Source organism: Actinophytocola sp. (assembly GCF_035634895.1).
In the GTDB taxonomy this organism is placed as follows: Bacteria; Actinomycetota; Actinomycetes; order Mycobacteriales; family Pseudonocardiaceae; genus Actinophytocola.
Genome location: NZ_DASQCC010000282.1, coordinates 57672 through 111072 on the forward strand (window position 1 = coordinate 57672; position 53401 = coordinate 111072).

A 53401-nucleotide genomic window follows, 5' to 3' on the forward strand; every position below is an offset into this window, starting at 1 on the left:
GGCGCGCCGGCGGGCGGGCGGAACGGTGGCTTCTCGAAGTGCCACATGTCCTCGCGGGTGGTCACGAGGCTCAGGGACTCGATCCTCCCCATGGCCGGGTGGTTGGCGAGGCTCGCGACCACCTCGGCATCCCCCCGGGTCAGACCGCCGGTCCGGATGGTCCGCAGGTTCTCCCAGTGGTCCATGGTCTCGACCAGGGCCGCAAGCTGCTCGGCAGCGAACGAGCCGAGGTCGAGGCGGGTCACACCGCGTACCTCGGGCCGGGAGCGTGGGTCCGGCAGGGGCACGTCGAGGATGCCGTCGTGCGGTGTCCGCAGGTCCAGTGAGCGGACAAGTCGCCACCCCGGCCTCGGGTGTCCGGCCGCCAGCGCAGCGAGCCAGGACCAGGGCGCCTCACGCACCTCGTCGGGCCACCCGGCGAGCCGCTCCTCGCACCGTGCGACGAGGTCCGGGTCACGCGCCACGGCGCAGAGGCCACGGAACGCGAGCTTGCCGGGTGGTCCGGCCAGGATCCGGTCGATCTCGGCCTCGTAGTCGATCACGTTCGTAACCTACTCGCGGTGCCCTGGTCGGTGACGCGACACGTTCGTGTCACCTGGGCCAGAAAGATTCACGCCATGCCGACTGTCCAGACGCGCGCCGACGAACGGTTCGCCACCGCGATGGCCGTGGTGGTCGGCCGCCTGCCCTGGGGTCTCGCGCGGGTCGTGCCGCCGAGCCTGGCCGGGTTCGCGGTCATCAACGGGTTCACCTTCGGCGTGGACATCGTGTTGCTCAGCGTCCTGCACTCGGTGGCGGGCCTGCCGCTGTGGCTGTCGGTCAGCACCGCTTACGCCTGCGCGTTCGGGCTGAGCTACCTCCTCAACCGGGTGGTCAACTTCCGCTCACACGCACCGGCAGCGCCGCAGGTCGCGGTGTACGCGGCGGTGGTCGTCGTCAACTACCTCGTCTGGATCCTCGGTGTCGGCGCCGGCCTGACCCTGCTCGGCGTGGACTACCGCGTCGCGCGGGTGGTCGCCGGCGGGTGCGAGGCCGTCTACATGTACTGCGCCATGCGCTGGGTCGTGTTCCGCCGGCGTTGACGGGTGCCTCACTTCCCGCCCGCCCGCTTCTTCGCCGCGCCGGCCCGCCGTTCGGTCCGGGCCCGCAGCCGGGTGGCCTCCTGCTCGGCGTGGTGGCTCACGAGACGCTGGGCCAGCACGGGGTGGCCCTTGCGGACCTCCTCGTGCCGCACCCAGTGCACGCTCGCCGTCAGGTCCTCGCCGAACGCCTCCGGGTTCTGGTAGAAGCCGCGCTCGCTCTCGGGCTTGTCCGCCTCCACGACCAGGTCGTGCGTCTTCGCCCACGCGTCCTGACGGATGCCGGTGACCAGCCAGGAGACCTCGAGGCCGGCACTCCCGCCCGCGATGGCGAAGGCGTTGTCCGTCAGCTTCTCCGCGATGTACACGCCTGCCTGACCACCGACGCAGGTGAGCTGGTAGCGGAAGTCGGTGGCGAGCGCCTCGACCCAGTCCGGCAGGGTCACGGTGGCCCTGCCGTCCTTGCCGCAGGTGACGTTGCCGCTGTAGACCACGGCCCGCTCGTCCGACTCGACGGTGGCGTGCGCGAGGGTGCGGTTCTTCGGGTCGCGAGGGTGGTCGATGACGAACCGCTTGTCGGTGGCCGTGAAGGTCCCGGTTACGGAGACGGCGCCGCTGAACGTGGCGGCCTGGGTACCCGAGGCGAACAGGGCGTTCCCTCGGCCGAAGATCTGCACCGCGTTCACGTCGTTGCCGCTGAACGTGCAGATGGCCGAGCCCGAGGACGCGCTCGTCACCGACAGCGAGGCAGTGCTGTTCCCGGTGGCGGCCAGGCTCAGGCCGTTCGAGGAGAAGGCGGCGACCGAGGACACGTTGAAGTTGCCGGGAATGGTGACCGCGCCGGTGTCGCCGTCGATGCCGAGCCGGAGCTGCCACGCCCGCGTGTTGGCCCTCGTGGTGGTGTAGACGTTGAAGCGGCTCTGCCCGGGGTTGTCGTCCATCTCGAGGGTGACGGCCGGCCGGTTCGTGTCGATGTAGGACCAGTCGCTGTTCGAGTCGTTGTGGTAGCCGTTGTACGACAGGCTGCTCCACGTCGTGTTCCCGCTGAGGAACAGCATGTTCTGCCGGACACCGCTGTTCGCGGTGACGTGCAGGGCGTGGCTGGGGGTCGCGGTGCCCTGCCCGATCCGCCCGTTGACCGCGTCCACCGTGATCGGCTCGGTGCCGTCGGTGCGGCGGGCCACGATGGTGTTGGCGGTCAGCGCCAGCTTGCCGATGCCGCCGCCGATCGCGCCCAGCTCCAACGACGCGCCCGCCGGCCCCGCCGACAGCCGTAGGCCGCCCGCGTTGGACCCGATGGTGAGGCGGTCGGCACCCGACCAGAGACGCGCGCCGCCGTCCGCTGCGTACCAGGTCCAGCGTTCGCCCGCCGTCGGGTTCTCCACGAACGCGCCGGTGGTCCGACTGGCGAAGGAGAACCCACCGGTGGGCCCGCCACTGTGGACCTCGTTGCCCTCCACGTGCAGAACCCGGCGCGGCGGCGTGCCATGCAGGCCGACCCCCACACTGCCGCTGCTCGGCTGCAACGCCAGGTTCCCGTCCGCCGCCAGCACCGGCTGCACGGTTCCGTTGGACGCCAGCAGGTTCAACGCCACCCCACCACCGTCGGTGGCACGCAGTTCCCCGGCCGGCAACTGGTCGACCGTCGCGGGCGGCCCGGCGGTCGCCCGCGGGCGACGCAGCTCCACCCGCCCCGCGGGGATCCCGGCCGACCGGCGGTGCTCCGCGGTCAGCGCCGCGACCTGACTCTGGTCCCCCAGGATCACGTGTGCCAGCACCACCTGCTCCCCCGTGTCCGGCACCTCCGCCGCCAGCTGGAGCCGCAGCCACGGCGCGTGGATCAACGTGGGCGCGTTCCCGGTCGAGCTGGGGTCGACGACCTCTCGCCACGTGACGGTCAGGTACCGGTCCCCGGTCAGGCCGGCACTCGACACCACCACGCCGTCCGCGGTCACCGGCACCGTCGGCACGTTCATGACCTGGGTGGGGTCGACCGTCGGGTCGGTGATCGCGAACCCACCCACCGCCAGCGAGATGAGACGGCCGGCCGAGTCCGCCGCCACGCCGGGCATGACCGTCAGGCTGGTCGGGGTCGGCGCACCCGTCACGGACAGCCCCTCGGCCACGCCCCAGGAGTGGAACGACGAGAAGCCGATCTGGTCGTGGCGCATCAGATACGACTCCACGTCGACCAGGCTCTCGCCGTGTGACGTGGCACCCGTGCGCACCGTGTTGGTACTCGTGTTCATGTACTCGGTGCGCACCAGGGGCAAACTCGTCATCTCTCACTCCTCGTCGGCCGGCGACTCCCGAGCGCACGGTGGCAGAACCGGTTCGCAATCCGTCGACAATCCGTGGACAACCGGCCGGACCGCCGACTGGTGCCCGGCGGCCGAGCCCGGTACAACCGGTGTATGCCCGAGCGTGTCGACCCGCACACCGCGGTGACGCGTGAGCTGCTGGTTCGCTACCTGGACGCGTGGACGCCGGCCGTGCTGCGGTCACCACGCGGCGCCACCTACGTCGAGGCCGGCAGCGCCGACTTCGCCGCGTCCGCGCTGCGTGTGTTCGGCGAGTTCGCCGACCGGCTCGCCGGCCACAGCCTGGACGTCGTGCTCCTGTGTACCGGCGCGCTCCGGGAGCCGGACATCCCGCCGGGACTGTCGCTACGGTCCGTCGACGACCCCGCGGACCTGACCGTGGCCGGCCCGGTGCTGGCGCACCTCGACGTCCTCGCCGGCACGCTCGACGAGCCGGCCGTGTGGCGGCTGGTCACGGCCCTGGGGCCGGGCAGGGCACGGGAGGTGCTGGTCACGCTGCCGCCGGCCACCACCGCGGAGGTCGCCGGCCACCGGACGCGACTGCGGGAGGCCGGCCTGCCGTGCGCGGTCACCGTGGAGCTCGCCGACGACGCCGGACACACCCAGCTGCTGCTGTTCGCCACCGACAGCGACAAGCACCTCACGACGTTCAAGAACGAACTCTGGGCCGCCGACGAGTTCGCCGGCATCCGCTACCGGGACCCCCACGACCCCGAGCACACGATGATCGACATCTCCCTCAACCCGCAGTTGCTGCCGCTGCGCCGCGTACTGCTCGACGAGCTCGCGAGGCGCGGCACCCGCACGGTCGCCGACCTCCAGCGACACACCCTCCACGAAACCATCTACCGCCCGACCGACACGATCGATGTGCTGACCGTGGCGGCCACCGCGGGCGCCATTACCCGCGAGCCGCCGAAAGGTCGCATGTCGCCACGGACGGTCGTGCGCAAACCGTAGAAAGCTCGGGCGACGCAACCTGAAAGACGCGCCTTCGCCGGGCATTCGGTAGAAAGGAACGAAAGGACGGACGGAGGGCTTCCGTGGCGACGCCGACCTGGGAGCACCGGCCGGGCACCGCGCCCCGGCTGGTCCACGTGACCGCGACGGCACGCGACGGCGAGGTGGCCGGCCTGCTGCGTGGCCTGGTGCCCGCGCAGGCCGCGGCCGGCGTGTCGGCCGGCTGGGCGGTGCTCGGCACCGACGCCGTCTTCCTTGCCTTCACGCGGTATCTGCACCATCTGCTGCACGGGCGGGCCGACGCGCTGACCACCGAGCGGCTCGCGGCGGCGATGCCGCACTACCGCTCGGTGCTCGAGCCGCAGGCGGCGTGGCTCGCCGCGCGGCTCGCGCCCGGCGACACCGTGGCGTTGCACGGGCCGCAGACCCTCGGTATGGCGCCGGTTCTCGCCGACGCCGGGCTGCGCACGGTGTGGCACTGCCACTCCGGCACCACCGACGAGGAGGCCTCCGGTCCGGCCGCCGTGTGGGACGCGTTCCGCACCGAGCTGTCCACTGTGGACGCCGCGGTGAGCACGCTGCCGGAGTTCGCGCCGCGGGCGCTGCCGGCCGCGCGGCGGCACGTCCTGGCGCCCGCGGTCGACCCGGACGCCCCGAGGAACCAGGTGCTCTCCGGCGCCGAGGTGACCGAACTGCTCGCCGGCCTCGGCCTCACCGCGAAACGCGCCGGAAAGGTGTTGCAGGACCGGCCGCTGCCGGCCGACGCGCCGATGGTGTTACAACTGTCCCGCTGGGCGCCGCTCAAGGACATGGCCGGTGTGCTGCGTTCCGTTCCGGAGCTGTCGGCCGGGACCCACGTCGTGCTCGCCGGGCACGACCCCGCCGAACCGCCCGGCGATCCCGAGGGCCAGGCCGTGCTCGACGAGGTCGTCGAGCTGTGGTCCGGATTGTCCCCCGCGGACCGATCCAGGGTGCACCTGGTCTCACTGTCCACACAGGACCAACGGGCGGCGAACGCGTTGCAGCGGCGAGCGGACGTCGTGCTGCAGAAGAGCCTCGCGGAGGGCTTCGGCCTGACCGTCACCGAGGCGATGCTCAAGCGTCGCGCGGTCGTCGCCGCCGACGTGGGCGGGCTGCGCCAGCAGATCTCCCCGGGGCACAACGGGATGCTGGTGAACCCCCGCGACCCCGGCGAGGTGGCGGACGCGGTCCGTGGCCTGCTCGACGACCCGTTGGGACGCCGCAGGCTCGGCGCCCACGCCGCCGCGTCCGTCCATCGGCGCTACCTGATGTCGCGGCTGGTGGCCGAGTACCGACTGGTGGCCGCACCCGACCCCCTCAATCGAGCAAGCGACGCGGCGTAACGGTAGGACGGCCCTCTAGCCCGATAGCACCAACTTGCCCCGATACCTCGCATTCATTTGAGACGTTCGACTGATCGGCCTAGTCTGCGTAATAGGTGGTCGGCGCGTCATCACAACCTGTCACAGCTTCGGAAGACGACCGTGCCGAGCGAGGAAAACGGGGAAAATGTGCTGGCACTGCGATTACTCGGGCCTTTGGAGTTATCCATCGACCGGGACGAACGCGAGATAGGCGGAGCCCGCCAGCGCGTGGTGCTGGCGACGCTCGCACTCAACGCGAACCGGGTGACGCCGATCGACCAGCTCATCGACGCGGTCTGGGACAACGAGCCGCCGACCACCGCGCGGGCACAGATCCAGATCTGCATCTCCGGGTTACGCCGCGTGCTCGCCGGCCCTGGCGACACCGCCCGGATCCGCACCCGCTCCCCCGGGTACCTGCTGGAGATCGCCGAGGGCGACCTCGACACCGCCCAGTTCGCCGGGCTGGTCGCCTCCGCACGCGCACACGTCGACGCCGACCGCATGTCCGAGGCCCTCGCCGCACTGCGCAGCGCGCTGTCCCTGTGGCGGGGCCCGGCCCTGGCCGGTCTGGACTCCGAGGTCCTGCGCCGCAGCGCCACGCAGCTCGAGGACGACCGGCAGGCGGCGATCATGGAACGGGTCCGGCTGGACCTGGCGCTCGGCCGGCACGAGGAGATCGTCGGCGAGCTGTTCGCGCTGGTGAAGGAGTACCCGCTGCGCGAGCGGTTCCACGAGTTCCTGATGCTGGCGCTGTACCGGTCCGGGCGCCAGGCCGAGGCGCTCGAGGTGTGCCGGCGCGCCCGCGCCGTCCTGCTGGAGGAGCTCGGCATCGAGCCGGGTCAGGGCATGCGGCGGCTCGAGACCGCGATCCTCAACCGGGACCCGGCCCTGGAGATCGAGTCCACCGGCCGGAACACGGGCGCGCGCGCCGCCGCGACCCTGTCCGAGGCACAGCCCGCGGTGCCCCGCCGTCTCCCGGCGAGCATCGCGGACTTCACCGGCCGGCAGGACCAGCTGGCCGAGATCAGGCAGGCGCTCGCCGACACCGACGACGGCGAGGCTCGGTACGGCACCCGCATCGTCGCGATCTCCGGCAAGGGCGGCGTCGGCAAGTCGACCCTCGCGTTGCGGGTCGCGCACGAGCTGCGCGACGTGTACGTCGACGGGCACCTCTACGGCGACCTGGAGTCACCGCTGGGCCAGGACCGGGCGCGCGGCGTGCTCGTCCGGTTCCTGCGTGCGCTGGGCGTCGACGGCAACGCGATCCCCGACGACGAGGAGGAACGCGCCGACCTCTACCGCAGCACGATGGCCAACAAGCGGGTGCTCGTGGTGCTCGACGGGGCCAACTCCGAGGACGAGATCGTCCCGCTGCTCCCGGCGGGCACCAGCTGCGCGGTGATCGTGACCAGCCGGGTCCCCCTGTCCGGGTTACCCGGCGCCAACCTCGTCGACATCGACGTGTTCGACGTCGACCGCTCGCTCGAGATGCTCCGCAAGATCATCGGCGGTGAACGGGCGGCGGCCGAGGAGGACTCGGCGGTGGAGCTGGTCACGCTCTGCGGCGGGCTGCCCCTGGCCATCCGGATCGCGGGTGCCCGGCTGGCGTCCCGGCCGCACTGGCGCATCGACGTGCTGGTCGCCCGGCTGCGCAACAGCGTGCGCCGGCTCGACGAGCTGACCTACCGCGGCCTGGTGCTGCGTTCGAACATCGACCTGAGCTACCGCACGCTGTCGCCGACCGCGCGCCGCCTGTTCCGCCTGTTCGCGCTGACCACCACCCACGACTTCCCCGCGTGGACCGCCGCCCCACTGCTCGACATCGACCCGTTCGACGCCTTCGAGGTGGTGGAACGACTGGTCGAGGCCCAGCTGCTGGACACGGTCCAGTATCCGGGCGAGAACCTGCGCTACCGCTTCCACGACCTGATCCGGGTGTTCGCGACCGAACGGCTGCATGAGGAGGAGCCCGACGACGAGCGCGTCCTGGCCGTCGAGCGATTACTCGGCGCCTGGCTCGCCCGCGCCGAGCACGCGCACCGCAAGGAGTACGGCGGCGACCACACCATCGTGCACAGCGCCGCCCCCCGGTGGCACGGCGCGGCCGAGCTGGAGGACATCGACGACATGGGCGACCATGTCGAGTGGCTGGAGTCCGAGCGCCGCTCGCTCGTGACCGCCGTGCACCTGGCCGCGGACCACGGGATGACCGACCTGTGCTGGGACATCGCCCTCACCTCGGTGACGCTGTTCGAGATCAAAGGACACTTCGACGACTGGCGGGAGACCGCACAGCGGGCGCTCGCCGCCACCGAGGAGTCGGGCGACCGGCGCGGCCACGCCGCCATGCTGTACGCGCTCGGCGCGATGCACCTCGTGCACACCCGGCTCGCCGACGCCGAGCGGTGCTACTCGGCCGCGCTCGCGACGTTCGAGGGCGAGGGCGACGAGCACGGCTGCGCGCTCGTGCTGCGCAGCGCCGCGATGGTGGACCGGCTGCGCAGCCGGGACCGGGACATGCTGGCGAAGTTCGAGGCCGCGCTGGAGAAGATGCGTGCGGTCGGCGACCCGGTGGGTGAGGCCCACGTCCTGCAGAACCTGGCCAAGGTGTCGATCGACAAGGGCGACCTCGACCAGGCGCACGACATGCTGGAGACCGCGCTCGACCGCTTCCGCGGCGTCGGGTACCTGCGCGGCGAGGCGCAGGCGCTGAGCCGGTTCGCCGAGGTGCACCTGCTGAACAACCAGGTCGAGCACGCGCACCAGGCGCTGAACCAGGTGCTGCTGATCGTCCGGGACCTCGGCGACCGCATCGGGGAGGCGCACGCGCTGTACCTGCTCGGCGTGGTCCGCCAGCGCACCGGCCGGCTGGACAACGCCGAGACGACCCTGCAGCACGCGCTGTCGCTGGCCCAGCAGGTCGGCGAGCACGTGGTGGCGGGCATGGTGCACTACGCGCTCGGTGAGATCGCGCTCGCCCGTGGCCAGGGCGCCGCGGGCGCCGACCACGTCGACGCCGCGTACACGCTGTTCACCGAGCTCGGCTCGACGGTCTGGCAGGCGAAGACCCTGGTCCTCCGATCGGACCTCCACCAGGGGCGGGGTGAGGACGGGCGTGCCTCCGATGAGCTCGAGCGGGCCATCGACCTGCTCGCCACGGTGGACTCGGCCGAGGCGGCGCGACTGCGTGGGGAACTGGCGCGAAATCGCGGGGACGCCATTATCAGCTGACACAAGAATGCGACGAAAGCGCAATCCCTCCGACTTCGACTGCGCTGTCGCCGCTTCTTCTTTTGTTCCGTTCGTGGTGCCGACCAGGCTCAGCACGGGGTCGATGAGCCCCAGGGGCAGTCCGCACTCGCGACACCTGTGCTGGTCACGAAGGCCGACGAGAACATCGCGGTCAGGCCGAGCAGCAGGGCGGCGATGGACAGGGTGACGCGGCGAATGGCAGACATGAGCAAGCCCTCCAGAGGCTGTTGTTTTTGGTTCTTTCTGCGGGAACCCCGCTCGAGAACCACTCAACAGCCGCTCGCCTTTGACCAGCATTCAATGGCTTTAAGAACCGCTATCGCCCGGCGATAGCGCGGGGATAAGGCCGAAGTAGCGCGCCGGACGAGATTTACGCACATGTCAGGCGAACAGGGACCAGAGACCGCGCTGCTGCTGCGTGCCCACGAGGTGGAGAGCGCGCTGGAGGTCATCGACCCGGTCGCGGTGCTCGCCGAGCAGCTGATCGGACGAGCCGTCGGCCGGCCGCACCCGCGCGGGCGCCTGCGCCCCTGGTGCGACAGCGGCGAGTTCGTGGTGCTCGACCACCCCGACGCGACGCCGCCGTGCGTGTTGCCCGCGCACAGCCTGCACATGGCGCAGGCCGCGGCCCTCACCGCGGTGGCCGCGCGGGAGCTGCTGCCGGCCGGCGGCGTCACGGTCGCCGTGCTCGGCTCCGCCGACACCACCCAGCCCCAGCTGCCGGTGATCGCCAGGCACGTGCCGGACATCAGCCATGTCGCGCTGTGCCTGGCAGGCGGTCCGGCGGCGATCGACCCGAGACTCGCCGACCTGCTGGAGCTGTCGGGCATCCGGCTCTCGGTGGTGGACACGCTCGCCGACGCGGTGTTCGGCGCCAACCTGGTCGTCGCCACCAACCACAGCGCGCCCCGCCAGAACCTGGACAACCTGCGGATCGGGCAGCTCGCCCGCGGCGCGGTGCTGGTCGGCGCGACCGGCAAGGACCCGCCCGCCGAGCTGGTCGACCGGGTGGACCAGGTGTTCGTCGACGACCTCGGGCTGCTCGCCGCTCACCTCGACCGTCACGTGGTGGCCGCGCACCTGGCCGGCCACCCCGGCGGCCCGGACCGGCGGATCACCGCGGACCTGCCCCAGCTGCTCACCGGCCGGCACGCCGGCCGCCTGCGCATCGACGACGTCGTGCTGGTCGAGCTGCTGGGCGTGGACGAGCCCAACGTCGAGCTGGCCTACCGGATCTACGAGGGCGCCAAGCGCACCGGCCTCGGTGAACGGATCACCGACTGAGACATCGACAAGCCATCACACACGAACCGGAGCAACACATGGCGAGGCGGAACGGACGATCCGACGACAGCGACCAGCCGACGTGCCGCAGCCGGCGGCACGAGCCCGGCGAGACCTGCCCGGTGTTGCCCGGGCTCCACGTGTGCGCGGCGTGCCGGGACGTCGCCGAGGAGACGCTGGTCGAGCTGCCCGCGCTGTTCGACCTGGGTGCCTACGCGGCGCCGCCGCCGGACTGGGTGAACGAGACCTGGCCCTACGGCGCCATCCTGTGCGAGCCCGCGATCTCGGTGCGCGCGGAGGTCCTGGCCGTCCTCGCCTCCTGGTGCGGGCGCGTCATGGGCGAGCGCCGCGTCGGTGGGCCGGCGGAGTCGGACATCCGCAGGTTCGTCGGCTTCCTCGGCATCCACCTGCACTGGCTCTGCCGGCACCCGGCGGCGCCGGACCTGGTGGACGACCTCGCCTACCTGTCCGCCTCGGTCAGCGCGGCGATGCGGCCGGACACCGGGTTCCGGGCGGCCGTCGGCAGCTGTCCGCACCCGGCGTGTGAGCGCCCCGTGCACGCGGAGGCGTACCTGGAGGGCGCCGAGCCGTACGAGGTCGCGTGCGAGGCGGGGCACGTGTGGGCGCCGGAACGCTGGCACGCCATGGGCGGCGGCGACCGTGCCGGCGGCAACGGTGTGCGGGGGCACACGAATGGGAACGGCCATTCGATCAGCCGGCTGAAGGACAGCCGACCACATCAGCAGAGCGCGGACTGAGGAGGCGTCGTGCGAATCGAGATCAACGTGCTCGGGCCCCTCGACGTCTCGATCGGCGGTGTCTCGATCGTGCCGACCGCGAGCAAGCCGAGCAGGCTGCTCGCCATGCTCGCGCTCAACGCGGGCCACGTCGTCACCACGGCGGCGCTGACCGCGGAGATCTGGGACCGCAGGCCGCCGCCGAGCGGGGTGCCGACCCTGCGTACCTACGTGCTGAAGCTGCGGCGGATGCTCGACCGCGCGCTGGCGGGTGAGCACGGCACGACGTCGAAGGACATCCTGATCACCCGCCGCTCCGGCTACCTGCTGGACGTGGCGCCGAGCGCCGTCGACGCCATCCGGTACGACCAGCTGTCGGTCGCCGGCCATGACGCGGTCAACAACGGCGACCACGAGACCGCGTCGCGGACGCTCGGCGAGGCCCTGCGGCTGTGGCGCGGCCCGGTGCTCGCCGACGTGGCTCCCGGCCCACAGCTCGGGATCGAGGCCATGCGGCTGGAGGAGACCCGGCTCGGCGACCTGTACCTGCGGATCGCGGCGGACCTGCGGCTCGGCCGGCACCACCAGCTGCTCGGGGAGCTGGCCACCCTGTGCGCGCGGCACCCGCTGCTGGAGAACTTCTGCGCACAGCACATGATCGCGCTGTACCGGTGCGGCCGGCAGAGCGAATCGCTGAACGCGTTCCGGCGATTACGCGCCACCATGGTGGATCAGCTCGGCGTCGAACCGTCGATCAAGGTGCGCCGGCTGCATCACGGCATCCTCACCGGCCACGCGAGCACCGACGAGGACGACCTCGTGTTCAACGGTTGACCGGAAGTGCCATGCACGGTGGCGCGCCGACGGCCGTCACCGTCGGCGGGTCGGTCACTCGTCGAGGAGCTGGTTCAGGCCGGCGTAGCCCACCTTCGACAGCCGCTCGCCGGACTCCGCGAAGTAGTCCGGCCCTGCCTTGATGCCATGCCCCTCGACCATCCGGTTCATGAAGTTGAACAGGGCGCACACCATCACCGCGTAGTGCAGGGCGCGTTCGTCCCAGCCCGCGGCGAGCACCTCCTCGGCGTCGGCACGGGTGACCGAGGCCGGGCCGCGGGTGAGCTTGGCCGCGTACCGCAGCACCGGCCGCATCTTGTCGCCGACCGGGGCGGCGTCGAGGTCGTCCAGTGCGGCCGGGACCGCACCCTGGATGATCCCGCACACCTCGGCGGTCACGGTGTGCACGCCGTGGCAGTAGTCGCACGCGTTGACGCCGGACACGTACGCGGCGATCAGCTCACGCTCGGCGGCGGAGAACGGGGAGGGGCCGCGCATCAGGATCTCGTGGAAGTCGAGCAGCGGCCTGGAGGTCTCCGGGTAGAGCCGGAAGACGTCCATCAGCTTCGCGTCGTCGGGCAGTGAGCTCAGGTAGGACACTGTTCCTCCACGGTTCTGGTGATCTCCTCGCGCCGAAGCCAGCATGCGACCAGGTACACCCGCTCGGCATCGTTTCCCGTGCGCAGCGCCGGCGCCAGGTCGCGGGCCGCGGCGAACGCCGTCGTGGCGGCGGCCCACTGCTGGCGCAGCGCGGCCGACCGCTCGCCGGGTCCGGCCAGGACCTCCGCGAAACCGGTTCTCGCGGCGCGCCAACGGTCCGCGCCCGCGGCCAGCGCGGCGGCGAAGGTGTGGTCGTCCCTGGCGTCGTGACGGAGCTGGTCGACGTACATGGTCGCCGAGGCGGGGTCGGTGGCCGGTCCCCCGCTCGCCACGCCCAGCCCGGCGAGCAGCCGCTCCGGGCCGAAACCCATGAGCAGCACACCGATCTCGGTGTCCGGGTCGTCGTCGACGGCGGGCAGGGAGAAGACGGTGTCGTAGGGCTCAGTGGACTTAGAGGGCTCAGAGGGCTCAGAGGGCTCAGAGGGCTCAGAGGGCTTAGAGGGCTCGGACACGCTGCGCCACGCCCTCCCGCACCTGGGCGGCGATCGCGCCGGCGATCCGCGCGGTGGCCACCCGGTGCCCGTCGATGTTGCGGGCCGCCGGGCCGAGCACCATGCACGCGGCCGCACCGGCGGCGTACACCCGTGGCGCGTGCCGGTAGGCGAGCGTCCGCTCGTCGAGGTCCGGCCAGCCGTCGCGGGCACCGACGGACGCCTCGGGCAGCAGCCCGGTGCCGATCGACGGTGTGGTGCCGAGTGCGAGCAGGACCTGGTCGCCCGTCACCCGGCGACCGTCGGCCAGCTCGACGTGCCCGTCGCCGACGGCACGGATCCCGTTGCCGCGGTGCACGGTCAGCCGGCCGTTCGCTTCGGCGGCGGTCAGCAGCGGCTGGAACTCGAACATCACCGACGCCCGCCGCTCCCGGCTCATCAGCGCGAGCCGCTCCGCCCACGGCACCTGCCGTGCCTGGCCGCCGAAGCGGGCCCGGCCCTCGGCGCGGAAGAACGAGGCGTTGACGTCCGAGCACTGGTAGCGCTCAGTGTCCTTGCGCAGCACCCAGTCCACGCGCGCGCCGCGGTCGAGCGCGTTGTGGATCAGGTGTGCCGCGGTCAACCCGGCGCCGACGACCGCGACGTGCCCGGCATCCGGGTGCACCGGCTCGTCCCAGTACCCGACCGCGTTCGGCCGATCGCCGGACCACCAGCTCGCCGGCGCGTCCCGCCGTTCCTCGCCGAGGCACAGCACGACGTGCCGCGCCTCAATCGTGAAGTCCCCGCCCCGCACCAGGACCCGGTCGGCGCCCGGCTCGACCGAACCGACCTCGCCGAGCCAGAGTCGTTGTGGAACCTGGTGAATCACCGAGGTGTGCCGGCAGTAGGCGTCGAACACGTCCACCGGCACGACCGAGCGGTGCCCGGCCTGCGACATCCGGATCTCCCGGCGCTCCACCGAGGTCAGCAGTGACCAGTGCATCCGCGCGAAGTCACGCAGCTCGCAGTCGCGATAGCCCTCCACGCCGGGATGGTGTTCGTACGGCGAGCGCAACACCCGCTGGTTCAACCGGTCCACCCGGCCGAGGAACCGGGCGACCGGCGCACCGTCGCGGTCGATGATGACGACATCGCGCACCCCCACGTGCCACAACGCGGCCGCGACCGCGAGTCCTGCCGGGCCGGCGCCGACGATGACGACGTCGGCGCCGGTGGGAGGTGGCGGCGACCCGTCCGGGACCTGGGGCGCGGAGAACGCGGGCCAGTCCCGGTGCCGTGGCGAGTCGAGCAGTCGGGGGTGGGGAAGGAACCTGGTCACCCGATGACGGTGACCGGCACGATCACCTCGATCGTCGGGCGCTGCGGCATTCCGTTGGTCACCATCTGCTGCAGCAGTTCCTCGGACTTCTCGGCGCTGTCGGAGGAAACCGGGCTGTAGCGCGCATGCGCGTACGCGGGCCGGCGGCCCTCGGTCTCGATCGAGTAGACCTTGAGCACGGCCTCGCCGGGGCGCACCTCGCCGTCGAAGAACGTGATCCTGCGCTGGTCGGGAGTCAGGAAGGTCTTGCTGAACTGGCGGGACAGCACCATCGCCTCGTCGCCGTCGACGATCGTGGTGTTCTCGTCGGTCGTGACCTGCATTGCCACCCAGGTCTGGTCTGTCAGGTTCGTCTCGGACTTGATGATCTGCCAACGGCCTGGTTCGGGCAGGTTGATCGAAACAGATACGTCGTAGTCGACCGCGTCAATAGCACCGGAGATCATCAGTACCCGGCGCCGAACGTCGGCGACGCCCGCCATCTGGATGTCCCTGGCCCGCACTCGACCAGATACATCCAGCCCGGGCACTTCTAATGAAGCCATGCCCTCATTCCCTCCCAGAAGGTTTCAGCAGAACGCCAAAATGACCAAGTCGACCCAGCCTCGCACATTTTCCGGAGCCGCTCAACACCCAACCACGCAGCGTGTTCGGCGCCGATGAACACACTCTGTACACAACAACCGATCATCATCAGGACCGCATCCTGGGAGAGCGGATCGTATAGCGGAATGTATTACCGTACATTCGCGACACCTTGTCCGCAGATGAGGTGAGAGCCAGTCGGGGCAGCCAGAAGGAGAGCGGATGGCTGGGCATTCTGTCAATTCCGCGCTGACGCGCGGGCGTAGCCGACCGCATCGCTGGCTGACCAGCGTGCCGACGCCGGCCGCCGAATTCGAGGACACCGTGGCGGGCACGACCTCCGCGCAGGCGCGGGATCTGCTCGTCCAGTTCGACACCTGCGCGGGGCGGTTACGCGAGGCTCGGCGCGCGGTGGAGGAGCACGCGAAGTACTGCGTGCGCAACCGGTTGCCGCTGGACCAGCAGTTGATCAGCAGGCTGCTGGACGCCGTGCGACACGGTGAGGTGCGGCTCATGCAGGAACGCCGCGTGCTCGCCGGGTACGGCGAGGCCGACCCGCCGGAACGGTTGTCGGCCGGTGAGACCGTACTGCGGTTCGGCTGGGCGACCCACTCCTACGTGCGTGGCGCGCTGGAATGGTGCGCGCCGTCGACCGGGCAGTCCCGCGCGGTCCAGTTCTTCGACGTGGCGACGCAGTACTCACCGGAGATCAACTACGCCCGGTTCGAGTCCAACGCCGTCGAGGACCTCGAACGGCACATCGCCGACGTGCTCGCCACGCCACGCACCCACCTGGTCAGCGCGACCTCGTCCGGCGTCGCCGCGTACACGCTGATCGAGGCGGTGCTGCTGCGCCACCGGCTGCGCCCCGGCGACACCGTGCTGATCGCGCCGACCGTCCACTTCGAGGCGGTCGAGCAGCTGACCGCGCTGCGGTACTTCCGCGTCATGCGGGCCACCGGCCACCGGGTCGAGGACCTGCTCGCCGCGGTGCGGCGGCACCGGCCGCGGTGCGTCTTCGTCGACCCGCTGGCCAACAACGCCCGGCAGCGGATGATCGACGTGCCCGAGCTGGTCCGGCGGCTGCCGGAGGTCATCGCCGAGCAGACCACCGTCGTCATCGACGGCACCATGCTGTCCTGCGGCCCGCCACCGGCGCCCGCCGACAGCGGGGTCGAGGTGATCTACTACGAGAGCGGGTCGAAGCACCTGCAACTCGGCCTCGACCGGACGATGGCGGGGTTCGTCGTGCACCCGACCGGCGCGCACGAGCAGTTCGTCCAGCAGCGCCGCAGGACCGGGTCGATCCTCGACCCGCGCTCGGCGGACGAGTTCCCGCGCTACCCCAGTGACACCCACCGTGCCAGGATGGCGCGGATCGGCGCGAACGCCCTGCGCACGGCCACGTTGCTGCACAACGATCCTCGGGTCCGCGAGGTCGGGCGCGTGTGCCATCCGGGGCTGCCGAACCATCCGGACCAGGCGATCGCGGAGGCCCTGCCGTACCAGGAGGGATGCCTGACCTTCCTGTTCCACCAACCGGAGCGCAACGGCCGGGAGGAGCTGGCCGCGCTGTTCGAGCGGATCCTGGCCAACGCGCGGCGGTTGGGCGTGCAGCTGGCGACGGGAGCGAGCTTCGGCTTCTCGGTGCCGCGGCTGCGTGCGGCGGAGGACACCAGGGCCGGCGGCGAGTCGCCGTTCCTGCGGCTGTCCGCCGGGGACCGCTCGGACCAGGTCGACCTGCTCGCCGACGCCGTCGCGGAGGCCATCTGCGACCCGATCGCCCGCGAGCTGGCCGGCTGACCGGCACCCCGTCCGCCGCGAAGGCGGCGCGGGAGCCGGTCCGGTCAGGCCGCGTTCTGCCGCAGGGCGCCGCGGGCCGGGCCGATGTAGTCGATGCCGAAGACGCCGTCGTCGATGCGGATGCCGATGACGAGGTCGTCGTGCACGTACACGCTGAACTCCTGCGGGTCCAGGTAGGAGTCGATCGTCCGGTACCGGCGGAAGACCGAGCCGTCCTGGACCGCGAACAGCACCCGGTACACCGCGTTGCGGGTGGCCTGGGAGGCCGATCGCGACCAGATGTCCAACACGTCCAGCCCTCGCTGCAACCGGAACCGCGTGTCCCAGCTCTCCGAGGTGTGCTCGTACATTGTCAACTCACCGCTTTCCTAGCGACGCGTTCCGGCTATCCACGTGGCCCGGGTCGACACCGGCACACCGGCCGGCAGCGGAACCTCGGCCACCGGCGCGGCGGCCACGTCCGCCGCGTCCAGCACCAGCGCCGTGGCGCCGCGGTGGGCGACGTCCTCCACGAACGCCAGGAGCCAGTCGCCTTCCTCGCTGTGCACGGGCACGGGCTGTCCGGCTCGCCGGCCGGGGCCGAGCTCGTGCACGGCGGTGTGACCGGTCTTCAGGTCGTGCCTGGTGATCGTGCTGCCGGCGGCGCCGTACACGAACCGGTGCGCGCGACCCACGGCCGAGGGGTCGGTCACCGCGACGCGGGCCTCGGCGGTCAGCGTGTGCGCCCACGCGGCGCCGGTCGGCAGGTCCAGGGTCCACCGCACCACCGGGGCCGGCCCGGGCTCGGGCAGCGCCCGGCCGGCGTTGCCGGCGTTTCCGTCGTGCCACAGCAGGTCGACGACCACCTGGTCGCCGTCGTCATAGGCGTTGACGGCGCGGAAGGTGTAGCCGGGGTCGATGTCGAACCACCGCGGCGCCGGCTCGTCGCCGGTGCGGGACAGCAGGCCGATCCGTGCGGGCCGGTCCTGGTCCCACGCGTACGGCGAGCGCTCGCCGATCAGGGCGGCGGCCCGGTGGTAGGTGACCGGCGGGTCCACCAGCACGACGTAGCGCCTGGTGAGCGCGACGGTGTGCATCAGGGGCGCGTGGTCGAGCGCGAAGCGCCTGCGGGACCGGTAGAGGCCACCGTCGCCGACGACGAGGTGGTCGGCGTACGGGCGGTCGGCGAACGTCACGACCGTGTGCCAGTACGGGCCCTCCGGGTCGCGCACCGGCCACGCCGCGGCCGCGTGCTCCGTGCCGACCGCCGCCGGCAGGGCGGCGAGGCGAACCTCGTCGCCGAGCGTGGCGACCGGGCCGACGAACGGGCACGGGCGGCGCGTGCCGCCGGCCAGGTACCAGCTGACGCGCCCGTCACGGAACCGGATGCCGGAGACGGCGAGCGGCGCGGTCTCCGGGTGCCGGCGGGAGCAGAGCCCAGGGTGCGGGTACGCCTGGAGGAGCGTGCCGGCCAGCTCCTGCGGCACCTCGCCGCGGGCCGGCCACAGCTCCTGGGTCTCGGTCGACCGAAGTCGCTCGGCTGTCGTGCGCATCGCGGACACCACCTCGGCGCGTCTCGTAGCATAACGATGTTGTACTACTAACGATAGCGGCGTTATGCAACACTGTCAAGGTGAGCCCGCGACAGATCGACCCGAGAATTCGCCCGGCCCTCATCGAGATCGGCGCCCGCCTGCTGGCGGACGAGGGTCCCGAGGCGCTGTCCACCAGACGCCTCGCCGCCGAGGCCGGCACGTCGACCATGGCCGTCTACACGTACTTCGGTGGGATGAGCGGCCTGGTCCGCGAGATGGTGCACGAGGGGTTCGCCCGGCTGCACCAGCACCTGGCGCAGGTCGCCGAGACCGACGACCCGGTCGCCGACATGGCGCTGCTCGGCCGCGCGTACCGGCAGAACGCGCTGGCCAACCCGCACCTGTACGCGGCGATGTTCGGCGGCTCGTCACTCGCCGGCTTCGAGCTGACCGAGGAGGACCGCCAGCACGGCAGGTACAACCTGAGCGGCGTCGTGGACTGCGCCCGCCGCTGCATCGAGGCCGGCAGGTTCCGGCCGTCGGACGAGCTGCTCGTGGCGCACCAGATGTGGATCACGGTGCACGGCCTGGTGGACCTGGAGCTGGGGAGCTACCTGATCGACCCGTGCGACGGCGACACCTGCCTCGAGGCACAGCTCGTCGGCCTCATGATCGGCGCGGGCGACGAGCCGGGTTCGGCGGTCCGGTCGGTGGAGCTGTCGGCGCGACGGTTCGACGAGGAGATCAGGGAGACGTCGACGGAGGCCCGCAACGGCAAGGCCCACGCGACCTGACCGGCCGGCGGCGGGCTCAGAGCGGGACGTTGCCGTGTTTGCGTTGCTCGGCGCGCTTGCGCTTGGTCCGCAGCATCCGCAGCCCCCTGGCGACGGCGATCCGGGTGTCCGCCGGCTCGATCACGTCGTCGACCAGACCGCGTTCCGCGGCGTAGTGGGGATGCATCAGCTGTTCGGTGTACTCCCCCACCAGCTCCGCGCGCAGCTCGTCCGGGCTCGACGACGCGGCCAGCTCCTTGCGGAACAACACGTTCACCGCGCCCTCGGCCCCCATCACCGCGATCTCGTTGGTGGGCCAGGCGAGCGAGAGGTCCGTCCCCACCGACCGCGAGTCCATCACGATGTAGGCACCGCCGTAGGCCTTGCGCACGATCACCTGGATCCGCGGCACCGTGGCCTCGCAGTACGCGTACAGCAGCTTCGCGCCGTGCCGGATGACGCCGGCGTACTCCTGGCTCGTGCCCGGCAGGAAACCCGGCACGTCCACCAGCGTCACCAGCGGGATGCTGAAGGAGTCGCAGAACCGCACGAACCGCGCCGCCTTCTGGGACGCCTCGATGTCCAGCACACCCGCCAGCACCATCGGCTGGTTGCCCACCAGGCCGACCACCTCGCCGTCGATCCGGCCCAGCGCGCAGATGACGTTGCCGGCCCAGCCCTCGTGCACCTCGAGGAAGTCCCCGTCGTCCACCAGCTCGGCGATCACCGAGCGCATGTCGTAGGGCTGGTTCGGCGACTCCGGCACGACCGTGGCCAGCGCGGGCCGCTCGTCCTCGGTGGCGCCGCACTCCGGCGCGGCCGGCGCGGGCTCCAGGTTGTTGGACGGCAGCAGCGACACGAGGTACCGGACGTCCGCCAGGCAGCTCTCCTCGTCGTCGTGCACGAAGCTCGCCACGCCCGACCGCCTGCCGTGCACGTCCGCGCCGCCGAGCTCGTCGTGGGTGACCCGCTCCCCCGTCACCGTCGCCACGACGTCGGGGCCGGTCAGGTACATCTGGGAGACGCCGCGCACCATGAACGTGAAGTCCGCCAGGGCGGGCGAGTACGCCGCTCCCCCGGCACACGGCCCGAGCACCACCGCGATCTGCGGGATCACCCCGGAGGCCGCGACATGCCTGGCGAAGATGCCGCCGTAGCCGTGGAGTGCGGTGACCCCCTCCTGGATGCGGGCGCCGCCGCTGTCGTTGAGCCCGATGAGCGGCGCGCCGGCGGCCAGCGCGAGGTCCATCACCTTGTGGATCTTCGCGGCGTGCGCGGCGCCGAGGGAGCCGCCGAAGATGGTGAAGTCCTGGGCGTAGACGAACACGCGCCGGCCCTCGATCGTGCCGGAGCCGGTCACCACGCCGTCGGTGTGCGGGGCGTGCTCGCTCATCTTCATGCCGCGCGCCTGGTGGCGCCGGTAGATCTCGACCTCGGTGAACGACTCGTCGTCCAGCAGGAGCGCCAGGCGCTCCCGCGCGGTCCGCTTGCCGAGCGCGTGCTGCCGGGCGACCGCGTCGGGGTTCCCCGCGGTGATCCGCTCGCGCAGTCCCGGGCTGGGCTCGCGCACCAACCGCATCGACGGTTGCTCGGGCTGCGGCTCTGGCAGCGGTGACTCGGCGGTGCTCATCGGTGACCAATCCTCTAGATGGCGGTCTCACCACCGTCGGCGACCAGGTTGTGGCCGGTGATGAAGCCGCTGTCGTCGCTGGCCAGGAACAGCACGGCCGCCGCGACCTCCTCGGCGCGGCCGAGCCGGCCGAGTGGGATGCGGCTCGCCTGCTCCCGCTGGATCTCGGCCGCGGTGTCGCGGTCGCCGACCGCGATCTCGACCATCGGGGTGTCGATCGAGCCGGGGCTCACCGAGTTCACCCTGATCCCGCGCGGCACCAGCTCCGCGGCCCAGCTCCTGGTGAACGAGCGCAGCGCGGCCTTGGTGGCCGCGTACGCGACCAGGACCGGGTTGCCCAGTGCCGCGGCGGTCGAGCCGATCACCACGATCGCGCCGCCGTCGCGGAGCAGGGAAAGACCTTTTTGGACAGTGAAGAACGTGCCGCGCACGTTGGTGTCGAAGGTCCGGTCGAAGTGCTCCGGCGTGGCCGCCGCGGACGTGGAGAGCCCGACGAAGGCCGCGTTGGGCACGATGACGTCGACCGCCCCCTTCTCCTCGCGGACCGTCGCCCACAACCGGTCGAGGTCGTCGAGGTCCGCGACGTCGGCCCGGACCGTGGTCACGGCACGGCCGATCTCCGCGGCCGCCTTGTCCAGCTCGACCTCGCGCCGGCCGGCGACGAACACGTGCGCGCCCTCGTCGACGAGTGCTTTCGCCGTCGCCAGGCCGATTCCGCTGCTGCCGCCGGTGACGACGGCGACCTTCCCGTCGAGTTTGCCCATCGGAACGTCCCGTCAGCTCTCGGAGTGCGCGGCCTTCTCGTGCTCCGCCGGGGGCGGGAAGCGCGTGATGAAGTCGCACACGGTGAGATGCGTCGGTTCGATGGTGACCACGGCCATCTCGTCCGTGGCGGCACGCTTGACGCGCTCCCACTCCTTCAGCTCCGCCTCGTTGCCGACCAGCCGGCGGGACGCCTCGACGTGTTCCTGGGGCACCCCCGGCCGGACCTCGATGGTCGCCGTGCCGCGGCCCAGCATGATCAGCGGCGTGTAGCTGGCGACCGTCGGGCCGAGCCGCGCGGCGACCTTCGCCCGGATGCCGTCGTCGGCGACGTTGACCGTGAACGACACCTGGGGGTGCGCCTCGATCGCCTTCACCTTGTACGCGAAGGGCGGCGTGGCGAAGACGAACGCCTTGCCGTTCCAGATGTAGGAGACGGGCACCGTGCGCGGGTGGCCGTCGAGGCCGACGTAGCCGAGCTGCAGTGGCAGCGGTGCCGCCAGCAGCGCCTGCACCACCGGATCCGTGTTCACCAGGTCTTGGATGTCCAGGTAGTCCATTGATTCAGAATCGCAGGCGGGTGGGGGCGGCGCTTCTCCGATAGTGCGGGTGGCGCGCATTTCGGAACATGTATGGAAAACCGGCCCGTGGCAGGGTAACGCACAATACCACTCATCTCATCCCATCGAGGAGGAGAATTCGCGATGACAGAACCGTTGGAAGGCACCGCGGTGTTCAACTCGTCGTTCCGGCACGGGACGGTCCCCGTCGACGGCGGGTACCTGCACTACGTCATGGGCGGCGCGGGCCCGGCACTGGTGATGCTGCACGGCTGGCCCGAGACCTGGTGGGAGTTCCGCAAGATCATGCCGGCGCTGGCCAGGAACCACACGGTGATCGCCTTCGACCTGCCCGGCCTCGGCGACTCGTCGATCCCGGCGGACGGGTACGACACGAAGACCACGGCCGCGCGGATGCACCAGGCGGTGAACCGGCTCGGCTTCGACCAGGTCCAGCTGCTGACCCACGACCAGGGCGCGGTGGTCGGCTACGTCTGGGCCAGGGACTACCCCCAGGAGGTGGCGCGGCTGGCCGTGATCGACGCGCTGCTGAACGGGTTCGGCCTGGAAGGGTTGTACGACAAGGACTTCCACTTCCTGCTCAACATGGCGCCGTACCCGGTCCCCGAGCAGATCATCGACGACAACAACGTCGCGGTGTACCTGGGGAACGTGTTCCGGTTCGCACACCGTCCGGAAGAGATCGACATCCAGCACTACGTGAACGCGTACATGGATCCCGCGCGCCGCAGTGCCGGGTACAACATCTACCGTGCGTGGGCGGAGAACGCCGAGGACATCGTGGCGAACGCGGAGTCGAAGCGGCTGACCCAACCGGTGCTGGCCATCGGCGGGGAGTTCATGCTGGGGCCGGCTGTCGCCGAGTCGTTCAGGAACGTCGCCGAGGACGTGCGTGGGGTCGTCGCGCCGGCCGTCGGCCACTGGCCGCACGAGGAGGACCCCCAGTTCGTCATCGACTGCACCCGGTTCTTCTTCGGCCCGACCGGCCTCGCCGCGCCGTCGTCACCCACCCTGCGCGCCGCCTGACGGTCAGCGAAACGACCGCCCACTCCCTCGACGGGGGTGGGCGGTCGTACTACGCGCCACTCACAGGAACTGCGTGTTCGGCTCCAGGCCGCACAGGACCCGGCCGTACAGCTCCAGGTTCGTGTCCGGGTGGGCGAACGCGTGCAGGCTGGAGGTCTGGCTGTCCCGCGCGATGCGCTGGATCGGCACCGTGTTCAGCACCGACGACGCGCCGCTCGCGTTGTTCAGGATGTCGACGGCCTCCTTGGCCCGCTGCACCCCCACGCCGAGGTCGAGGCGGGCGGACACCCGGTCCTGGAGCGACCACGGCTCGCCGGTCTTGGCGTCGACCCGGTCCGCCACCCGGTGCACGTGGAAGCCCGACTCGTCGATCCGTGCCTCGGCGTCCGCGAACTGGACGTGCGTGATCGGGGCGTGGGACTGGTGCTCGTAGTCGGTGTAGGTGATCGCGCGGGTGGGCAGGCGCTCCAGGAACGCCGCCCGCGCGGCCCTGGACAGGCCGTAGGCCGTCGCGCTGGTGACCGCGCAGGCCCAGGGCAGGAACGGGACGTTCCACAGCCTCGATTTCGCGTTGGTCACCGAGTTGTGCTTGCCGGCCTGCATGACCGGGACCATCGGCAGGATCCGCTCGTCGGGCACGAACACGTCGTTCGCGACGGTCGTCACGCTGCCGGTGCCGCGCAGTCCGGACGCGTACCAGTCGTCGATGACCTCCAGGTCCTCCGTCGGCACCAGGACCAGGATCGGCTCCGGGTCCTGGCCCTCGACGACGCGGACCGCGGCGTGCGCGTCCCACGCGCTCTGCCTGGCACCGGTGTTGAAGCTCCACTTGCCGTTCAACACGATGCCGCCCTCGGTCGGCACGCCGACCGCGTGGGGGGCGAACGTGCCGCAGATCCGGACGTCGCCCCGCGCGATGACCTCGTCCTGGACCTCGTCCGGGAACAGTCCGGTCAGCCAGGTGCTGATGTTCCAGACCGTGGCGACCCAGCTGGCCGCGCCGTCGCCGATCGCGATCTCGGACAGCACGTCGACCAGCGTCCGCGTGTCGCACTCGTAGCCGCCGTACCGGGCCGGCAGGGTCAGCCTCAGCAGCCCCGCCTCGGTGAGCGCGTCGATGGTGTCGTCGTGCAGGACGCGGTTCTCCTCCTGCCAGATCGCGTTCTTCGCCAGCAGCGGCGCCAGTTCCGTCGCGCGGCCGACTAGCTCGTCGCGTGAGGGTGCGGCCCTGTTGCTCATCAGGCGCTCCTCCTAGATGAGATGGGTGTTGGGCTCCAGGCCGCACAGCACGCGCCCGTAGAGCTCGAGGTTGGTGTCCGGGTGCAGGAGACCGTGCAGGCTGACCGTCTGGGCGTCCCGCTCGATGCGCTGCATCGGCACCTCGGTGTAGATGGAGGAGCCGCCGCTCGCGTTGTTGAGGATGTCGACGGCCTCCTTGGCCCGCGCGGTCGCCGCACCCATGTCCATGCGCGCCACCGCCCGTTCCGCCATCGTCCACGGCGCGCCGGCGGCGGCCTTGTTGTCGACCCGCTCGGCGGCACGGCGGACGTGGAACGCCGACTGGTCGATCCGCACGGTGGCGTCGGCCACCTGCAGGTGCGTCAGCGGCGCCTCGTTCTGCTTCTCGTAGTTGGTGTAGGTGATCTTCCGGTTGGGCAGCCGCTCGAGGAACGCCTCCCGCGCGGCACGGGCCATGCCGAGCGGCACCGCGCCGGCCAGCGCGGCCGCGGACGGCGAGAACGGGGCCCGCCACACCACCGAGTCGGCGTTCAGCTTCGAGGGGATCCTGTTCTCCATGAGCACGGGCAGCAGCTGCACGACGTGTGCGTCCGGCACGAACAGGTTGTCGGCGATCGTCGTGACGCTTCCGGTGCCGCGCAGGCCGACCGTGTGCCAGTCGTCGACGATCGTCAGGTCCTCGGCGGGCACGGCGATCACGACCGGGACGATGGTGTTCTCGTCGATGGCCTGCACCGCGGAGTGGACGAACCACTGGCTCTGCAGGATGCCGGTGCTGAACGGCCACTTGCCGTTCAGGATCACGCCGCCCTCGGCCGGCACGGCCATCCCGTTCGGACTGACGCTGTTGCCGATCCGCACCTCGGGGTCGGCGAAGATCTCGTCCTGCGTCTCGTCGGGGAACAGGCCGGCCAGCCAGAAGCCGATGGACCATGTGTTCATGCTCCACCCGACGGAGCCGTCTCCCCTGGCCAGCTCGGCGATCACGTCGACCACGGTGGTCGTGGTGGACTCGAAACCGCCGTAGCGGGTGGGCACCCGCAGCTTCAGCAGGCCGGCGTCGAGCAGTCCACGCACGACCTCCTCGTGCAGTACCCGGTTCTCCTCTTGCCACGCGGCGTGCTTGCGGATCAGGTCGACCAGATCCGTCGCCCGACCGACGAGCTCGCTCCGCGTCGGTGTCTTCGTCATCTGTGCTCCTCGAAAATCGTGGCAGGTCTAGATGAAGGTCGTGTTGGGCTCCAGGCCGCACAGCACGCGCCCGTAGGTCTCGGCGTTCGTGTTGGGGTGCATGATCCCGTTCAGGTTGAGGGACTGGATGTCCCGCTCGATCCGCTGGATCGGCACGCCGGAGTAGATGGACGAGCCGCCGCTCGCGGTGTTGAGCACGTCCACGGCCTCCTTGGCCAGCCGGCAGACCACGCCGGCGTCCATGCGCGCGGCGGCCCGCTCCTCGATCGACCACTGCTCGCCGGTCCCGGTCTTGCCGTCGATGCGGCCGGCCGCGCGGTGCAGGTGGAACTCGGCCTCGTCGATCTTCACCGCGGCCTCGGCCACCTGCAGGTGGGTCAGCGGCGCCTCGTTCTGCTTCTCGTAGTTCGTGTAGGTGATCTTCCGGTTCGGCAGCCGCGCCATGAACAGCTCCTGCACGGCACGGGCCATGCCCAGCCCCGGCGCGGCGCCGACCACGGCGGCCAGCGGCATGAACGGGGCCTGCCATGCCTGGGCGTCCGCGTTCTCCTTCGACAGGTGCCTGCCCTCCATCAGGACGGGCAGCATCGGCAGCACGCGAGCCTGTGGCACGAAGACGTCCTTGGCGACGGTCGTCACGCTTCCGGTGGCGCGCAGGCCGACCGTGTGCCAGTCGTCGACGATCGTCAGGTCCGACATGGGCACGGCGATCGCGGCCGGCACGAACCCACCGTCCTCTGTGGGCAGCAGGGCGGAGTGGACGTCCCAGGTGGCGTGCGGGGCACCGGTGTTGAAGTGCCACTCGCCGTTGAGGATCACGCCGCCGTCGGCCGGCGCGGCGATGCCGCCCGGGCTGACGCTGCCGCAGATCCGGACGTCCGGGTCGGCGAAGATCTCGTCCTGCACCTCGTCCGGGAACAGGCCGGCCAGCCACGAGCCGAGCGTCAGGGTGCCGATGGTCCAGCCGGCCGAGCCGTCGCCGCGGCCCAGCTCGGCGATCGCGTCGACGACCGTCCTGGTGTCCGCCACGTTGCCGCCGTAGCGTGCCGGGACCCGCAGCTTCAGCAGTCCCGCGTCGACGATCCCCTGGAGGACCTCATCGTGCAGGACCCGGTTCTCCTCTTGCCACGGGGCGTGCTTGCGGATCAGGTCGACCAGATCCGTCGCCCGCCGGACAAGCTCAGGCGCAGGCGACGCCTCGATGATCGTCATCTGTTCTCCTCGAATACGATGGCAGGACGATTGACAGTCAAAAACCACTCTGGCACGGCGTGCGGAAACGCACGTCTCCCGAATTGCTGAGCTTCGCGACCGGATTCGTGGCGGGAGAACTCAGTCCTGTTTCAGCGACCGGGCGAAGTCGCGGACATCGGTGACATACAGGTCCGGTTCCTCGAGCGCGGGGTAATGCCCGCCGCGGTCGAACTCCGACCAGTGCGTGATCGTCGGCACCACCCGGTCGGCGAAACGGCGCAGCGGAAGGACGACGTCGTGCGCGAAGACCGCGATACCCACCGGCATGGTCAGCTCCCACGGACCACCCCAGCTGCCAACGAGGTTGTCGCTGTCGCGGTCGAGTGACTCGTAGTAGAGCTGGGCCGACGAAGCCGCCGTGGCGGTCAGCCAGTAGACGGTGACGTTCGCGAGCATCAGGTCGCGGTTGACGGCGTCCTCCGGCACGGACCGGGAGTCGGTCCACTCCCGGTACTTCTCCATGATCCACGCGAGCTGCCCGACCGGCGAGTCGGTGAGGCCGTAGGCCACCGTCTGCGGGCGGGTGGCCAGCAGCTTGAGGTACGCCGACAGCTCCCGGTCGAAGTGCACGAGCCTGCCGATCCGCGCCATCTCCGCCTCGTCGAGCTCCGCCAGCTCGGCGGGGTCCTGCGGCGGGAACGTCGCCAGCGTGTTCAGGTGCACGCCCGCCACGTGTTCGGGATCGGCCATGCCCAGCTCCAGCGCCACCATCATGCCCCAGTCGCCGCCCTGTGCCACGTACCGCTCGTAGCCGAGCCGGGCCATCAGCTCGCGCCACGCCCTGGCGACCCGGTAGTGGTCCCAGCCCGTCTCGCTGGTGGGGCCGGAGAAGCCGTAGCCGGGGATGGCCGGGATGACGACGTGGAACGCGTCCGCCGGGTCACCGCCGTGCGCGCGCGGGTCGGTCAGCGGGCCGATGACGTCGAGGTACTCGACGAAGGAGCTCGGCCACCCCGGCGTGATCAGCAGCGGCCTGGCGCCCGGCTCCGGCGACGTGACGTGTACGAAATGGACGTTCGCGCCGTCGATCTCGGTGACGAACTGCGGCAGCTCGTTCAGGCGGGACTCCATGGCCCGCCAGTCGAACTCGGTACGCCAGTACTCCGCCAGCTCCTTGAGGTAGGCGGCGGGCACACCCCGCGCCCAGCCCATGCCGGGTATCTCGTCCGGCCACCGCGTACGCGCCAGCCTGCTGTTCAGGTCGTCCAGTTCGGACTGTGGTGTCTCGATGCGGAAGGGTCGCACAGCGCACCGCCTCTCAGTGGGATGCTCTGAGCTTCCTTTCCCCGAGATCTCCCGACAAGGTCTGTCGAAGATCCGCCGGCACTACGGCATTCTGGGAGAAGTCGCCGGCCGGGCAATCTCGAAGATGTCGTCCCCGGCCGGCCTCCTCCATACTCGACATCGCAGAGAATGCGTCCACAGGGGAGTGTCGATGTCGGACAACCGCGCCAGCGCCGAGCCGCTCGGTCGAGGGTCAGCCGAAGAACCGGTTGAGCTCGTCGACCACGGTCCGGGGCGCCTCCTCGACGAAGTAGTGACCCACGTCCGGTATCACGACGACCTCCACGTCGGTGCCCTGCTCGGGCAGCGTCGCCCGCATCTGGGCGGCGAACAGGCCGTCGGCCATGTTGGACACCAGGCCGAGCATCGGCGCGGTGACCTTGTCGTAGGTGCCGAGATCGGCGATGTCCTGGTCCCAGGTCGCGTACCAGGCGTTGGAGCCACTGATCGCGCCCTCGCGTTCGTAGGCGTCGGCGAAGACCGCACGGTCCAGCTCGGTCACCGCGGCGGGGTTCTCCGTGAAGTTGTCGAAGACCCAGTCCAGGAGGTAACGCACCCGCCCGGCCAGTAGCCGTTCCGGCAGGCCGTCGACGTGGTTGAACGCGAACCACCACGGGAAGAAGGAGGAATCCCGTTGCGGAAGAATGGGGATCTCCCGCAGCGACGGGTCGGGGTGGAGCACGTCGAGCAGCGCGACCTTGCGGGTGGCCTCGGGATGGTTGGCCGCGAAGCTGAAGGCGACCTGCGACCCGATGTCGTGGCCGGCGATGTCGACCTCGTCGTAGCCGAGCACCCGAACGAACTCGCGGATCACCCCGGCCATCGACTTCTTGTCGTAGCCGGACTCGGGTTTGTCGGAACCGCCCATGCCGGGAAGGTCCACCGCGATGACCCGGCGGCCGGCGGACGCCAGCTCGGGCATCACCTCGTGGTACTCCCACCAGGTCTGCGGCCAGCCGGGCAGGAGCACCAGCGGGTCGCCCTCCCCGCCGGCGACATGGTGCAGACGGCAGCCGGCCGCGGTGACGTAACCGCTGCGGAACTCGCCTGCCATCGACCGCGCCAACTCCTCGTCGGTCGGGACGGTCGTGACAGTGCCGCCTCTTTCGGTGCCTCTTTCGATGGTCATTCCAAACCTCTTTCTGGCGGAATGACGGCAATATCCGTCAAATCAGTACTATCAGTAATTATCTCCGATGGTTGAGACGGATTCGCTTCCCAACGTGCTGTCCGTCGCGGACTGTCGCCCCGTCAGGTCAAACCCGTGACGACAGCTCCGAGACCGGCTCGGTCTCGCCGTCCTTCTCGACGGCTCGGGGGCGCAGGCCGGACCAGATGAGCACCACGCCGACCGAGGTGACCGCCACGTTGACCACGAGTGCCATGTGGACACCGGCGAGCACGCCGGTCTGTGTGGCCACGACCGCGCCGAGGATCGGGATGCCGATCGTGATGGCCACCTGCTGGGTGAGCGTGGCCAGGCCGGTGGCCAGGCCCTGCTCGGAGTTGGGCAGCCCGGACGTGGCGGTCACCATGAACGACACGATCGCGGTGATGTGCCCGTAGAAGCCTATGAACAGCATGGGGATCAGCAGCCAGAGGCTGGCACGGTCCGCGCCGAGCAGGATCAGCGGCGCGTTGAACACCGTCTGCACGAGCAGGCCCCCGGTGAGCACGGCGCGTTGGCCGTACCGGGAGATCATCGGGCCCGCGGTGAGCCCGGCGGCGATCGAGGCCAGCCCCGGCACACCGAGGACCAGCCCCGTGACGAGCGGCGTGAAGTGCAGCACCTTCTGGAGGTACAGCGTCATCAGGAAGATCAGCGCGCTCTCCATGGAGAACACCACCAGGCCGGCGATGTTGCCCCACTTGACCGTCGGCCGGCTCAGGATGCGCACCGAGGCCAGCGGGTTGCGCGCCCGGAGCTCGACCAACCAGAAGACGCCGAGCAGCAGCAACCCGCCGACCAGCGCGTACACGCTGCGGTTGGTGACGCCGAAGGCGAAGGCGAGCAGGCCGGCGGTGACCGTCACGGCGCCGGGGAGGTCCAGCCTGACCCTGGCCGGGGTGCGGCTCTCCTTCACCAGGAACGGCGTCACCGCGAGGATGAGCAGCGCCACCGGCACGTTGATCAGGAACGCCCACCGCCAGCTCAGCGCGCCGACCAGGAAGCCGCCGACCAGCGCGCCGACGGTGAACCCCGCCGACAGCAGCGCGCCGTTGTAGCCGAGCACCCTTGCGCGCTGCGGGCCCTCCTCGAACGTCGTGGTCAGCAGCGAGAGCGCGGCCGGCGTGGCGATCGCGGTGGAGAAACCCTGCACGGCCCGCGCGGCCAGCAGCAACCCAGGATCGCTGGCGAGGCCACCGACCAGTGACGAGACCGCGAGCAGCGCGATCCCGGCCAGGAACAGCCTGCGCCGGCCGAACAGGTCCGCGATCCGCCCGAACAGCAGCGAGAAGCCTGCTGTCGGCAACGCGTAGGCCGTCACGATCCACGGCAGGTCGGACAGGCCCAACCCCACCCCGGCACCGACCTGGGGAAGAGCCACGTTCAGGATCGAGAAGTCGACCGACATCATGAACTGCGCGCCGAGCAGCAGCAGAAGAATCCAGCGCTGCTGGGCGGTGAACCTGGTCGACGTGTCGGTTTTCGTCGTCATGACCGGAAATCCCTACTGCTTGGCGTCGTGCTCACGGGAAAGGGCTCGAATCAGCCGGAGTTGCCCGCACCACCGATGACGGCGGGGTCGTACTCGTCGTGGCGGCGCAGCCATTCCATGATTCCGCCCGAGCCGCGGCCCGGCGGTTTCTCCCAGCCCTCCTGACGGCCCCGGGCGGTCAGGTCGAGCCAGTTGTACGTGCCGTTGAGCAGGTCGTCGCCGCGGCTGTAGCAGGAGTACGTGTGGAACACCCGGTCACCCTGGCGCAGGAACGCGCTGACGCCCTGTTCCTCGCCACACCAGTTCTCCCAGCTCGGATCCTTCTGCACGAGCTGTTGGTAGTTCAGGTAGTTCCACTCGACCGGCCGGATCGACGCGTCGAAGCTGACGTGGAAGTCGTAGTTGAAGTCGCTGCCGTAGGACGAGTACCACGGCGTGTGCCAACCCATCCGCTCCTTGTACTTCTCCAGCTTCGGCAGCGGCGCCCGCGAGACGGCCACCAGCGAGGTGTCCCGCGCGTGGAGATGGCTGAGGTGGCCGACGTTGTCCTCGAAGAAGGAGCAGGACGGGCACGCCGCGTCGTCGTCCGGGCCGAACATGACGTGGTGGATCAACAGCTGGCCGCGGCCGTCGAACATGTCGAGCAGCCTGGCCTCGCCGTGCGGGCCCTCGAACACGTAGTCCTTTGTGATCTCCACCATCGGCAGCTCGCGGCGGGCGGTGTTCACCGCGTCGCGATGCCGGGTCAGTTCCTTCTCTTTCTCGAGAAGTTCCAGCCGGGCGGCGAGCCATTCTTCGTGGGTGACGACTTTCGGGTCCGACATTTCCTCTCCTCGTTCGGCGGTATTCCAGTGACAATAATCGCGCCGCCCGGCGGACCGCGCACGCCGACCGCCGTCAGACCTTGACCCAGCCGGAGTCGAGGTCCGCGGACCGTTCCACCGCGTCCAGAACGAGCTGGACCTGTAGCGCGTCGTCGAACGACGGCGTCGGGTCCTCGCCGGCCGCCACGGCGGCGACGAAGTCACGCACCTCGTGGACGAACGGGTGCTCGAAACCGACCGCGCAGCCGGGGGGCCACGTGCCGGACATGTGCGGGTGGTTCGGCTCGGTCACCAGAATCCGCCGGAAACCGCCCTCGGTGCGCGGCCCGGCGGCCTCGTAGAACTCCAGCTCGTTCTGGCGGTCCAGGTCGAACGCCACGGACCCGAGCGAGCCGTTGATCTCGACCCGCAGCGTGTTGCGGTGCCCGGTGGCGAACCAGGTCGCCTCGTAGCTGGCGACCGCGCCGCCGTCGAGCCTGGCCGTGAACAGCGCGGCGTCGTCGACGGTGACCGGTCCGTCGCCATCGCCGTCGGGCAGCGGGCGCCGCCGCACGAACGTCTCGGTCAGCGCGCTCACGCCGGTGACCAGCTGGCCCGTCACGTACTGGGTCAGGTCGATGATGTGCGACCCGAGGTTGCCGATGGCCCCGGAGCCGGCCCGGTCCCGCTGTAGCCGCCACACCAGCGGAAACGCCGGGTCCGCGAAGAAGTCCTGCAGGTAGGTCGCGCGCACGTGGTGGATCGTGCCGAGCCGCCCGTCGGCGACCAGCCGGCGCATCTGCCCGACCGCGGGCAGCCTGCGGTAGTTGTAGCCGCAGAACGCCCGCACCCCCGCCGACCGCGCCTCGGCCGCGGCGTCCGCCATCTGACGGGCCTCCGCCACGGTGTTGGCCAGCGGCTTCTCGCACACGACGTGCTTGCCGGCGGCGAGCGCGGCCGTGACGATCTCCGCGTGGCTGTCGCCGGGCGTGCACACGTCCACGACGTCGATGTCCTCGCGGGCCACCAGCTCCCGCCAGTCGGTCACGTGCTCCTCCCAGCCGAGGCGGGCCGCGGCGGCCGCGACGTTCGTCTCGTCCCTGCCGCAGAGCGCGACCATGCGCACGCGAACCGGGAGGTCGAACACGCGGTTCGTCATCTGCCACGCGTGCGAGTGCGCGACGCCCATGAAGGCGTAGCCGACGAGCCCGACTCGCAGCTCTCCGTTACCCACGATGATCACCTCTCAGCGTCGGAGAATCTCCAGTGAGCGCGTCCTCGTGGTCGGGTCAGGCGGCTTCGGCGGCCGGCTCGGACTCGGCGTCCCGCTCGGCCTGCTCCTCGACCACCGGCGGCCTCAGCCGGCTGGTGGCCAGGGCGACCGCGATGCCGAGCACGGCGATGCCGAGGCCGACGAGCACCGGCGCCGAAGGACTCCTGCTGATGGCCAGGCCGCCGGCGATCGGACCGAGGGCGACGCCCACGTTGACCGCGGAGGCCGGCAGCGAGGACGCCAGCTGGCCACCGGGGCCGGCGAGGCTGACCACCCGGAGCTGCAGCGACGGCGTCATGCCGAAGGCGAACACGCCCCAGACGAGCAGCACCAGCGCCACGAGGACCGGGCTCGAGCCGACGAGGTAGAGCACCAGCAGGGCCACCGCGGTGCCCACGGTCGCGACGACCAGCGCGCGAGCGGCGTTCTTGTCGGCGAACCGGCCGCCGCCGAACGAGCCGACCGCCGTGGCCGCGCCGTAGGCGAACAGGAACAGGCTGACGGTCGCGCCGGTGATGCCCGTGACCTCCCGCAGGAACGGCACGATGTAGGTCAGCGCCGAGTACAGCGACGCGAAGACCACGCAGCTCAGTCCCAGCACGGCGAGCACCCGCGGGGCAAACGCATACCTGACCTGGCCGACCACGTCGTCACCGCTGCCGGGCACCGAGGGGACCACCGCCACCGCGGCGACCAGTGCGAGCACGGCGAAGGCGACGATCGCGACGAACGAGCCGCGCCAGCCGAGCCCCTGGCCGAGCAGCGTGCCGAGCGGCACCCCGAGCGCGGCCGACACGGCGACACCGGACAGGACCATGGAGATGGCCCGGCCGGCCCGTTCCTTCGGCACGACCGACATCGCCGTCACGAACGCGACCGCGATGAACAGGCCCTGAACGGCGCCGGCGACGGCACGCGCCGCGACGAACAACCCGAAGCTCGGCACGAGCACCGGCACCAGGACGGCCACGATGAAAGCCGCGACCGAGCCGATGAGCACGAACCGCCGGTTCAGCCTGATGGTCGACGCGGTCAGCAGCGGACCGCCGATCGCGATCCCCAGCGCGTAGGCGGTCACGAGCGTGCCCGCCGCGGGAATGGAGACCCGCAGGTCGGCCGCGATCAGGTCGAGGACGCCGACCACGAGCAACTCGGCACAACCCAGTACGAACGTGCCAAGAAACAGCGCGGCCAAGGTGAGGTTCGCCCTGTTCCGGCCCAACTCCGCTCCTTGGATACTCATGCGCACCTTCCTCGTCGTCCTTGCCTGGAATTCCCCTGTGACATGGGGCGACCCGACCTTTCGCACATCAGACGACTCCCGGAAAGAATGGTGCACGCCCGAAGCTGGTTCATCTTCGAAGGTGCCGCATCGCGGAAGTCGCTGGTCAGGCCGTCGCTGTGGTGAAGTTACTTCCATCACAGTAGCCCGGGCACTTGCATCACGCAAGTCGAGGGTGAATTGCCTTTGATCTGTGCGCGTTTGCGAGCTTGTATCACACAAGTCCTGGGGTACGCTCGGTTGCATGCTGGGACGGCTCTACCCGGGTCAGGACAGCTCTACGGCACGGGCACTCGAGATCGTCGGCGAGCGCTGGAGCCTGCTCATCGTGCACCACGCGTTGTTCGCCGGGACCTCCCGTTTCACGGACTTCCAGCGCACTCTGGGAATCTCACCCAACATCCTGGCCAAACGGCTGGACGATTTCGTGGCCGCCGGCATCTTCGAACTCCGCAGGGACGAGGGCAGGCACGCCGAATACGTACTGACGAGCAAGGGTCGCGATCTGCGACCGGTCATCGTCGCATTAACCCGTTGGGGTGACCACTGGGCATCCTGAGGTGACACGGGATAGTCTGCATAGTCGCGAGGTGACGCGATGGTGGTCGAACATTTCACCTACATGAGTGGATTGAGACGGCACCAGCTAGTGGTGGCGTCGGTCGCGCTCGCCGTCGTCGTCGCGCTGGGTTGGTACTTCACGGTGCGCCAGGCCGAGGGCATGGACGGCATGGCGGGCACCATGGGCCTGGGGCTCGGGGCGTTCCTGCTGATGTGGCTGCCGATGGTCGTGGCCATGATGTTCCCGGCCGCGGTCGCCTCCGCCACGACGGCGGTCCGTGCGCATCCCGCGCGTGCCACGGTGTTTCTCGTGGTGTACCTGGCCGTGTGGATGGTCTTCGGTCTGGTCACCTACGTGGTGCTGGCGGGCGCCGAGCGGGTGCTGTCGATCCCGCCGGACGGCCAGAAATGGCTGGCCGCCGGGATCTACCTGGTGGCGGGGGTGTACCAGTTCGTACCCGCCAAGACCCGCTGCCGCGAGCTGTGCCGGTCGACGAGGCCGGCCGCCGACTACGGAGACGTGGCCCGTACCGCGGCGCGGCACGGGTTGACCTGCATCGGCTGCTGCGCCGGTTTCATGGTGGTCCTCATCGCCGTGGGAATGGCGAACCTGGTCGCGATGGCCCTGCTGACCGTGGTCATCTTCGCGGAGCGTTTCTTCTGGCCCAGCACGGTTTCCCGCGTCGCCGGCGCGCTGCTCCTGGTGGCCGCCGTGCTCACGCCGTTCGTGTCGTGGCTGCACCCCGGCCTACCGGGCCCAGCCCCAATGATGTGAGTCCCTTGGAGGAGAACGACATGGCCGCCGACCCCGTCTTCTGCACCGGCTGCGAAGGATGCCCGGAGGGCGATCGCCACGAGAGCTGCAAGTGCCCACTCAAGAGCGAGTGCACGTGCGAGCTGGATTCCTGCCGCCCCAGCTGATACTCAGCCCTGGGACAGGGCCATCACGACGCCCGCACCGAGCCGCGGATGCGCCGAGCAGGGGGCGATGCTCGCCGACGCCACCAAGCCACGCCTCAACGCGTGGCACCGGCCTTGCTCGGGATGCGCAGGCGGGTGCCTAACCGCGCCGGGCGAGACTCGCCCGGCGCGGCACCAGCACCCAGCCACCACCAGTGAGCCGACACCCCGCGAACCACCAACCACGCCTCACCCCGCGGCGCCGGCCTCGCTCGGAATCCGCAGCAGGCTGCCCAGGTGTCGTGCCGTGGTGAGGCTCGACCAGGCGGTCAGGTCGATCAGGGCCCGGTCGTCCGGTGCTGTCGAGCGGAACTCGTCGATCGCGGTCTGGTCCACCTGGTAGGACGCCAGTGCGGTGAGCAGGGCCAGGCGGCCGGCGGGGCGGTCGGGCACCTCCAACTCCCCGACGGCGTCCTCCACCCACGCGCGGCTCAGGCCGAGCGGCCGGCCGTCCCAACCCTCCAGGCTGGCCAGCACCAGCTCCCGCACCGCCGGCGGGACCGACCGGCGCCCGGCCTCCTCGATGACCGCCGCGCTCCTCGCGTACGCGCCGGCGATCGCCGAGTTGGTCGCGGCCCACGACAGGTCCTCGGGCAGCTCGGCTTCCGGCAGCAGATCCAGCGACGTCCCGGGCCGCGGTCCGGCACGCTCCGCCGACTTGATCAACCACACGAGCACCCGCCGCACCACCGCCAGCGCCGACCTCGGCGCGCCCGGCGGCAGCGGGACCTCCCCGAGAAAGATATTCACCATCCTGTTCAGGTACTGCATGATCACCGCCGTCCCCACCAGCTCCGGGGTCTGTTCCGCGGTGAACGGCGCGGACACGCCGGCGGCACCGGCCCACGCCGCCGCCGCTCGCGACGACGGGTCGGCGATCTCGCCGTCCCGGTAGCCGACCAGGTTCGTCAGCATCGAGTCGTGCATGGTGATGCAGAACGGGCACTCGTTGCTCTTCGAGACCGCCGTGCAGACGGCCTCCTTCCACGCCCTCGGCGCGGATCCGGGCACCAGCAGCACCTCACGCAGCATCAGCCAGCACGCCGCCAGGACGTCCGGTGCCGGCGCGTGCAGGATCACCGGCGGCGCCAGCACGCCGAAGTCCCGCTCCAGCTCCCGGTAGACCCGCGCCACGTCACCCTCCGCGGCGTCGTACGGCACCGCCGAGACCTGCCGCACCTGCACGGTCGACAACCCGCGCAGGCCGATCTGTACCAGTTTCCCTCGCATGTCGGTTCCTCCGCGGGATCGTCAGGCAGGCCGCACGGTCATCGGCAGGCCGCCGCGTACACGCAGTGTCAGCATCGGCTCGGCGCGGGCCTCGTAGCCGGGCACGGTGGCCAGCCTCAGCTCACGCACCACGGCCGCGGTCACGATCGTCGCCTCGAGCAGGCCGAGGCTGCTGCCGACGCACACCCGTGGGCCCGCGCCGAAGGGGATGTAGGCGTAGCGCGGCCGGCCGGCCGCGCCGCCCGGGGAGAACCGGTCGGGGTCGAACCGGTCCGGCTCTGCCCAGAAGTCGGGGTGCCGGTGCAGGGTGTACGGGCAGATCAGCACGTCCGACCCGGCCGCGACGTGGTACCCGCCGATCTCGTCCGCCTCGCGGGCCTCCCTCGGCAGCAGCCACACCGGCGGGTAGAGCCGCATGACCTCCTGGATCACCATCGTCGTGAACCTGAGCCGGTGCAGGTCCTCGTAGGTGGGCGGCCGGTCCCCCAGCACCTCGACCACCTCGGCGTGCACCCGCTCCCACACCTCCGGGTGCCGGTCGAGCAGGTAGAACGTCCAGCTCAGCGTGCTGGCGGTGGTCTCGTGGCCGGCCAGCAGCAACGTCACCAGCTCGTCGCGCATCCGCTGGCGCCCGGCGTCGGCGTCCGGCTCGTCGCGGGTCGCCTCGACCAGCCGGGACAGGATGTCGTCGCCCTCGGTGGTCGGGTGCGCGGCCCGCTCGGCGGCGAGCCTCGCCACGATGCGGTCCAGGTCCGCCCGCGCGCGGCGGAAGCGCAGCTGCTGGGGCAGCGGCACCCAGTGCGGCACCGCGGACAGCGACATCATCTCGAAGATCGCCTGGTCCTGGACCGCCTCGAACGAGTCGCCGATGGACTCGAAGGCGCCGAGGTCGGCCTCCATCAGCGCACGCCCGAGCACGCCGAGGGTCAGCCCGGTCATCTCGTCGCGGATGTCGACCGGCTCGCCGTCCTGGTGGCGGCGCAGCCGCTCGACCATGCCGGCGGCCTCCTGCGCGATCACGTCGGTCTTGCCGGCGATCCGCTTGGCCTGGAAGACCGGCTGGATCGTCCGGCGCTGCGCCTTCCACTTCTCGCCCTCGCTGGTCAGCAGCCCGTCGCCCAGTGCGCGGCGGGCGTGGGTCAGGCCGATGCCCTTGAGGTAGTTGCGGCTGTTGTCGGCCAGCACGTGCTTGGCGTGGTCGGGGTGGTTGAAGAAGTGCAGCGACTTGGGGCCCAGCCGCAGCCGGACCGCGTCGCCGTACTCCCGGGAGACCGACGTCATCACCGACAGGCGGTCCCTGGCCATCCTGACCAACAGGCTGAGCGTCGCGCTGCGCGGCGGCCCCGGCAGCTCCTTGTGCGTGGTCCTGGTGTCTACCGCGGTCATGCCGACAGCTCCGTGTCCGTCGTGAAGGCCGAGGCGATGCGCTGGCGCCACACCTCGAAGGAGGGGATGCCGGGGTGCTCGGGCACCTCGGCCCGCGGCGCCGGCCGGGTCTCGCGGCACAGCCGGGTCGCCTGCTCCGGCGTCATCCCACAGAGCACCTGGGTCGCCAAGGCGGTGTGCTCGATGACCAGTCCGGCCTCCACCCGTGCGGTGGCGGCGAAGGCACTGCCCTGCGCGACGTTCGGCAGGTAGGCCCCGGCGCGGGACCGGAAGGCCCGCAGCTCGGCCTGGTCGCCGCCGCCCGCGTAGGTGGCGGCGAGCCCGGCGCCGGCGTACAGGTCCGGCCGGCGCGCGGGTGCGAACGAGTCGAACAGGTCCGCGACGACCTTCGGGTCGGCGCCGCCGACGAACCACATGGCGCGGCCGATGCCCTGGTCGATCACGTGCCTGCGGTACCAGTCCGCGCCGTTCGTCGGCCACGGCATGTCCGGCTCGACGTACTGGTCGTGCACGTACCGCCGAGTGTGGAAGTAGGCCTGGTGGAACCCGTAGCCGTCGAGCATGAGCCAGCGCAGCAGCGGGTCGCCCAGCTCCAGCTTCGGCCAGCGGAACCGCGGCACCCGCGCCAGGGCCCAGCCCGCGCCGACGTAGATCATGTAGCTGTGCACCCGGCCGGGACCGTCGAGGAACCGGGCGGTGCGCCCGCCACGGCCGAACGGCAGCCCGTCGCGCACCGCGAAACCCATCCCGGCGCCCTCGTAGGCGAAACCGCGGAACTGGCGCGGAAGCCGCTCGAGCGGGGACTCGACCGCCTCCGGGGTCGGTGCCTCGGCGGCGTGCGCGTAGCCAGCCAGGAACGAACGGCCGACGGTTTCCAGCAGTTCCTTCGCCGCGCCGTCCTTTCGGTGGAATCCACGAACCTCGAGGTCCGCATTGGACAGGCCGGGGGTGAGGATGCGGCGCCGGATCGCCCGCAACATGCTGGACAATGTTCGCTCCTTCCGCGTGGCTCGGACTCCATGTTCGGCGGAACTCGCCGCGAGCACCCACTTCCGCTGTGCGCAAAGGGAATTCTTCGAAATTGCGCGACCGGCGTCTCTGGCACGGTGTGAGTGGCAGCACCCGCGTGGGCGGTGCGACGCTCGGCGCGAAGGTCGCAGAACCCTGCGCCCGAAGCGCCCACGAATCCTCAAGGACTGCTTATGACGGCTCAGTATGACGACATCATCGTCGGCGCCGGATCGGCTGGGGCGGCGCTCGCGGCCCGGCTGACCGAGGACCCCGCCCGCCGCGTGCTCCTGCTGGAAGGCGGCCCGGACTACGTCCGGCCGGAAGACGCCCCGGCGGACATCTTCTACGGCCGGGCGATGTCGTTCGTCGACCACGACTGGACCTTCCGCGCCGAGATCCACGACGGCCGCCGGGTCCGCTACCCACGCGGGAAGACCACCGGCGGCTCGTCCGCGGTGGGTGCGACGGTCGGGCTGCGCGGCGTCCCGGCCGACTACGACGAGTGGGCCGCCGCGGGAAACCCGTCGTGGTCCTACGAGAACGTCCTGCCCTACTTCAGGAAGCTGGAGAACGACTACGACTTCGGCGACAGCGAGTTCCACGGCGGCGACGGGCCGATGCCGATCCGCCGGTGGCGGCCGGAGGAGCTGACGCCGGGACAGGCCGCGTTCGTCGAGGCCTGCGTCAACGAGGGCTTCCCCGAGGTCAAGGACCACAACCATCCCGAGGCGACCGGCGTCGGGTCGATCCCCTCCACCCGCTCGGACCACGAACGCCGGGCCACGACGGGGAACACCTACGTCCGGCTGATCCGGGACCGGGAGAACCTGGAGATCCGGGCTCACACGACGGTCGACCGGGTGGTGTTCGACGGCGACAAGGCGGTCGGCGTACTGGCCGCCGCCGAGGGCGGCTCGTACGAGCTGGTCGAGGGCAGGCGGATCATCCTGGCCGCCGGCGCGGTCGCCTCGCCGATGATCCTGCTGCGCTCGGGCATCGGCCCGGCCGACGACCTGCGCCGGCTCGGTGTCGACGTCCGCGCCGACCTGTCCGGCGTCGGCGCGAACCTGGTCGACCACCAGCGCACCGGGGCGTTCCTGGTGCCGCGGCCGGGTGTCATCGACCCGACCGAGGCGTTCCTGCAGGAGATCCTGCGGACCACCTCACCGGTCTCCGGTGACTTCAACGACCTGCAGTACTACATGGTCAACCACTTCGACCTGGCGCACTTCCCCGAGCTCCAGATGCTGGCCGGCGCGACCGAGATCCTCGGCGTGATGGTGGTGGCACAGCGGCCCGGCTCCCGCGGCCGCATCACGCTGGGATCCACCGACCCGACCGCGCAGCCCTCGATCGACCTGAACTTCCTGGACGACGAGCGCGAGATGGACATCCTCGTCGACGGCGTGCGCACGGCGTGGCGGCTGGCGCACCACCCGGACATCCTCTCGCTCGGGCAGGGGTTCGTGGTGCTGCGCGAGGCGACCATCGACAACGACGCCATGGTGCGGCAGTACGTGAAGACCAGTTTGGACAGTGCGTACCACCCGGTCGGCACGGTTCGGATGGGTCCGGCGTCCGACCCGGACACGGTCGTCGACGAGCGTGGCGCGGTGCACGGCGTCGGGTCGCTGTACGTCTGCGACTCGTCGATCATGCCCGCCACGGTGCGTGCCAACACCAACCTGACGTCGATCATGATCGGCGAGCGGACGGCGGACTGGCTGCGCGCGGACTGAGCACCCGTACGACAGAGCGGCTCCGGAACGTGATTCTCCGGAGCCGCTCTGTTATGTCTACTGTGGACTGTCAACCCCTGTACGGAAGGTGCGCATCCTCGAAGAAGATCACCTCCGCCGAACGCTCATATCATTCTTGCGTAATCGGCGAGGAGCCAATATGGATGCTCTCATTCCCGCACAGGCAGCACGGTCGTCGACGCTCTCGTCGATGACCGTGGACATCGTCATCCCGGTGCTCAACGAGGAACGCGCGCTGCCCGGTTGCGTCGCGGTGCTGCACGGCTATCTGGCCGAGCGGATGCCGTTCGACTGGACCATCACCATCGTGGACAACGCCAGCACCGACAGCACGCAGCTGGTCGCGAAACGGCTAGCCAGGCAGTGGTCCAGAGTGCGCGTCGTGTGCCTCACCCAGCGGGGCAAGGGAAAGGCGGTGCGGTCGGCGTGGTCGAGCAGCCAGGCCGACGTGGTCGCGTACATGGACGTCGACCTGTCCACCGGTCTGGACGCGTTGATCCCGCTGGTGGCCTCGCTGGCCGCCGGCCATTCGGACATCGCGATCGGCTCGCGGCTGGCACCGGGGGCACGCACGGTCCGGGGCGCCAAGCGGGAGCTGATCTCCCGCGCCTACAACGCTTTGCTGCGAATCGTGCACGGCGCCCAGTTCCGGGACGCGCAGTGCGGTTTCAAGGCGGCGCGGGCGGAGGTGATCCGGCCGCTGCTGCGACGGGTTGAGGACGACGCCTGGTTCTTCGACACCGAGCTGCTCCTGCTGGCCGAGCACAACGGCCTGCGGGTGCTGGAGGTCCCGGTGGACTGGGTGGAGGATGTGGACAGCCGGGTGAACGTCACGGGCACGATCGCGACCAACACCCGCGGCCTGGTCCGGCTCGCGCTGGCCAAGCTGTCCGGCGCCGCGGACATCGCCGACCTGCCGTCCCGGCCGGCGCTCCGGCCGACCCACCCCGACGCCGTGCTACCGGCACGGGACGTGTCACGCCTGCGGCACCTGCTGCTGTTCTGCGTGGTCGGGTTCGTGGCCACCATGATGACCCTTGCCCTGTACACGTTCTTCCGCACGTGGTGGCCGCCGCTGGCGGCCAACCTGGTCGCGGTGGCGCTGAGCACGCTGTTCAACACCGAGGCCAACCGGCGGCTCACCTTCCGCGGCAGGAGCCGGTCCCTCGTGCTCGCCCACCTGCAGTCGCTCGTGGTGTTCGCCCTGTACTGCGGGTTCACCTCGAGTGCGTTGCTCGCGCTGCACACCGTCGCCGACCGGCCACCACGGTGGGCCGAGCTCGTCGTGCTTCTCGCCGCCTCCGCCGTCGGCACGCTCGGCCGGTTCGTCCTGCTGAGCACCTGGGTCTTCCGGCCCCGGCCCCGTCCACATCCCGTCACCCGAACCGAGGAGTCGCTGACATGACCGCGACAGCTGTCCCCGTACACCAAGAGACGCCGCCGGACGACCGTCCCCCGGTACGAGTCGTGTTCGCCGCGATCGCGTTCGCGGCGGTCGTGACGGCCGCCGTCGTGTTCGCCGGCGTGGCGTTGCGCGACAAGATCCCGATGTTCGAACTGGACTTCCGGGTCTACCACATGGGCGGGTCGGCCGTGCTGAACGGCATCTCCCCCTTCGACGTCGCGACCGACCGCGACCTGCTCTTCACGTACTCGCCGTTCGCCGCACTGGTGTTCGTCCCGTTCGGCGCGATGAACGTCCACGTCGCCTTCGGGATCTACACGTTCGCGTCCGTGCTCTCGCTCGTCGCGGTCATCTGGCTCGCCATCGGGCTGGTCGACTCGGACACGCGGGCGGGACGGACGAGGTTCACCATCCTGGCGGCCGCGGCGGCACTCGTCACCGCCCCGGTGTGGATGATGGTCTGCAATGGGCAGATCAACATCCTGCTGACCCTGTTGGTGCTCGCCGACGTGGCCCGCCGCCCGGGCCGGTTCCAGGGCGTCGGCGTCGGCATCGCGGCGGGCATCAAGCTGACGCCGCTGATCTTCATCCCGTACTTCCTCCTCACCGGCCGGATCCGCGCGGCCGTGGTGTCCGCGGTGACGTTCGCGGCCACGGTGCTGCTGAGCTTCGCCGTGATACCGGGCCCGACCGAGCACTGGCTGGGTGGGACGTTGCTGGACACCACGCGGATGATGCCGCCGGACCACGGCCCGTGGAACGAGTCGATCCGTGGCGTGCTCGGGCAGCTGCCCGGCGTGCTGCACGCCTCGTGGCTCGCGGTGGCGCTGACCGTCGTGGTGGGACTCGCGGGACTGGCGATCTCGGTGGCGGCACACCGGCGGGGCATGGTGGCCGCCGGCGTCATCGCCTGCGGGGTGACCGGCCTGCTGGTGTCGCCGCTGTCCTGGCCGCATCACTGGGTATGGGTGGTTCCCGGGGTCGCGGCGTGGCTGTGGTGGGCGCTGCGCGAACGGAACAGGGCGCACATCGTCGGCGCCGTCGCCGCGTGGGTGGTGCTGGTCGTCTCGGCGGTGCTGATGCTGCTGGACGACTCCCCCGTCGCCGACATAGTCGTGCGCGTGCTCGACCTGTCGCCCGCGGGACTCCTGATGCTCAACAGCCTGCCGGTCCTGGCGGGACTCGTCTACCTCGGCACACTCGCCGGCATACTGCGCAGGAAGGTCACGGTATCGGTATGAGGAAACTCGGCATAGTACTGGCAGTCCTGGGAGTCGTACTCTCCCTCACCGCGGGGACCTCCGCGGATCCGCCGGTGGCGCGGCTCGGGGTGGGCTTCGTCTCCGGCACGGCGAAGGTCAACGGGACCGAGCTGCACTACGTCCGCGGCGGCCACGGACCCGCGGTGGTCCTGATCCACGGGTACCCGCAGGACTGGACCGAGTACCGCGAGATCATGCCCCGGCTGGCGCGCGAGTTCACGGTCGTGGCCGTGGACCTGCGCGGCGTCGGCGGGTCCGCGGCGCCACCGAGTGGTTACGCCGCCCCGAACCTGGCGGAGGACGTCCGGCAGCTGACACGGCACCTCGGCCTGCGGCGGGTGTACGTGGTCGGCCACGACATCGGCGGGATGACCGCGTACGCGTACGCCCGGCTCGCGCCGGACGAGATCCGGGGCGCGATGATCCTGGACGTGCCGCTGCCCGGGATGGATCCGTGGACCGACGCCGTGGCCGGGATGTGGCACATCGGGTTCTTCCAGGTGCCGGACCTGCCGGAGGAGCTCATCGCCGGCCGGCAGGCGGCCTACTTCCGTTATGTGCTGCCGCGCTCCCAGTTCAGCGACGCGGACGTCGCACGCTACGCGGCGTCCTACGCCCGGCCGGCGCAGCTGCACGCGGGGTTCGAGCTGTACCGCGAGTTCCCCGCGAACGCGAAGTTCAACGCGGCGCCGCACCGCCCGCTCCAGGCGCCCATCGTGTGGGCGACGGGCACGAACTCGTTCTTCGCGAAGCTCGGCCCCCAGATGGCCGACGCGCTGCGGGCCCACGGCTGCGCGAACGTGACGACCGCGGTCATCCCGGACAGCGACCACTTCGTGGTGAACGAACAGCCGGACATCGTCACCAGCTTGATCGAACGCAACGCCGGGTGAGACAGCGGAATGCCACGCCGTGTGCTTCGCGGCGTGGCATCGCTCGTGGGACAGGAGACTGAAAGCCTGCCACGCCGCGCCGGTGGCGCGGCGTGGCAGGTTCGTGGCGTCAGGCCAGCTTCTTCAGGCCCGCGCCGGAAAGCCCGTACGCGTCGGCCACGTCGCTCGCGTCGGTCCTCAGCAGGTCGACCATGGACTCGCCGGCGATCTTCGGGGTCAGCAGTGGACCCTGGTGGCTCAGGAACTCCGCCACGGACATCCCGGCCAGCGCCGCGTACGCCGCCACGGCGGGCTTGCCGACGCCCGTCTCCGGGGCGAAGCGGGGCAGCACCGTCGTGAACGTGATGTCCAGGCCGGCGCGCTTGGACTCGCCCTGCGCGTAGCCGGTGACGAACCGCTGGGTCGCCTTGGCGCCGGCGTACCCGCCGGACAGCGGCGAACCGTTGAGCGCCGCGCCACTGCTGACCACGATCACCCTGCTACCGGGCGGCAGCGGCGTCAGCAGCGCCTCCCGCAGCCAGTGGAAGGTGATCCGCACGTCGGTGTCCCACGCGGCCGAGAACGTCTCCCACGTGTGTTGCTGCAGGGGACGCATGTGCGGCGTCGCGCCGGCCACCACGATGACGGCGGCCGGCTCGTGGCGGTCGATCAGGCTCGCCGGCACCGCGGCCTCGCCCGCGTCGGCCAGCTCCTGGGTGATGTCGGCCGACTCGGGGAACTCCGCCGCGGTGCGGGAGACGGCTACTACCGGAGCACCGGCCTCCGCGACGGCCGTGGCGATGCCGTGGCCGATGCCACGGCTCGCGCCGACGACGATCGTGGTCCTGCCGGACAGCTCACTCATGGTGTCCTCCCGTTCAAGAGTTGAACCTCGTGCCGTTCCAGTGGTTGTCACCGGCCACGTGTGCGTCCGCGCGGTCGTACTCGTCCTTGAAGCGCCACCAGTCCCACGGGTGCGCCAGCTCGTCCTCCTGGCGCCCCAGGTGGGTGACGTCGAGGTAGTTGTAGAAGTTCTTGAAGATCTCGCCTCCGCGATCGTAGATCGAGTACGTGTGGAACACCCGGTCGCCTTCCCGGTAGAAGGCACTCACCCCGGGCGACTCGCCGTTCTCGCTCGTGACCTCGTAGTCGTAGTTGAAGTCGCTGCCGTACGACGAGTACCACGGCATCGTCCAACCCATGCGCTCCTTGAACGGGGTGAAGTCCGCCAGCGGCGCGCGGGAGACCATCGCGAACGTGGTGTCCCGCGCCCAGATGTGCGCCAGCTCGCCCACGCTGTCGGCCTGCATGGAGCAACCGGGGCAGCCCACCTCGTCACCGGGGGCGTACATGTAGTGCCGGACGATGAGCTGCCGGCGTCCCTCGAACATGTCGAGCAGCGAGAGCTTGCCGTCCGGCCCGTCGAAGACGTAGTCCTTCTCCACCTCGACCATCGGCAGGGCGCGGCGCTCGGCCGCGATCTCGTCACGGGCCCTGGTGACTTCCTTCTCCTTCTCCAGCAGTGCTTTTCGGGCCTCCAGCCATTCTTGCCTGGAGACGACCTTCGGCAGGTTCATCAGAATATCCTCTTCATTCCCTTGTGGACCTCAGGCGGCACGTTCCTTGAGGGTGCGGCGTTCTGTCTTGCCGACCGGTGTGCGCGGGATCTTGTCGATGAACTCGACGCGCCGGATCTTCTTGTACGGCGCGACCCGCTCGGCGACGAAGGCCATGATCTCCTCGGCCGTGGCGGGCTGGTCGACCACCACGAACGCCTTCGGCAGCTCGGTGGCCTCCTCGTCCGGCACGCCGACCACCGCGGCGTCGGTGACCTTCGGGTGTGCCATGAGCACCGCCTCGAGCTCGACCGGGGACACCTGCTGCCCCTTGTACTTGATGAGCTCCTTGATGCGGTCGACGATGAACAGGTCACCGTGCTCGTCGACGTGCCCGAGGTCGCCGGTGTGCAGGAAACCGTCCGGCTCCAGCACCTTCCGCGTCGCGTCCGCGTCGCCAAGGTAGCCCTTCATCACGTGCGGGCCCCGGACGAGGATCTCGCCGTCCTGGTGGCGGTCGAGTGCCGCGCCGGTCTCCGGGTCGACGATCTTGCACTCCACGTTGGGCGAGTTCCGACCCACCGAGCCGTTCGGCACCGAGCCCGGCAGCTGCATGAACGACACCAGGCCCTCGGTCAGGCCGTAGCCCTGTCCGATGTGGAACCCGAGGCGGTCGTGGCACAGCAGTGCGATCTCGGGGTCGAGCGCGGCGCCGCCGGAGACGATCGACCGCAGCGACGACAGGTCGTAGTGGTCGACCAGCGGGCTCCTCGCCAGCAGCACCGCGATCGTCGGCACGATGTAGAGCCGGGTGATGCGGTGGTCCTCGATCGCCTTCAGGTACGCGTCCGGCTCGAAGCGCGGCATGGTCACGAGCGTCGCACCCTGTAGCAGGCTCGCGTTCAGCGTCATGATCAGCCCGAAGGCGTGGTGGAACGGCGGCACGGCAAGCACCTTCTCGCCCACGCCGAGCGGGGCGACCACGCTGGTCTGGTACACGTTCGCGACCATGTTGCGGTGTGTCAGCGCCACGCCCTTCGGGTGTCCCGTGCTGCCGCTCGAGTGCAGCACCGTCGCCACGTCCCGGCTCGGCGTCACGGGCGGGCCCGGCGGCGCGTAGCCGGTGTCGAGCAGCCCGTAGAACGACGTCGCGCCGGCCGCCGCGCCGAACACGATGACCTGGTCCAGCCTCGTCCTGCCGGCCAGCTCGGTCACCTTGTCCATCTCCGACGGTGTGGTCACGATGAACCGGGCGGCCGCCTCGGTCAGATGGGAGGCCAGCTCGTCCACCGTGTCCAGTGGGTTCAGCACCACCACCGCGCCGCCGGCCAGCAGCGCGGCGTGGTAGGCGATCGGGTACTCCGGCAGGTTCGGCGCGAGCATGGCCAGCACGTCACCCCTGCCGAAGCCGAGCGCGGCCAGGCCGGCGGCGGCATGCCGCGCGCCGGCCGCGAGCTCCCCGTAGGTGTAGGAGAAGCCACCCGTGACGTCGACCGCCGCCACCGTGTCCGCGTGCTGCTCCGCCTGCCCGAGCACATAGGAGGTGAGCGGGACATCGGGGATGTCCGCACCGGGATGCGGACCGGTGAAGATCGTCATGCCACGTCCCGCTTGTAGGTGTCCAGGCCGGGCCGGTAGCTGCGCTTCTCGAACTGCTTCAGCGCAACGGTGATCCACTCGTTGCTGGTCAGCCGCGCCAGCTCCCACAGCTTCGCCTGGTCGTAGTCGATGGCCTCGGGCAGGTCCAGGTGCGTCGTGCGCTCGTAGACCTCCTTGGCCAGCCGCAGCGTGACCGGGTTCTTGTTGACGATCCGGCCGACGAGCTTCTCGGTCGCCGCGTCCAGCTCCTCGGCGGGCACGGCCTTGTTCACCAGCCCGTACCGCTCGGCTTCGGTGCCGGTCATCGTGGCGCCGGTGAGGATGTAGTACAGCGCCTGCTTGCGGGACAGGTTGTGGGTCGCGGCCCAGGACGCGCCGCCCGCCGGGAAGATCCCGAAGTTGATCTCCGAAAGACCGAACTTGACGTCCTCGGCGGCGATCGCCAGGTCACACAGGCCGGTCACCTCGAAGCCGCCGCCGAACGCGTACCCGTTGACCTTCGCGATGGTCACCGCGGGGAACGCCTTCAGCCGCTGGAACCACTTCAGTGCCACCAGGTTGGTCCGGTAGAACAGCTGCGGGTCGTCGTAGGGCCGCAGGAAGCACTCCTCCAGGTCCATGCCCGCGCTGAAGCTGTCGCCGTTGCCGGTGATCACGACCGCCTTGACGTCCTCCGCGGCCTCGATCGCGTCCAGGGCCTCGTTCATGTCGCGATGCATCTGGGGGTTCATCGCGTTCTTCTTGTCCGGCCGGTTCAGATAGATCGTGGCGACCGGGCCCTCGATCTCGAGGTTCACTGTGTCGAGCGTGATCACGTTCAACCTTCCTTCTCTTCGGTTGCTCTCGGTCAGGGCAGCCGCACCTTGCGCAGGAACGCCGGCAGCAGCCAGAGTCGCGGTCCCGACGGCACGAGCTGGCCGGTGAGCGCCGCCCGGAAGGTGCCGATCCGGTGGAACAGCCACATGTTCATCGAGGAGGGCCGGAACCGGATGCGGACGTCGTAGGCCTGGCCGGCCTCCTCCGCCGTGGCCACCCCGTTGTCGAGGACGAACGTCACCGGAACCGTGTGGGTGGAACGGAACTCGACCGCGATGCGGCCCCGGTGGACCGGGTGGTCGTCGTCCAGCAGGTGGCCGTAGCCGTGCCGGATGATCTCGACGAGGAACACGTCGAAGAACAGCGCGGCCTGGTCTTCCGGCATGTGCCAGGGAACCCGGGCCGCACGGGCGATGTCCCAGCCGTGGATGAGCAGCTCGTTCGTCATGTGGGCCAGCACACCGGCGATCGGCAGCCGCGAGTCGCCCAGCCACGGCACGACCCGGTGCGGGTCGGTTGTCGCCGTCAGGTCGAGGATCTCCTCGACCGAGCCACGCAGCCGCTCGGCGAGCCTGCCCACGTCCCGTTCCCGGTAGCCGCGCAGCTGCGCGGGGTTCAGTCCGGTGTGGATGGTGTCGACGGTGGTGACCGGGAAGTGTTCGCGTACCTGGGGAATCGGCAGCGGCCGGTCCTCCTCGGCGACCATTCCCGTGTAGTTCCAGGCGATGCCGGTCACGTGTGCGGCGGTCTCCGCCACCGACCAGTGCTTCGTGGCCAGCACCGACGGGTCGGGCACGGTGGTGACCAGGTCGGCGAACCGGTCACCGCTGTCCCGGAGGGCGGCGCGCGCGGCCGCCCACGTCTCCGGGGTGACGCGGGTCGCCGCGCCACGGGATGTTCCTGTCTCCGGCATCGGTAAGCCCTCCGACGATCGGCTCCTCCCAAGCCAATGTGTCAGCTCGCCGAGCACGCCCGCGTCTTCGACGTTGCCCTACGGCCCGGACCCCGGGACCACATCGCAACGAGGAAGTAGTCGGTGTCCGACGGGGTCGGGACGATCGAGGCGGCAGACAACTCCGACGACAGGGGGCGATCTTGAAGACGATCACCGGCCGCCTGGTCCGGCTGCCCGGCCTGCTGCTGCGTCTTGGCTGGGTCAGCGCCATCGTGTTCTTCTACGGCGCGGCCGTCGGCGCCTCGGCGGCCGGCGCGCGCCTGCGAGGCGACGGACGGGGCCGCGGCGTACGGGACGGTGACCGGTGGGTCCGGATGCTGACCCGCCTCGGCCCGTCCTACATCAAGATCGGCCAGCTGCTCAGCACGCGGCGTGACCTGCTGCCGGAGGAGGTGACCACTCCCCTGGCCCGCCTCACCGACGCCGCCTCGCCACCCGGCAGGCGGCGGATCGTGCGTGCGGTCCGGCACGCGTACCGGGACCGGCCGTGGCCGTTCCGCGAGTTCGGCTGGGAGCCGGTGGCCTGCGGCAGCATCGCGACGGTCCACGAGGCGGTGACGCTCGACGGGCAACGGGTCGCGGTCAAGGTGCGGCGGCCCGGCATCGAACGCGTGATGTGGCAGGACTTCACGCTCACCGCGTCGATGATGAGCGCGCTGAGCATGCTGCCGCGCCTGCGCAAGATGCCGTTCAAGCTCATGCACGCGCAGGTGGGCGGCGCGATCCTGCGGCAGCTGGACTTCGAGGCCGAGGCCACGTCGCTGACCACGTTGCGCGCCAACCTGGTGAAGTTCGGCAATGTGCGGATTCCCGCGCCACTGCCCGAACTGTGCACCGCCGAGACGGTCGTCATGGAGTACGTCGACGACCTGACCCGGTTCGCGCCGGGTGAGCTGGACGCCGACACGCGGAGCGCGGTGGTGCGGGCGGTGCTGGCCGCGATCTACGAGATGCTGTTCGTCGACGGCCTGGTCCACTGCGACCTGCACCCCGGCAACCTGTACTTCGACCACGACGCCGGCCTGGTGATGCTGGACGCCGGCTTCGTGATCAGGCTGCCCGATCCGGTACGCCGGTCCTTCGCCGACTTCTTCATCAACATGGCGATGGGCGACGGCTGGATGTGCGGGCAGATCGTGATCGAGAGCGCCGCCGAGATAGCGGAGGACTGCGACCTCGACGGGTTCCGCACCGAGCTCGGTGAGCTGGTGACGGACGCGTCCGGCGCCAAGTCCGGCGAGTTCGACCTGGCGCGGTTCGCCGGCCGGCTGTTCGACCTGCAGCGCCGGTTCGGCCTGTTCCCCGCCCCGGAGTTCGCGTTCCCCCTGCTGTCCCTGCTGGTCATCGAGGGGATGATCAAGGTCTTCGACTCCGACGTCGACTTCCAGGCCGAGGCGATGCCCGTGCTACGCCGCCGCAACATGTCCGACAAAGCAGCTTGAGAGGTGAGTCCACAATGGACATGACCGCACACGTTCGCGTTCCGCTGGTCGCCGAGGACGAGGCGACCGGCCGGCTGGCCGAGCTGTACGACGAGGTCAAGGAGGCCACCAACCTGCCGTTCGTGCCCGACATGTTCCGGCTGGTGTCCACCAGGCCGGACCTGCTCGAGGCCGTGGTGGCCGGCTACAAGGGGATGTACCTAGACGGCGTCCTGCCGCGGCAGACGCGGGAGCTGATCTCCGCGTGGACGTCCAAGGTCAACGAGTGCCCGTACTGTGTCGGCACGCACAACTTCTTCTTCCAGGCCTTCGGCGGCGAGCCTGCCACGGCCAAGGCCGTCGAGTCCGCCAGCTCCGTCGAGGACCTGCCCGTCGACGAGCGCACCAAGGTCCTCCTGCGGCTGCTGACCAAGCTCAGCCGCGAGGCGTACAAGATCACCGACGTCGACTGGCAGCAGGCGCTCGACGCGGGCTGGCGCAGCGAGGAGCTGCTGGAGGGCTTCTTCACCGCCGCCATGTTCAACTTCATCACGCGGATGGTCGACGGCCTCGGTCTCGGCTACTCCGTCGCCGCGAGCCGGGTGTCGCAGCAGGAGATCCCCGACGAGGGGGCGGCATGAGCGCCTCCCGCGCGGTCCTGATCACCGGCGTCAACTCCGTCAGCGGGCAGTCCTCCGGCACCGGCCGCGCCACCGCGCTGCGCCTGCACCGTGCCGGCTGGCCGGTCTACGCGACCGGCCGGAACCTGGAGGGACTCAAGGACCTGGCCGACGAGGGCATCACGACACTGCGGCTGGACGTCACCGACGAGGAGTCGATGCGGGCCGCGGTGGACCGGATCACCGAGGAGCACGGCGCGGTCGGCGTGCTGATCAACAACGCCGCCTACAGTCTCAACGGGACGATCGGCGAGACCCCGCTGGACGAGGTGCGCAGGCAGTTCGAGACCAACCTCTTCGGCCTGTCCAGGATGACGCAGCTGGTGCTGCCCGGCATGCGTGCGCGGCGGTCCGGCCGGATCGTGATGATGTCCTCGATCTTCGGCCTGTTCGCCACCCCCGGGCGCGGGTACTACCAGGCCACGAAGCACGCCCTGGAGGCCATCAGCGACTCGCTGCGCCAGGAGGTCCGGCCGTGGGGGATCGACGTGACGGTCATCGAGCCGTCGCCGATCCTCGGGTCGTTCGTGCCGACGACGGTCGGCGACCTGGACCTGGCCGCCGACGGTGGCCTGTACGACGAGTTCTGGGAGCACTTCGTCGAGTGGCACGGCGCCTACCGGGAGGTCGAGCACCCCACGGGCCGGGGCCGCACGTCGGTGCGCGCGGACACGGTCGCGAAGGTCATCGAGAAGGCGGTCACGGCCCGCAGACCGCGGATCCGTTACCGGATCGGCATTCCGGTCCGGCTGCTCAAACCACAGCGGGCCATCTTCGGCGACCGTGCCTGGGAGGTGTTCCTGACCAAGTTCTTCCCCCAACCGCGGCTCGACGATGAATGAGGCGACGGTCCCCATCGCGGCGCTCCAGCCGTCCGACTCGCCCCGGCTGGACGGCGAGGACGGCGCACACGTGCGCCTCCTCGCCCAGTCGGCCGAGGACCTGCCACCGATCCTGGTGCACCGCGGCACGAACCGCGTGATCGACGGCATGCACCGGCTGGAGGCCGCGGCACTACGCGGCGACGAGACGATCCGCGTCCAGTACTTCGACGGCGACGACGCCGATGCCTTCGTACAGGCCGTCCGGGCGAACGTCACCCACGGCCTGCCACTGACGATGGCCGACCGGCGGGCCGCCGCGGAACGGATCGTCGGCACGTATCCACAGTGGTCGGACCGAGCGATCGCCCGGACGACCGGTCTGTCCGCCAAGACGGTCGGCGGCATCCGCGCAACCGCCGGCCATCCGCGGTTGCGCACCCGGGTCGGCTGGGACGGCCGCACCCGGCCACTCGACTGCACCGAGGGCCGACTGCGGGCGAGCGCACTGATGCGGGAGAAGCCCACGGCCTCGATGCGCCAGATCGCGGCGGAGGCCGACATTTCGCTCGGGACGGTCCGCGACGTACGCGACAGACTGTCCCGCGGCGACGATCCCGTCCCACGGCAACGCGGGAAGCGCGCAGAACCGTTTCCCGTGCCACCGCCGGACGTGGTGCGCCCGGGACCGGGGCCGGCGCAGCACACCGAACTGCTGCGGCAACTGAAGAACGACCCGTCACTCCGGTGCAGCGAACTCGGCCGCACGCTGATCCGGCTGCTGAGCATGACGGCACTGGACGAACCGGAACGCCGCCGACTGGCGGACACGGTGCCGGAACACTGCCGCCCGATCGTGGCGGACCTGGCCTGCGCGTGCGCCAACCTGTGGTGGGACCTGGCCACACACTGGTCCGCGGCGAGACCCCACCCGATGCGGACGGAGGATCGCCCGGCACCAAGGACGGCGTCGGCCGATGCGGTGGTATACGGCCGTTTCGCCGACCAACGACAGCTCCCCGAGGGAGTTGGCGAGCAAGAAGCCGCGTGACCCAAGGCGACTCGGCCACAACCGGCCCTGCCCACCCGACCAAACCGCCAAGCCGCCCCCTCCCCACCCCACCCCCACCCCACCCCCACCCCACCCCCACCCCACCCCGGCCCGGCCCGGCCCGGCCCGGC

The 53401-nt window shown here is 70.5% G+C and carries 49 protein-coding genes (1 of these 49 running past the window's edge); 20 read left to right on the forward strand and 29 right to left on the reverse strand.

Translation table 11 applies throughout. The annotated features are described in order from the left end of the window. Positions 1 to 542 carry the start of a hypothetical protein gene (locus tag VET29_RS43775; protein WP_324933470.1) on the reverse strand. 1522 nt of this gene lie to the left of the window's left edge, so the window shows 542 of its 2064 coding nt (coding positions 1–542); the start codon lies at positions 540 to 542; its stop codon lies beyond the left edge, outside the window. Positions 543 to 617: 75 nt separating this feature from the next. On the opposite strand from VET29_RS43775, the gene VET29_RS43780 reads away from it, so the two are divergent. Further along, on the forward strand, positions 618 to 1082 hold the full coding sequence (locus VET29_RS43780) for a GtrA family protein (RefSeq protein ID WP_324933473.1): 465 nt from the start codon (positions 618 to 620) through the stop codon (positions 1080 to 1082). An 8-nt stretch (positions 1083 to 1090) separates the two neighbouring features. Here the strand turns inward: VET29_RS43780 and VET29_RS43785 are convergent, their stop codons facing one another. Continuing rightward, positions 1091 to 3361 (reverse strand): hypothetical protein, encoded by a 2271-nt coding sequence (locus VET29_RS43785; RefSeq protein WP_324933475.1) that lies wholly within the window; start codon positions 3359 to 3361, stop codon positions 1091 to 1093. 132 nt (positions 3362 to 3493) lie between these two features. Between VET29_RS43785 and VET29_RS43790 the strand changes: the two genes are divergently transcribed. From VET29_RS43790 to VET29_RS43800, 3 genes are all read left to right on the forward strand, one after another. Continuing rightward, entirely contained in the window at positions 3494 to 4360 is an 867-nt protein-coding gene (locus VET29_RS43790; protein ID WP_324933479.1) for a hypothetical protein, read from the forward strand. An 83-nt stretch (positions 4361 to 4443) separates the two neighbouring features. After that, on the forward strand, positions 4444 to 5724 hold the full coding sequence (locus VET29_RS43795; RefSeq protein ID WP_324933481.1) for a glycosyltransferase: 1281 nt from the start codon (positions 4444 to 4446) through the stop codon (positions 5722 to 5724). A 141-nt stretch (positions 5725 to 5865) separates the two neighbouring features. After that, entirely contained in the window at positions 5866 to 8979 is a 3114-nt protein-coding gene (locus VET29_RS43800; protein ID WP_324933485.1) for an AfsR/SARP family transcriptional regulator, read from the forward strand. An 89-nt stretch (positions 8980 to 9068) separates the two neighbouring features. Here the strand turns inward: VET29_RS43800 and VET29_RS43805 are convergent, their stop codons facing one another. Continuing rightward, positions 9069 to 9206 (reverse strand): hypothetical protein, encoded by a 138-nt coding sequence (locus VET29_RS43805; RefSeq protein WP_324933488.1) that lies wholly within the window; start codon positions 9204 to 9206, stop codon positions 9069 to 9071. Positions 9207 to 9378: 172 nt separating this feature from the next. Here VET29_RS43805 and VET29_RS43810 point away from each other — a divergent pair, with 172 nt between their 5' ends. The 3 genes from VET29_RS43810 to VET29_RS43820 are packed head-to-tail and all read left to right on the forward strand — an operon-like array spanning position 9379 to position 11855. Beyond that, the gene (locus tag VET29_RS43810; RefSeq protein ID WP_324933491.1) at positions 9379 to 10284 is read left to right on the forward strand and encodes a hypothetical protein; all 906 of its coding nucleotides are present in this window, start codon (positions 9379 to 9381) and stop codon (positions 10282 to 10284) included. A gap of 38 nt (positions 10285 to 10322) precedes the next feature. Next, positions 10323 to 11042, forward strand: coding sequence for a hypothetical protein (locus VET29_RS43815; RefSeq protein WP_324933494.1), 720 nt, complete (start codon positions 10323 to 10325; stop codon positions 11040 to 11042). A gap of 9 nt (positions 11043 to 11051) precedes the next feature. After that, positions 11052 to 11855, forward strand: coding sequence for an AfsR/SARP family transcriptional regulator (locus VET29_RS43820; RefSeq protein WP_324933497.1), 804 nt, complete (start codon positions 11052 to 11054; stop codon positions 11853 to 11855). A 54-nt stretch (positions 11856 to 11909) separates the two neighbouring features. Here VET29_RS43820 and VET29_RS43825 read toward each other — a convergent pair whose 3' ends face one another. Genes VET29_RS43825 through VET29_RS43840 form a run of 4 tightly spaced genes read right to left on the reverse strand, consistent with a single transcriptional unit; the run spans position 11910 to position 14746 of the window. Further along, entirely contained in the window at positions 11910 to 12455 is a 546-nt protein-coding gene (locus VET29_RS43825) for a carboxymuconolactone decarboxylase family protein (RefSeq protein WP_324933500.1), read from the reverse strand. Then, entirely contained in the window at positions 12443 to 12967 is a 525-nt protein-coding gene (locus VET29_RS43830; protein WP_324933502.1) for a DUF6187 family protein, read from the reverse strand. The genes VET29_RS43825 and VET29_RS43830 overlap by 13 nt, the downstream gene beginning before the upstream one ends. Continuing rightward, positions 12951 to 14264: an FAD/NAD(P)-binding oxidoreductase gene (locus tag VET29_RS43835; protein ID WP_324933505.1), complete on the reverse strand. Its 1314-nt coding sequence runs from the start codon at positions 14262 to 14264 to the stop codon at positions 12951 to 12953. The genes VET29_RS43830 and VET29_RS43835 overlap by 17 nt, the downstream gene beginning before the upstream one ends. After that, a complete protein-coding gene (locus VET29_RS43840) occupies positions 14261 to 14746 on the reverse strand; it encodes a DUF6423 family protein (protein ID WP_324933508.1) in 486 nt (161 codons plus the stop codon). Before VET29_RS43840 ends, VET29_RS43835 begins: the two co-directional genes overlap by 4 nt. Before the next feature lie 325 nt (positions 14747 to 15071). Between VET29_RS43840 and VET29_RS43845 the strand changes: the two genes are divergently transcribed. Next, positions 15072 to 16652 (forward strand): PLP-dependent transferase, encoded by a 1581-nt coding sequence (locus VET29_RS43845; RefSeq protein WP_324933511.1) that lies wholly within the window; start codon positions 15072 to 15074, stop codon positions 16650 to 16652. 44 nt (positions 16653 to 16696) lie between these two features. On the opposite strand, the gene VET29_RS43850 is transcribed toward VET29_RS43845, so the two are convergent. Next, positions 16697 to 17002 carry a DUF6235 family protein gene (locus tag VET29_RS43850; RefSeq protein ID WP_324933514.1) on the reverse strand — a complete coding sequence of 102 codons (306 nt, stop codon included), beginning with the start codon at positions 17000 to 17002 and terminating at the stop codon, positions 16697 to 16699. 18 nt (positions 17003 to 17020) lie between these two features. Then, a complete protein-coding gene (locus VET29_RS43855) occupies positions 17021 to 18184 on the reverse strand; it encodes a carotenoid oxygenase family protein (RefSeq protein ID WP_324933517.1) in 1164 nt (387 codons plus the stop codon). Between the two features lie 80 nt (positions 18185 to 18264). On the opposite strand from VET29_RS43855, the gene VET29_RS43860 reads away from it, so the two are divergent. Beyond that, a complete protein-coding gene (locus tag VET29_RS43860) occupies positions 18265 to 18960 on the forward strand; it encodes a TetR/AcrR family transcriptional regulator (RefSeq protein WP_324933520.1) in 696 nt (231 codons plus the stop codon). Between the two features lie 16 nt (positions 18961 to 18976). Here the strand turns inward: VET29_RS43860 and VET29_RS43865 are convergent, their stop codons facing one another. From VET29_RS43865 to VET29_RS43875, 3 genes are all read right to left on the reverse strand, one after another. Then, positions 18977 to 20518 (reverse strand): acyl-CoA carboxylase subunit beta, encoded by a 1542-nt coding sequence (locus tag VET29_RS43865; protein ID WP_324933619.1) that lies wholly within the window; start codon positions 20516 to 20518, stop codon positions 18977 to 18979. A 65-nt stretch (positions 20519 to 20583) separates the two neighbouring features. Continuing rightward, positions 20584 to 21333: a glucose 1-dehydrogenase gene (locus VET29_RS43870; protein ID WP_324933523.1), complete on the reverse strand. Its 750-nt coding sequence runs from the start codon at positions 21331 to 21333 to the stop codon at positions 20584 to 20586. Between the two features lie 12 nt (positions 21334 to 21345). After that, entirely contained in the window at positions 21346 to 21891 is a 546-nt protein-coding gene (locus VET29_RS43875; RefSeq protein ID WP_324933525.1) for a pyridoxamine 5'-phosphate oxidase family protein, read from the reverse strand. A 144-nt stretch (positions 21892 to 22035) separates the two neighbouring features. On the opposite strand from VET29_RS43875, the gene VET29_RS43880 reads away from it, so the two are divergent. Continuing rightward, positions 22036 to 22938, forward strand: coding sequence for an alpha/beta fold hydrolase (locus VET29_RS43880; RefSeq protein WP_324933528.1), 903 nt, complete (start codon positions 22036 to 22038; stop codon positions 22936 to 22938). Positions 22939 to 22998: 60 nt separating this feature from the next. Here VET29_RS43880 and VET29_RS43885 read toward each other — a convergent pair whose 3' ends face one another. The 9 genes from VET29_RS43885 to VET29_RS43925 form a co-directional block, all read right to left on the reverse strand. Then, positions 22999 to 24177, reverse strand: coding sequence for an acyl-CoA dehydrogenase family protein (locus VET29_RS43885; protein ID WP_324933531.1), 1179 nt, complete (start codon positions 24175 to 24177; stop codon positions 22999 to 23001). A gap of 12 nt (positions 24178 to 24189) precedes the next feature. Beyond that, positions 24190 to 25368 (reverse strand): acyl-CoA dehydrogenase family protein, encoded by a 1179-nt coding sequence (locus VET29_RS43890; RefSeq protein ID WP_324933534.1) that lies wholly within the window; start codon positions 25366 to 25368, stop codon positions 24190 to 24192. Between the two features lie 27 nt (positions 25369 to 25395). Beyond that, on the reverse strand, positions 25396 to 26580 hold the full coding sequence (locus VET29_RS43895; protein WP_324933537.1) for an acyl-CoA dehydrogenase family protein: 1185 nt from the start codon (positions 26578 to 26580) through the stop codon (positions 25396 to 25398). Between the two features lie 120 nt (positions 26581 to 26700). Beyond that, positions 26701 to 27867, reverse strand: coding sequence for an epoxide hydrolase (locus tag VET29_RS43900; RefSeq protein WP_324933540.1), 1167 nt, complete (start codon positions 27865 to 27867; stop codon positions 26701 to 26703). A gap of 232 nt (positions 27868 to 28099) precedes the next feature. Beyond that, positions 28100 to 29035, reverse strand: a complete 936-nt coding sequence (locus VET29_RS43905; protein ID WP_324933543.1) for an alpha/beta hydrolase — start codon at positions 29033 to 29035, stop codon at positions 28100 to 28102. A 127-nt stretch (positions 29036 to 29162) separates the two neighbouring features. Further along, positions 29163 to 30566 (reverse strand): MFS transporter, encoded by a 1404-nt coding sequence (locus tag VET29_RS43910; protein ID WP_324933546.1) that lies wholly within the window; start codon positions 30564 to 30566, stop codon positions 29163 to 29165. A 50-nt stretch (positions 30567 to 30616) separates the two neighbouring features. Further along, positions 30617 to 31390, reverse strand: a complete 774-nt coding sequence (locus tag VET29_RS43915) for a DUF899 domain-containing protein (protein WP_324933549.1) — start codon at positions 31388 to 31390, stop codon at positions 30617 to 30619. 73 nt (positions 31391 to 31463) lie between these two features. Beyond that, a complete protein-coding gene (locus tag VET29_RS43920; RefSeq protein WP_324933552.1) occupies positions 31464 to 32603 on the reverse strand; it encodes a Gfo/Idh/MocA family oxidoreductase in 1140 nt (379 codons plus the stop codon). 55 nt (positions 32604 to 32658) lie between these two features. Then, positions 32659 to 33885, reverse strand: coding sequence for an MFS transporter (locus VET29_RS43925; RefSeq protein WP_324933555.1), 1227 nt, complete (start codon positions 33883 to 33885; stop codon positions 32659 to 32661). A gap of 283 nt (positions 33886 to 34168) precedes the next feature. On the opposite strand from VET29_RS43925, the gene VET29_RS43930 reads away from it, so the two are divergent. Together VET29_RS43930 and VET29_RS43935 are read left to right on the forward strand one after the other, a co-directional pair. Next, positions 34169 to 34483 carry a helix-turn-helix domain-containing protein gene (locus tag VET29_RS43930; protein ID WP_324933557.1) on the forward strand — a complete coding sequence of 105 codons (315 nt, stop codon included), beginning with the start codon at positions 34169 to 34171 and terminating at the stop codon, positions 34481 to 34483. A gap of 39 nt (positions 34484 to 34522) precedes the next feature. Further along, entirely contained in the window at positions 34523 to 35260 is a 738-nt protein-coding gene (locus tag VET29_RS43935) for a DUF2182 domain-containing protein (protein WP_324933560.1), read from the forward strand. A 374-nt stretch (positions 35261 to 35634) separates the two neighbouring features. On the opposite strand, the gene VET29_RS43940 is transcribed toward VET29_RS43935, so the two are convergent. The 3 genes from VET29_RS43940 to VET29_RS43950 are packed head-to-tail and all read right to left on the reverse strand — an operon-like array spanning position 35635 to position 39041. Then, the gene (locus tag VET29_RS43940; protein ID WP_324933563.1) at positions 35635 to 36675 is read right to left on the reverse strand and encodes a carboxymuconolactone decarboxylase family protein; all 1041 of its coding nucleotides are present in this window, start codon (positions 36673 to 36675) and stop codon (positions 35635 to 35637) included. Positions 36676 to 36696: 21 nt separating this feature from the next. Continuing rightward, positions 36697 to 38061: a cytochrome P450 gene (locus VET29_RS43945; protein ID WP_324933566.1), complete on the reverse strand. Its 1365-nt coding sequence runs from the start codon at positions 38059 to 38061 to the stop codon at positions 36697 to 36699. Next, a complete protein-coding gene (locus VET29_RS43950; RefSeq protein WP_324933622.1) occupies positions 38058 to 39041 on the reverse strand; it encodes a DUF1702 family protein in 984 nt (327 codons plus the stop codon). Before VET29_RS43950 ends, VET29_RS43945 begins: the two co-directional genes overlap by 4 nt. A gap of 222 nt (positions 39042 to 39263) precedes the next feature. Between VET29_RS43950 and VET29_RS43955 the strand changes: the two genes are divergently transcribed. From VET29_RS43955 to VET29_RS43970, 4 genes are all read left to right on the forward strand, one after another. Beyond that, a complete protein-coding gene (locus tag VET29_RS43955) occupies positions 39264 to 40811 on the forward strand; it encodes a GMC family oxidoreductase (RefSeq protein ID WP_324933569.1) in 1548 nt (515 codons plus the stop codon). A 160-nt stretch (positions 40812 to 40971) separates the two neighbouring features. After that, complete coding sequence (locus VET29_RS43960) at positions 40972 to 42237, forward strand: bifunctional glycosyltransferase family 2/GtrA family protein (protein ID WP_324933572.1); 1266 nt, start codon at positions 40972 to 40974, stop codon at positions 42235 to 42237. Next, entirely contained in the window at positions 42234 to 43478 is a 1245-nt protein-coding gene (locus VET29_RS43965) for a glycosyltransferase 87 family protein (RefSeq protein ID WP_324933575.1), read from the forward strand. Before VET29_RS43960 ends, VET29_RS43965 begins: the two co-directional genes overlap by 4 nt. Positions 43479 to 43552: 74 nt before the next feature. Beyond that, positions 43553 to 44392: an alpha/beta hydrolase gene (locus VET29_RS43970; protein ID WP_324933578.1), complete on the forward strand. Its 840-nt coding sequence runs from the start codon at positions 43553 to 43555 to the stop codon at positions 44390 to 44392. Between the two features lie 109 nt (positions 44393 to 44501). Here the strand turns inward: VET29_RS43970 and VET29_RS43975 are convergent, their stop codons facing one another. The 5 genes from VET29_RS43975 to VET29_RS43995 are packed head-to-tail and all read right to left on the reverse strand — an operon-like array spanning position 44502 to position 49255. Next, positions 44502 to 45236, reverse strand: coding sequence for an SDR family oxidoreductase (locus VET29_RS43975; RefSeq protein ID WP_324933581.1), 735 nt, complete (start codon positions 45234 to 45236; stop codon positions 44502 to 44504). A gap of 13 nt (positions 45237 to 45249) precedes the next feature. Continuing rightward, a complete protein-coding gene (locus VET29_RS43980) occupies positions 45250 to 45948 on the reverse strand; it encodes a DUF899 domain-containing protein (RefSeq protein WP_324933584.1) in 699 nt (232 codons plus the stop codon). Between the two features lie 30 nt (positions 45949 to 45978). Beyond that, positions 45979 to 47526 carry an AMP-binding protein gene (locus VET29_RS43985; RefSeq protein ID WP_324933587.1) on the reverse strand — a complete coding sequence of 516 codons (1548 nt, stop codon included), beginning with the start codon at positions 47524 to 47526 and terminating at the stop codon, positions 45979 to 45981. Next, complete coding sequence (locus tag VET29_RS43990; RefSeq protein ID WP_324933590.1) at positions 47523 to 48341, reverse strand: p-hydroxycinnamoyl CoA hydratase/lyase; 819 nt, start codon at positions 48339 to 48341, stop codon at positions 47523 to 47525. The genes VET29_RS43985 and VET29_RS43990 overlap by 4 nt, the downstream gene beginning before the upstream one ends. Positions 48342 to 48373: 32 nt before the next feature. Next, entirely contained in the window at positions 48374 to 49255 is an 882-nt protein-coding gene (locus VET29_RS43995) for a maleylpyruvate isomerase N-terminal domain-containing protein (RefSeq protein WP_324933593.1), read from the reverse strand. Between the two features lie 182 nt (positions 49256 to 49437). Between VET29_RS43995 and VET29_RS44000 the strand changes: the two genes are divergently transcribed. The 4 genes from VET29_RS44000 to VET29_RS44015 are packed head-to-tail and all read left to right on the forward strand — an operon-like array spanning position 49438 to position 53270. Further along, entirely contained in the window at positions 49438 to 50739 is a 1302-nt protein-coding gene (locus VET29_RS44000) for an ABC1 kinase family protein (RefSeq protein WP_324933596.1), read from the forward strand. A 20-nt stretch (positions 50740 to 50759) separates the two neighbouring features. Continuing rightward, positions 50760 to 51359, forward strand: a complete 600-nt coding sequence (locus tag VET29_RS44005) for a peroxidase-related enzyme (protein WP_324933599.1) — start codon at positions 50760 to 50762, stop codon at positions 51357 to 51359. After that, positions 51356 to 52240 (forward strand): SDR family NAD(P)-dependent oxidoreductase, encoded by an 885-nt coding sequence (locus VET29_RS44010; RefSeq protein ID WP_324933602.1) that lies wholly within the window; start codon positions 51356 to 51358, stop codon positions 52238 to 52240. The genes VET29_RS44005 and VET29_RS44010 overlap by 4 nt, the downstream gene beginning before the upstream one ends. After that, complete coding sequence (locus tag VET29_RS44015; protein ID WP_324933605.1) at positions 52233 to 53270, forward strand: ParB/RepB/Spo0J family partition protein; 1038 nt, start codon at positions 52233 to 52235, stop codon at positions 53268 to 53270. Before VET29_RS44010 ends, VET29_RS44015 begins: the two co-directional genes overlap by 8 nt. Positions 53271 to 53401 lie beyond the last annotated feature (131 nt).

What these genes read in the sequence shown, in the direction of transcription:
- VET29_RS43875 (WP_324933525.1), bottom strand. Translation starts at nt 21,891, where the DNA reads ATGGACTACCTGGACATCCAAGACCTGGTGAACACGGATCCGGTGGTG.
- VET29_RS43870 (WP_324933523.1), bottom strand. Translation starts at nt 21,333, where the DNA reads ATGGGCAAACTCGACGGGAAGGTCGCCGTCGTCACCGGCGGCAGCAGC.
- VET29_RS43840 (WP_324933508.1), bottom strand. Translation starts at nt 14,746, where the DNA reads ATGGCGGGCGTCGCCGACGTTCGGCGCCGGGTACTGATGATCTCCGGT.
- VET29_RS43785 (WP_324933475.1), bottom strand. Translation starts at nt 3,361, where the DNA reads ATGACGAGTTTGCCCCTGGTGCGCACCGAGTACATGAACACGAGTACC.
- VET29_RS43850 (WP_324933514.1), bottom strand. Translation starts at nt 17,002, where the DNA reads ATGTACGAGCACACCTCGGAGAGCTGGGACACGCGGTTCCGGTTGCAG.
- VET29_RS43880 (WP_324933528.1), top strand. Translation starts at nt 22,036, where the DNA reads ATGACAGAACCGTTGGAAGGCACCGCGGTGTTCAACTCGTCGTTCCGG.
- VET29_RS43780 (WP_324933473.1), top strand. Translation starts at nt 618, where the DNA reads ATGCCGACTGTCCAGACGCGCGCCGACGAACGGTTCGCCACCGCGATG.
- VET29_RS43935 (WP_324933560.1), top strand. Translation starts at nt 34,523, where the DNA reads ATGGTGGTCGAACATTTCACCTACATGAGTGGATTGAGACGGCACCAG.
- VET29_RS43980 (WP_324933584.1), bottom strand. Translation starts at nt 45,948, where the DNA reads ATGAACCTGCCGAAGGTCGTCTCCAGGCAAGAATGGCTGGAGGCCCGA.
- VET29_RS43975 (WP_324933581.1), bottom strand. Translation starts at nt 45,236, where the DNA reads ATGAGTGAGCTGTCCGGCAGGACCACGATCGTCGTCGGCGCGAGCCGT.
- VET29_RS43790 (WP_324933479.1), top strand. Translation starts at nt 3,494, where the DNA reads ATGCCCGAGCGTGTCGACCCGCACACCGCGGTGACGCGTGAGCTGCTG.
- VET29_RS43810 (WP_324933491.1), top strand. Translation starts at nt 9,379, where the DNA reads ATGTCAGGCGAACAGGGACCAGAGACCGCGCTGCTGCTGCGTGCCCAC.
- VET29_RS43845 (WP_324933511.1), top strand. Translation starts at nt 15,072, where the DNA reads ATGGCTGGGCATTCTGTCAATTCCGCGCTGACGCGCGGGCGTAGCCGA.
- VET29_RS43930 (WP_324933557.1), top strand. Translation starts at nt 34,169, where the DNA reads ATGCTGGGACGGCTCTACCCGGGTCAGGACAGCTCTACGGCACGGGCA.
- VET29_RS44015 (WP_324933605.1), top strand. Translation starts at nt 52,233, where the DNA reads ATGAATGAGGCGACGGTCCCCATCGCGGCGCTCCAGCCGTCCGACTCG.
- VET29_RS43905 (WP_324933543.1), bottom strand. Translation starts at nt 29,035, where the DNA reads ATGACCATCGAAAGAGGCACCGAAAGAGGCGGCACTGTCACGACCGTC.
- VET29_RS43910 (WP_324933546.1), bottom strand. Translation starts at nt 30,566, where the DNA reads ATGACGACGAAAACCGACACGTCGACCAGGTTCACCGCCCAGCAGCGC.
- VET29_RS43915 (WP_324933549.1), bottom strand. Translation starts at nt 31,390, where the DNA reads ATGTCGGACCCGAAAGTCGTCACCCACGAAGAATGGCTCGCCGCCCGG.
- VET29_RS43955 (WP_324933569.1), top strand. Translation starts at nt 39,264, where the DNA reads ATGACGGCTCAGTATGACGACATCATCGTCGGCGCCGGATCGGCTGGG.
- VET29_RS43960 (WP_324933572.1), top strand. Translation starts at nt 40,972, where the DNA reads ATGGATGCTCTCATTCCCGCACAGGCAGCACGGTCGTCGACGCTCTCG.
- VET29_RS43945 (WP_324933566.1), bottom strand. Translation starts at nt 38,061, where the DNA reads ATGACCGCGGTAGACACCAGGACCACGCACAAGGAGCTGCCGGGGCCG.
- VET29_RS44005 (WP_324933599.1), top strand. Translation starts at nt 50,760, where the DNA reads ATGACCGCACACGTTCGCGTTCCGCTGGTCGCCGAGGACGAGGCGACC.
- VET29_RS43855 (WP_324933517.1), bottom strand. Translation starts at nt 18,184, where the DNA reads ATGCGCACGACAGCCGAGCGACTTCGGTCGACCGAGACCCAGGAGCTG.
- VET29_RS43950 (WP_324933622.1), bottom strand. Translation starts at nt 39,041, where the DNA reads ATGTTGCGGGCGATCCGGCGCCGCATCCTCACCCCCGGCCTGTCCAAT.
- VET29_RS43815 (WP_324933494.1), top strand. Translation starts at nt 10,323, where the DNA reads ATGGCGAGGCGGAACGGACGATCCGACGACAGCGACCAGCCGACGTGC.
- VET29_RS43965 (WP_324933575.1), top strand. Translation starts at nt 42,234, where the DNA reads ATGACCGCGACAGCTGTCCCCGTACACCAAGAGACGCCGCCGGACGAC.
- VET29_RS43925 (WP_324933555.1), bottom strand. Translation starts at nt 33,885, where the DNA reads ATGAGTATCCAAGGAGCGGAGTTGGGCCGGAACAGGGCGAACCTCACC.
- VET29_RS44010 (WP_324933602.1), top strand. Translation starts at nt 51,356, where the DNA reads ATGAGCGCCTCCCGCGCGGTCCTGATCACCGGCGTCAACTCCGTCAGC.
- VET29_RS43940 (WP_324933563.1), bottom strand. Translation starts at nt 36,675, where the DNA reads ATGCGAGGGAAACTGGTACAGATCGGCCTGCGCGGGTTGTCGACCGTG.
- VET29_RS43885 (WP_324933531.1), bottom strand. Translation starts at nt 24,177, where the DNA reads ATGAGCAACAGGGCCGCACCCTCACGCGACGAGCTAGTCGGCCGCGCG.
- VET29_RS43985 (WP_324933587.1), bottom strand. Translation starts at nt 47,526, where the DNA reads ATGACGATCTTCACCGGTCCGCATCCCGGTGCGGACATCCCCGATGTC.
- VET29_RS43895 (WP_324933537.1), bottom strand. Translation starts at nt 26,580, where the DNA reads ATGACGATCATCGAGGCGTCGCCTGCGCCTGAGCTTGTCCGGCGGGCG.
- VET29_RS43995 (WP_324933593.1), bottom strand. Translation starts at nt 49,255, where the DNA reads ATGCCGGAGACAGGAACATCCCGTGGCGCGGCGACCCGCGTCACCCCG.
- VET29_RS43890 (WP_324933534.1), bottom strand. Translation starts at nt 25,368, where the DNA reads ATGACGAAGACACCGACGCGGAGCGAGCTCGTCGGTCGGGCGACGGAT.
- VET29_RS43865 (WP_324933619.1), bottom strand. Translation starts at nt 20,518, where the DNA reads ATGCGGTTGGTGCGCGAGCCCAGCCCGGGACTGCGCGAGCGGATCACC.
- VET29_RS43805 (WP_324933488.1), bottom strand. Translation starts at nt 9,206, where the DNA reads ATGTCTGCCATTCGCCGCGTCACCCTGTCCATCGCCGCCCTGCTGCTC.